Below are 57,671 nucleotides of genomic sequence, written 5' to 3'. Positions count from 1 at the left end.
AGACGAACAAATTTTGGTAAAACTCAACCAACAAGCAAAGCTGATAAATAAACAAAAAACGGACGTAGAACAGCAAAAAAACGAAATTGCCTTGATTCGTGAGCAATTGTTAGCACAAAAATCCGATTATCAAAACCAGGCGGAGTCACAATCGGAATTGATTCAACGTCTTAATAGCGATCGCCTAGCCTTGGAAGCAGCGCAAAACCAGCTAGAGAGGGAATCTCAAAATCTGGAAGTCTTGATTCAACAAAAGGTAGCAGAAGCTAGAGCAACAGAGGAAGCGCAAACAAAAACCAACAGCCGCACCAGTGTGATCATTCGGGGAACTGGAATAATGGCATATCCTAGCGATGCTGCTACTAGCAGTCCCTTCGGCTGGCGGATACACCCAATCCTTGGCTATCGTCGCTTTCATGCCGGGTTGGATTTTGCCGCTAGCTATGGTAGTAAAATTCGGGCAGCCGATTCGGGCAGAGTAATTTTTGCTGGGTGGTATGGTGGTTATGGCAGAGCAGTAATTATCGACCACGGTAATGGCCTTACTACACTGTACGGACATACCAGCGAGTTGTATGTTTCCGAAGGACAAGCAGTTGAACGCGGACAAGTGATCGCTGCTGTCGGTTCCACAGGTTTCTCAACTGGGCCCCACCTCCACTTTGAAGTCCGCCGCAATGGTACACCGGTAGACCCAGCTAATTATCTTTGAACTTATAAAGCAAGTTTCTCTAGGCTGCAAATTTTATCACAGACGTGCTATAATGTGTAAGACTAAGGGCGCGTAGCTCAGTGGATAGAGCAACAGATTCCGGTTCTGTGGGTCGGGGGTTCAAATCCCTCCGCGCTCGTTACTTTTAGAAGACTAACCATAAAATCGAGAGGTCATTTTCTCTCATGGGATAAGCCCAATTTATCCTATTAAACATAATGGCAACGGGTAGCTGGAATAAAAAAATATTTAGACCTAACTAATATAATTTGGGATTATAAGTTATTGATAAATCCTGTCTATGATAATCCCTAATAACTTACTAGAAAATAGATTTTTAATATAATTTCTACTAAACTCCAAATTGACATTGGTAATACATCCAGGCAACCTAAATTTACGGTTGACAATAACGTGATGCGCTTTGATTATGTGGTTGCTAATTTGACATTTTAGATTTTCGATTGATTTTTTCAGGAGGATAAAATAATGACTCAAGCAATTGATAAGGAACAAATGATAATTGATGAATTTAAAAAGTTATCTCCTGAGAAGCAGCAGGAGGTATTAAATTTTATTGAATTTTTGCATTTTAAGGACATGCAAAAGCAAGAGACACTTGAGGATAAAGAGAAGGGAAAACAAGTTTCATTTTTAGAAGCTGCTAAGGAGTATATTGGATGTGTTGATGGAGGGACTGGAGATTTAGCAACTAATAAAAAGTATCTAGAAGGATACGGTAAGTAGTGAAGCAAAATATCATTATTGATACTGGCCCTCTAGTTGCTTTAATTAATAATCGTGAACAATATCATAGTTGGGCTACTAAAGAAGTTGCTAATCTAGCTTACCCCTTCTTTACTTGTGAAGCAGTAATTAGTGAAGCGTGTTTTATATTGCGAGATTTTTATGGCGGAGAGGATGCAGTTATGTCTTTACTAGATACTGGCTTAATTCAAATCTCTTTTCGTCTCAGTGATGAAATAGGAACGGTTAGAGAGTTGTTAAAGCGGTATCAGAATGTGCCAATGTCGTTAGCTGATGCGTGTTTGGTAAGAATGAGTGAGTTAATTGTGGGGAGTTGTGTCTTGAGGCTAGATAGTGATTTTCGGGTTTATCGGAAGAATAAGAATGAGATGATGGATTTGATTATTGCTGATGGAATATAAAATGAGATACAAGTACCTAAAATCACAGCCAATCAATTTTAAAACATCTTTTAAACTTGACATTTTGCCTGCCTATGCTATGTAACTTAAAAGTTCAAAAGGCGAAAGGCAAATATGGTTTTCCAGTACACTAACGCATTTGTCACCATAGCATCGCTTAATTGCGAGAATTTAGTGAGTTTCTATACTAAATTGCTGGAGCAAAAGCCAGTTATTTTGATTCCGAATGCCTATGCTGAGTTTAATTTGGTTAGTATGCGTTTAGGTATTTTTAAACCAAAGAACACAAACGAATCGGAATTTGAAGCTATTGCCAAAAGTAAGATAAGTTTGTGTTTAGAGGTGAGTAACTTAGAAGATGCGATCGCTCACCTAACAGCTTTGGGCTATCCCCCACCAGGAGACATTTCCATTGCTGACCACGGCAGAGAAATTTATGTCTATGATCCTGATGGCAATCGGATAATTTTACATCAAGCCCCAGTGAATGATAATTAATAAGTGATAATAATTTATTTGGTAATTGATTATGGCTATAACTCAAAACTATAGATTAAACCTGATTCAATGGTATCCAGGTCACATTGCGAAAGCTGAAAGGAAGCTCAAAGAACAGCTGAAGCGCGTAGATGTGGTGTTTGAGGTACGAGACGCGCGGATTCCCTTAGCAACTCATCATCCCCAAATAGGTGAGTGGGTGGAGGGTAAGACACGGGTGTTGATACTTAACCGAGTAGATATGATTACGCCGCAAATGCGATCGCTGTGGATAGATTGGTTTAAACGTCAAGGCGAAGTCCCTTATTTTACCAACGCTCAACATGGTAAAGGTATAGCAGAAGTGGCACGGGCAGCACAAGCTGCTGGGGTAGAACTTAATAAAAGAAGAAGCGATCGCGGGATGTTACCCCGTCCAGTGCGGGCTGTGGTGATTGGTTTTCCCAATGTCGGTAAATCAGCTTTGATTAACCGCCTGTTAGGACGGCGAGTAGTAGAAAGTGCAGCCCGTCCTGGGGTAACTCGCCAACTGCGTTGGGTGCGAATTTCCGAACATTTGGAATTGCTAGATGCTCCTGGTGTCATCCCTTTAAGATTGGAAGACCAAGATGCAGCATTGAAATTAGCCATTTGTGATGATATCGGTGAAGCATCTTACGATAACCAGCTAGTAGCAGCAGCACTAGTGGATTTACTCAACTATTTGGAAGCTGTAGCCGCAGATTTGCTACCAAAGAAACCATTAGAGTCCCGTTACCGACTCGATTCGACATCAGACACCGGAGATACCTATTTGCACGCCTTGGCAGAGCATCGTTACAAAGGTGATATAGAGCGAGCTGCAAGGCAACTTTTAACAGATTTTCGCAAGGGTTCGTTAGGTGAAATTAGTTTAGAATTACCTCCTAATTAAATAAGGTAAGGATGAGAGAAAAAGAAAATTTGTTAATTTCTCATTTTTAATTGAGCAGCCCGCACCCTTAAAATTAACATAGTTCCTCCTGTAAATAACATACCTAGTAATAGGCTTTTTAGACTAAAATTTTTTCCGCTCTCACTTACTAAAATACCTTCCAATATTAGAGAAGGTATTAATATTCCTCCATAAATCAATAAATTAGAAAGGAGCAATCTTCTTTTGGCTAGAAGAGTTAATATCGTTAAGTAAAACCCTAGAGGAATAAAAGTTAGCGCATAGTAAAAAATCCTCTGATTTTTAGGTATTAATTCCAATAAATTCAAAGAGGAAAAATTATGTAAATTGTCTACATATACTTTGATGGTTGCTCTGGAATAAGTGATGATTATATGGTGAGATTTAGTGTCTGTAAAAATATTAGGTATATTCAGTGTAAAATCTGCTCCATTTTCTCCAGTTATCGGCGTTCGTAATCGAAAATCTAAGTTATTTCTCTGCTGTCCTACTGTCAAATTGCGACGTAGGGAATTGCCAGAAATTGAAATAATGCGGGCAGGGCCAAACTGCTCTGAATTGATAGTAGCAAGGGTAGTACTGAGTGTAAATTCAGATGTTTTCCTGATTCTTTTACTGAGGGTTGTGACAGGAGTAGCTGTTTGTAGCCAATGACTAGAACTCAAAAAAATACCTTTACCTTCTTGAGCATCTGAAGGCTGTCCTTGCCACAATAGTTCTGGCAATTGTCCAGTCTGTTCTTTATAGCAACATTTTCCTTTAAATTGATAATTAGCTATTAGAGAATTACCAAGATTATTAAAGTAACTGGAATCAGCTAATCCTTGTGCTACCTCATTTATTGAAATTGCTCGATCAACAATATAAATTTCAGAGATGTATCCTTGCCAAGGTCTATCCCTCGTCAGTTCGTTACCAATCAGTAGGGGATAATTTGCGTCCCAATTACTCAAATTTATCGTATTCTGCCACAACAGCGAAATCAGGATTGTCAAAAATATATATCCAATACAAAATACTACTATCTGTTTAATTGAACGGCTAGCTCTACTGTTTTCTATCTGTGCAACAGTTTTTTTAAAGCTTTGACTATTCCATAGATAAAAGCAAATAAAACCAATAAATCCACCAATACTATTGTTCATAATATCTGATGGAGTAGGCACTCTTGAAGGTAGAAATATTTGCAAGACTTCAACTGTCAACGATAAGCTAGCACTCATCAAGGTAACTATTAAAATTTGTACTCCTATTTTTATCCTTCTTTTATGCAAGAGTCTAGTGAAGGCGAAACCTAAAGGCATAAACAGCAAAAAATTATTTACCTGATCTTTAAAATTACTAGCATTGTTAAAACTGGCAAAAATTTCTGGCAGAGAAAAACTATCAGGGATGGAAAAATTAAATGGATAAAGTGTAGCTAATAGTACTAATAAAATGCTGATAACGACAATCACTAAATTAAATTTTTGAGAAGAAATCGGGCGTTGATTCATAAAAAAATGTGTTATTATGAAAATTTATAGATATTAATAAAAACAGTTAATTTCATTACATTAATGATTGATTCTTGAGAGTAGTTAACTAATTTATTTATGACTTATTGCTACTAATGATGAATTATTAATTACCAGTAATAGATACTTAAAACTACTTTTGAATTGTACGCAATATCAACACTGCTTTTATATTATTTACTAGTAGATAATTATGAGCAGTAAATTATGAAGACATCATCAATTTATTATGAAAAATACATATAGTTGGGTTTGAGTTTAAGTTGATACTAATGGCGGATATACGCTCTTACTGAGGGTTTTATCAAAAAAGGCAGGAGGTGAGGCGGTGCGGTTTGGATAAGAACGATCCCCCCGCCTGCGGCAGCGCCCTTAAAAATGGGGTAAAGGAGGAGGAAATAAGCCTCGTAATTTATCGGGGGTTGGGGGGATCTTTGCTCGATAAACAGCCGTAGTCTGAACTTACCGTACTAGCCCAAAAAATTGAAAATTTGCTGGTTTCCCTTCACAACGAGATTCAAACCCACTTTGAACTGAATCTCCAGCAAAGTTACCTCTTTCAATGTAATGTCTGTCACATGCAGTTGTCGGAAATCAGTTAACAGTGTCATAAAGAAAAAGTGAAGGTTAACCTGTAGTGTATAACTTACCCTAGAGTTGCTTGCACCTCTAGCTTCGATGGATCACACTCATGACTGAACTGACGCTACGCCTACAAGAGGGAGATACCGAGACAACGATCGCAGTTGATCAAGATATATTCACAATTGGCCGTTTGCCGGAATGTAACCTGTACTTACCTTTTGCTGGAGTATCTCGCAACCATGCCCGCTTGGTTAAAACAGCTGACGGTGTGTGGACTATTGAGGATATGGGCAGCAAAAACGGGACGCAAGTAAATAAATATCTTGTTAACTTTCCCCAAGAGTTACATCACGGCGATATCGTTTGGCTGGGCAATGTTAGCTTGGTAGTGCTGCTCACAAGCACCGTTTCCTACCCAACACCTGGGTATCCTGGAACTTCGGACATTAATGAACAAAGAACAATCCTTCACAATGTCGAACAATTACAACAGCAATGGATTGCAGCCGATAGCAAAGATGGCAACATCAATAATAAAGACAAAACCATTGCCCGTCTCAAAGACTTAGTGGACATAGCTAAAAATCTTTGTGCGGCGGCATCTATAGAAGAGATTTTTTCTCAGGTGCAGCAAGTGGTTTTTCGTTACCTTGATAGTATTGAGCGCTTGGCATTATTAATTGATGTTAATGGTTGCGGTCAATTAGAATTAGTCAATGCTGCTACTAGAAATATTTCCCAACAAAAACATCTTCCCTCTGATGGAAGTTGGATTAGTCGTAGTATCTGTCAAAAGGTATTTGACGAAAAAGTTGTCATTCAAACAGCAGATACCCAGCAGGATGAACGGTTTGCTAGTGAACAGAGTATTTTGGTTAAAGGCATTCGCAGCGCGATGGCAGTGCCTTTATGGGATGAGAATAAAGTTGTGGGCGTATTGTATGCCGATGCCAATCTTTCTTCTTACCATTGGGCAAATGAAGGCGAAGAAGAACTCAGCTTTTTTTCAGCTTTAGCAAACATTGTGGCTTCTAGCGTCCAGCGTTGGCTACTGGTAGAGAAACTCAAAACTGAAGAAATGATTCGTCACCGACTAGAACGCTATCATTCTCCAGCAGTTGTGCAGCAGTTGATCTCTGTAGGTGGATTACCGGGTGGTCGTTTAGCTCCTACCGAGAGCGAAATTAGTATTTTGTTTGCAGATTTGGTTGGCTTTACGGCAATTTCTGAACAGTTAACACCAACTGCGATCGCTCAATTATTAAATAATTTATTTGAAGAAATGTTAAAAGAAGTGTTTACTTGGGGCGGCACTTTAGATAAATATATTGGCGATTGTATTATGGCATTTTTCGGCGCTCCAGAACCGCAATCAGATCACGCCGATCGCGCTGTTAATGCTGCCAAGGGAATGCTCACTCGTTTAGAACATCTTAACGCCAATGGTTTTTGGCACGAACCGCTTCAATTACGTATTGCTATTAATAGCGGTAAGGCTGTTGTGGGAGATGTCGGTAGTTCTCAAAGGGTAGATTATACGGCATTAGGCGCGACGATTAATCTTGCTGCTCGTATGGAAGCAGTTTGTCCCCCTAGTGAATGCGTGATTAGTGAAGCCACTCATAAAATGCTTTCACTGCCTTCAGACTTTGAGAAAATGGGAGATTATCGTTTCAAAGGTATTGAGCGATTAGTTAAGATTTATCAGACAAAATTGCAGCCAATGCCAACAATTATTACTCCATTTATTAATCTTTAGACATTGGGCAGGGGGCAGGGGGAGCAAGGGGAGAATAACTAATGAATAATGACTAATTTAGCAGGATAAATACATAGCTAAGTTGTATATTTTATTTCAACCATAATTGCAAACTTGTAATATTAAACAACTAATTCTTGGTTAAAATACTAGAATTTGGGTAGTAGCTTCCAAAATTGATCTGTGTAACACTAGGAAGCCTACCGAAGCTATTTTTTAACGGGAGGTCAGGTAATGGCGATCGCCACCATTAATCCCGCCACTGGGGAAACGCTCAAAACCTTTGAGCCACTCAATGATGCAGAAATTACCGCTAAACTCGATTTAGCTAATCAGACTTTTGAAAAGTATCGTCAGACTAGTTTTTCTGAGCGATCGCACTGGCTGCAAAAGGCTGCTGATATTTTAGAGCAAGACAAAGCAGAATTTGCGAAGTTGATGACTCTAGAAATGGGTAAGCCATTTAAAGCTGCGATCGCGGAAGTCGAAAAATGCGCCGTCGTCTGTCGCTACTATGCCGAACACGCCCCTAGTTTTTTGGCTGATGTCAGTGTAAAAACGGATGCCAGCCAGAGTTTTATACGTTATCAACCAATGGGTGCGATTCTCGCGGTGATGCCGTGGAATTTCCCTTTTTGGCAAGTTTTTCGTTTTGCTGCACCAGCGCTAATGGCGGGAAATGTCGGCTTACTCAAACATGCTTCCAATGTGCCGCAGTGCGCCTTGGCAATTGAAGATATTATCCGACGGGCAGGTTTTCCTGAAGGTGCGTTTCAAACTCTATTAATAGGCGCTGCTAAAGTTGCCGATTTGATGGCTGATGACCGCGTAAAAGCTGCTACCTTGACCGGAAGCGAACCAGCAGGTGCATCCCTGGCCGTCGCCGCCGGGAAACAAATCAAAAAAACAGTTTTGGAATTAGGAGGAAGTGACCCGTTTATTGTGTTAGAAAGTGCTGACTTAGAGACAGCAGTTGTCACAGCTACTACAGCGCGAATGTTGAATAACGGGCAATCATGTATTGCAGCAAAACGTTTTATTGTCGCAGAAGCGATCGCAGACAAATTTGAAAAATTACTTTTAGAAAAATTTGAGGCGCTGAAAGTAGGCGATCCCATGCAACCAGATACCGATTTAGGCCCACTGGCAACTCCTGGTATTCTCCAGGATTTAGATCAACAAGTGCAAAATGCTACAAAAAGTGGTGGTAAAGTCCTCACCGGTGGACATCCTTTATCAGATCGTTCTGGAAACTTTTATCCACCAACGATTATCATAGGTATCCCGCCTGAAGCATCAATTGCCAAAGAAGAATTCTTTGGCCCGGTAGCCTTGTTATTCCGGGTTCCAGATATCGATGCTGCCATTAAACTTGCTAATGACTCACCCTTTGGCTTAGGTGCAAGTGCTTGGACAACCAACAACCAAGAGAGCGATCGCTTGGTTGAGGAAATAGAAGCCGGTGCCGTGTTTATCAACAGTATGGTCAAATCTGATCCCAGGTTGCCCTTTGGTGGCATCAAGCGTTCTGGATATGGCAGAGAATTGAGTATTCAGGGTATACATGAGTTTGTCAATCTTAAAACCGTGTGGGTTAAATGATTAGTTATTAGTCATTGGTCATTGGTCATTAGCTAAAAAAATGACAAATGACTAATGACGAAGGACAAAGGACAAATGACTAATAAATAGTTAGGAAATTAAATGAATACAGCAGAATTATTGGTGCAGTGCTTAGAAAATGAAGGAGTGCAATATATTTTTGGACTCCCCGGTGAAGAAAACCTGCACGTTTTGGAAGCGTTAAAACATTCTTCGATTAAATTTATTACGACTCGTCATGAACAGGGTGCAGCATTCATGGCGGATGTCTACGGACGCTTAACAGGAAAAGCTGGAGTGTGTCTTTCTACTCTTGGCCCTGGGGCAACCAACTTGATGACTGGGGTAGCAGACGCTAACCTCGATGGTGCGCCCTTAGTGGCGATTACTGGTCAAGTGGGAACAGATAGAATGCATATTGAATCCCATCAATATTTAGATTTGGTGGCAATGTTTGCACCTGTAACCAAGTGGAATAAGCAGATAGTGCGACCGAGTATTACACCAGAAGTAGTGCGGAAAGCATTTAAGCGATCGCAATCCGAAAAACCTGGTGCAGTTCACATCGATTTGCCAGAAAATATTGCTGCCATGCCCGTCGAAGGCAAACCTTTGCGTAAGGATAATAGCGAAAAAACTTATGCATCTTTTGCTAGCATTCGGGCAGCAGCAGCCGCAATTTGCCAAGCAGTGAACCCATTAATTTTAGTAGGAAATGGGGCAATTCGCGCTCATGCAAGTGATGCCGTAACGCAATTTGCCACCTTGTTGAATATACCTGTTGCCAATACCTTCATGGGTAAAGGCGTGATTCCATACACACATCAATTAGCTTTGTGGTCAGTGGGATTACAGCAAAGAGACTTCATTACCTGTGCCTTTGATAACACAGACTTAGTAATTGCGATCGGCTATGATTTGATTGAGTTTTCCCCCAAGAAATGGAATCGTAATGGTGAAATTCCGATTGTGCATATTGGGGTAAGTCCGGCAGAAATTGATAGTAGTTATATTCCTAACGCCGAAGTAGTGGGAGATATTTCAGATTCCCTTTATGAAATTTTAAAATTAGCAGACCGACAAGGTAAACCCGATCCTTTTGCCATTAGCTTAAGATCAGAGATTCGGGCTGATTACGAACAGTACGCCCATGATGACGGATTTCCGATTAAGCCGCAAAAGTTAATTTATGACTTACGGCAAGTGATGGGCCCAGATGATATCGTCATCTCTGATGTTGGCGCACATAAGATGTGGATGGCCCGTCATTATCATTGCCATAGTCCCAATACTTGCATTATTTCTAATGGCTTTGCAGCTATGGGTATTGCCATTCCTGGCGCTTTAGCAGCAAAACTTGTTTATCCCAAGCGCAAAGTCGTTGCTGTAACAGGCGATGGCGGTTTTATGATGAATTCTCAAGAATTAGAAACAGCCTTGCGTGTCGGTACGCCCTTTGTCACCATAATTTTCAATGATGGCGGCTATGGGTTAATTGAGTGGAAGCAAGAAAATCAATTTGGCAAAGGAAACTCATCCTTTGTGCATTTTAGTAATCCTGATTTTGTCAAATTCGCCGAAAGCATGGGTTTAAAAGGCTACCGAGTTGAATCGGCTTTAGATTTGATTCCTACTTTGAAAGAAGCCCTCGCTCAAGATGTACCCGCAGTAATAGATTGTCCCGTAGATTATCGAGAGAATCACCGCTTTAGCCAAAAAGCGGGCGAGTTGACTTGTGCGTTGTAAAAATTACAGACGCGATTAATCGCGTCTGTACAAGAGTTAGGAGTTATTTATTCCTAACTCCTTTAGTATTTTGGTAGGGTGCGTTAGCCAAAGGCTAACGCACCGCTTTACTTCACTCAATTTATAGACATATTTCTTCTCTTTCTTTGCGTTCTTCTCTGACGAGACGCTGCGCGAATGCGTCCTTTGCGGTTCGTAAAAAAAACCATGAAGTTCCAAGGTTCATTCACGAGTATCAAACACTCATTCACGAAGCTCAGAGGTTCATCGACAAAGCTCAGAAGTTCATCGACAAGGCTCAGAGGTTCATCGACGAAGCTCAGAGGTTCATCGACGAAGCTCAGAGGTTCATTCACAATGAGTTAGAATTAATAACTTCTAGCTCATTATTGATTTTTACTTCTAATTAATTATCTTTTGGTCTAAATTTGTGCTTTCTTGTTTTTGGGCAATGTCCTTTACTGCTTTGCATTGCCTTTTGTCAATATCTGACTTAATAATGAGTCCCTTAGTATTAAGCGATATTTCCACTTGGTATTGACCATTCACCATATTAATCGCGGCGTAAGTTACTGTACCAAACATCATCACTCCGCAAAGTGATAAGATAATTTGCAGAATTCCCAGTTCTCGTTTCATTTTCAAAGCCCTAATCTCTTATATTTATCATTAAAATTTGGTGCAGTGTGAGAACTGAGTTGAGAAGTAGCCACTGATTAGACGAGTTTTTGTTGATTACTCAGTTAACTTCAGGATGACTATAAATTTATAGAGTGCAAGGCGTTATCGCTAAACAGCTTTGCTATTTAGCTAGTATAAAAACCTGATATACTCACAGCAGTTTCTCAATGAGGAATGATGGCGCGATCGCTCCGAGTAGCACCAGAGTATATTGAAAAAGTTAAGTCAGCACCTCAGCGTAACGGCTATCCCAGCCAGCAGTCCTTGGCTACTGATATAGGATTTTCTCTCTCGACAGTCAAAAGCTTTCTCACTGGTAAACCTATTGACTATCTAAATTTTGTGGAACTTAGCAAAAAACTGGCGTTAGATTGGCAAGACATTGCATACAAAGAACCAGAAATGATGATAATTGGCGTGAGGAAGGATTACGACAAATAAAACCATTTGCTGATTTATTAGATTCATAACTAGCAGAGTAACTATGAAAGCACACCGAATTGAAACAAAATTAACTAAAAACGGAACCTTGATTCTTGAGGATTTACCGTTTCAGGCTGGGGAAGCTGTTGAAATTATCATTCTAGAAACTCAGACTCGTCCCCAAGAAGCGAATTTGTATCCTTTGCGTGGCAAACAACCGTACCGTTATGACGATCCTTTTGAACCTGCTGTGCCTCTGGAAGATTGGGAAGTCTTGCAATGATTATACTGGATACCCATATATGGGTTTGGTGGGTTCAAGGTGATGCAAGACTGACCAAACAACATCAGAACTGGTTGCAACAATATGAATCCCAAGGATTAGGAATCTGCATAATGTCTTGTTGGGAAGTTGCCAAATTGGTAGAGATTGGCAAGCTAACTCTACCCTATTCAGTTGAAGAGTGGTTAACAGAAGCTTTAGCTTATCCAGGAGTGCAGTTACTCGAACTGACAATTCCAATTATCGTTGAATCAACCCAACTCACAGGTTTTCACCGAGATCCATTTGACCAAGTTATTGTAGCCACTGCTAGAATTAACGGCTGTCCGTTACTAACTGTTGACGCCAAAATTCTGGCATATCCTGGGGTACAAACTCTCAAAAAGTGAAAGAAAAGTTGGCGTTGCTGAATTAACCTATGAATTGTTCTTTGCCTCTTTGCGCTTTTACGTGAAGCTTTCTAAACAACCAATAGTCGTTGTCTAAGATAAGATCAATGGGCTTAAGATGGTTACGCCAAGCTGAAGGGCGGAAGACAAGCCAGAAAAGCAGTTGCAAGCTACCGAGTATTAAGTTGGGGTGCTGTTGGGGTGCATTGGTGTAAGCGTTGGGGGGTAATTGTGGTGAAGTCAACGTTTTTGCACTCCTATTTAATACTCGGCTTTGCTTAATCAGGATATTAAAGTTAGTACAGTGATGCGTTACGGCAAAGGCTAACGCATCCTACTAAAAATAGAAGTTAAAATACACGTACATTAGGCTTAGGTGGATCTTTACCGCTTATGCTGGCGTAATTGCTCTACTATATAGTCTTCCAGTTCTTGCCTTTCTCTCTTGCTGGCATTTCGTTGATAAGTTCTTGCTGTTTCTTGCATAAACTTGCGTTTCTCGCTTGGAGAAGATTTGAGTTTACCTCCAGCGCCTTGCAGCTTTTGCTGTAATTCTTCCCAAGTCTTTTCACCCACACTTTCGCCTAGTTTGGCTAGTACCTTTGGTAGTAATGTTCTTGCCTCTGTTTGAAAATCTTCTTCTGTCTCAAGGGAAGCTAAATCTATATTGCTGAAGTCGATATCGATTTGAAACTTACTCATAGAATTGTCTTTGTTCTTTTAACGATTATTACCACTATAGGGGGAAGATAGGTTTTACTTTCCTGTCAATCCTAGTACAGCATGGCGTAAATCCAGATACCATCTAAATTAACAAGGACAAGTTGCTCTAAGCAAATTACTCTTGTTAATGGTTGCAGCAAGCAACTCTGCTAAAGACCAATACGCTTGGGTTAAGGCTAAAACTCTTTATCAAAGTCAATTTTTTAACGAACCGCCTTTCCTTCTCTTCGAGAGGCTGCGCCAACGGAACGCTACGCGAACGCGCAGCATCTCGCAGAGAAGGACGCAAAGAGAAGGAAGAAATCCTTAACTGAACTGTATTGTGTTAAAGACCATTAACCTGCATTGGAGAAAAATTATGATCTTGAGTGCGATCCTATCACTTTGCATCTTTCTTAAGTAGTTATTTGTTTGGGATAAAAAACAAACCCTAACGATTAAATATCACGTTTAATCAGTAAAATAAGTTTTTACAAGTGATTTCAGACTGCTATATCATAAGGTTTTTAAATATTGTTAATACCTGCACAGCCAGGTTATCAATATTTAAAATGCTATCTTAAAGGCAAAGGTCATTTGCTCAATTTTTCAGGAAAAAAGTATGACTACAACGCTCATAGAGGCTAATTCTATCGAGTCATTGCTAGGTAAAGAGGCTGAAGACCTGCTTACCTACAAAGCAAAAGTTCCTACTGATTTATTACATTTGCCAGGGCCAGACTTTGTAGATCGCATCTGGCTCAATAGCGATCGCAACCCGCAAGTAATACGTAATCTTCAGTTACTTTATTCTACTGGTCGTCTTGCATATACTGGGTATGTGTCTATTCTCCCGGTAGACCAAGGGATTGAACACTCAGCAGGTGCGTCTTTTGCGCCCAATCCGATTTACTTTGACCCAGAAAATATTATCAGGCTAGCGATCGCCGCAGGTTGCAATGCGGTTGCTACCACTTTGGGGACATTAGGTATTGTTTCGCGCAAGTATGCCCACAAAATCCCCTTTATTGCCAAAATCAATCACAACGAATTGCTGACTTTCCCCAATCAATTTGACCAGATATTGTTTGCTGATGTGGAACAAGCTTGGAATTTAGGGGCAGCTGCCGTTGGTGCGACAATTTACTTTGGTTCAGAGAATTCTACCAGACAAATCCAAGAAATCAGCAAAGCTTTTAAACGCGCCCATGAACTGGGGATGGCGACAATTCTCTGGTGCTATCTGCGGAACAATGCTTTTAAACAAGATAAAGATTACCACCTTGCTGCCGATCTTACCGGGCAGGCGAATCATTTGGGTGTGACAATTGAAGCCGACATTATCAAACAAAAGTTACCAGAAAATAACAATGGTTACGGTGCAATTGCCAAAGCCACTGGTAAGAGTTACGGCAAAACTGATGAGCGGGTTTACACAGAGTTGACAACCGATCACCCAATTGATTTAACTCGTTACCAGGTGCTGAATTGCTACTCTGGGCGTGTGGGGCTGATTAATTCTGGTGGCGCAACTGGTAAAAATGACTTTGCAGAAGCAGTACGCACGGCTGTAATTAATAAACGGGCTGGTGGTTCAGGATTAATTTCTGGGCGAAAGACCTTCCAACGTCCTTTTGAGGAAGGTGTAAAACTGTTTCATGCCATTCAGGATGTTTATTTGTCGCCAGATGTGACGATAGCTTAGGGAGTGGGGAGTAGGGAGTTAGGAGTTATAACAATTTTTTCGCCAATGCCCTATGCCCCATTCTTATCTAATGTTTCGCAGTAAGAAATCTGGCTGACCACAACTTTTTTGCGATCGCTTCAAAATCTCGGCGCTACAAATACCAGGTTCGCCGTTTTTGGAATAACAAAAGAAGACTTCTTGCAAAAATCTTCCTGAACCAGAACAAAAAGGTGCTATTCCATCAGCAGTAATTTGATTATTCGCACTCACAAATGAATTTTTAAAATTTGTAATTGTAGTACGCAAGGGTTTATTAGGGCGATTGTAAGCTGCGGGAATAGCGATCGCATATTTTAACTTTTTACTCAATGCCAAGTATTCCGCAGGAGTTTTCCCCGAACAAGTACCATGTTTTTCCCATTCATGATCGTAAAGTTTATTACTAGGATACAAATTGGGAAATTGCCGCCTTACTTCCGACGGTAATTTTTGCGTGGAACAATTAGCAGGATAACCAGCTTGGTATTGTGGCCACAAACCATGTAATACAAAACCAAGTTTCCTTCCCGAACCGCACTGCTGCTGGTCACGGCTACCATTTGTCGCACAATAATCCGGCGACCAAGAAAGTGTCAGTACATAAAAATCAAATTTACCCGGAGTACCACGATTTTGAGCAATGGCAGCATTAGGTATAAAAAAACTAGTAATTAACAGAGAAGATGCAATTAAAAGTTTCTTAATCTGCATATAAACAGTTAGTTTCCTGTAAAATTAAAGTTATATACAATACATTGTTAACAGTCAAGAATCAAACCGCTTCGCAAAGTCATTGGGCATGGGGAAGGGTGCAGAGGAGAGCAATTTTCCCCCTGCTCCCTCCACTCGCCAATCCCAACGAATTTAGAAAAGCAAATCTTGGTAGAGATTCTGGGATATCCTTAGATAAGTGAAAGATTTGCCAAAAATAGTAAGAATGAAGCTGGCAGCAAGAGTAAGTCAGGTAACACCTTCATTAACCTTAGCGATCGCAGCCAAGGCTAAGGCACTGAAGGCAGAGGGAATAGATGTTTGTAGTTTTAGCGCTGGAGAACCAGATTTTGATACTCCAGCGCATATTAAAGCCGCAGCAGTAAAAGCTTTGGAAGAAGGCAAAACCAAGTATGGTGCAGCAGCCGGAGAACCAAAGTTAAGGGAAGCGATCGCCCATAAGCTTAAAATTGATAACGGTCTTGATTACAAGTCAGAGAATGTCATCGTCACCAATGGCGGTAAGCATTCTCTGTACAACTTAATCGTGGCGCTAATCGATCCAGGTGATGAGGTAATTATCCCTGCACCCTACTGGCTAAGTTATCCCGAAATGGTGACTTTGGTCGGTGGAGTTTCGGTAATTGTCCCTACAGATGCAACGACGGGTTATAAAATTACTCCCGAACAACTTCGTAAAGCAATCACACCGAAGACAAAGTTATTTATCCTCAACTCTCCATCTAATCCTACAGGGATGGTTTACACGCCAGATGAAATCAAAGCACTGGCGCAGGTAGTAGTTGATGCAGATATCTTTGTCGTCTCCGATGAGATTTACGAAAAGATTCTCTACGACGGTGCAGAACATATCAGCATCGGTTCTCTAGGGAAGGAAATTTTTGACCGCACTTTGATTAGTAATGGGTTTGCGAAGGCTTATTCCATGACTGGGTGGAGACTTGGTTATTTAGCGGGGCCTGTGGAAATCATTAAAGCAGCGAGTACCATCCAAGGGCATAGTACATCTAACGTGTGTACCTTTGCCCAATATGGTGCGATCGCAGCGCTACAAAGTTCTCAAGATTGCGTCGAAGAAATGCGCCAAGCCTTTGCCAAACGCCGCCAGGTGATGCTAGACAGACTCAATGCGATTCCCGGATTGAGTACCGCAAAACCAGATGGCGCTTTTTATCTGTTTCCTGATATCAGCAAAACTGGTCTAAAATCTTTAGAATTTTGTGACGCTTTGCTGGAAAAATATCAAGTTGCAGTCATTCCCGGAATTGCTTTTGGCGCTGATGACAATATTCGCCTTTCCTACGCCACAGATATGGCGACGATTGAAAAGGGAATGGATAGATTGGAGAAATTTGTCAAGTCGCGTATTTAGTTGGTTGTCATTTGTCATTTGTGAGGAGAATTTACTAACTCTCCAATTTTTTAACTCCACCTTTTCTTCTAAGTCGGAAAAGGTGGAGTTCTTTTTCAAGCTTGAAGTTCCTAGTTCTGAAATTTCAATTAATTACAGCGTTACGATACATAAATATACTTGAAACCTTTACCAATGACAAATGACAACTGAACGTCACCGTCCCCCGATACTTAAACCAAATGAATTCTATACATTATTCCGCAGTTATTTCCAAATGAAATTCGCTCCCGCCGATATTCTGCGGGAATTAGGAGTAACTTTAACTAAAGCAACAATCAATTTACCTGTCGCTGCTTCAGAATTACTGACTCGACTACCAGATTTACACCAACGCCTAGAAGACGCGATCGCTCGTGTTAGTCTAACTAGTGAAGTTGCTAGACGCGAAGTATTAACCGCACCCATTTTGTTAGAAGTAGCCCACATCACAAAAGCAATAGTTAATATTGAGTACCCCATTGAAGTTAACCAGTATCTCAGAGGTGACTTAGACTACTATCTTCAGTCAAAACACAATATTTTGGTGGTAGAAGCAAAACAGGCAGACTTAACACGGGGATTTACCCAGTTAGCGACAGAATTGATTGCCTTGGATACGTGGGTAGAATCAGATGAGCCAATTTTGTACGGTGCTGTAACTACTGGGGATATTTGGCAGTTTGGTAGTTTTGACCGCCAAGAACAAAAAGTGAGTCAAGATTTAATGTTGTATCGAGTGCCAACTGATTTAGAAATTTTGATGCAGATTTTAGTGGGAATTTTGATGCAAGGTTAAACAGATGCAACGCCTCAAGCATCTACTTCTGAAGTCGGTTAATGATTTCCAGCACTTTTTGGTAATCCTCTATTTTTCCTTGTTGTTTAAAGATATCTGCGGCTTGCTGGAAGTCAGTAATTGCCCCCTTGTTATCTCCCAATTGGACGCGCACAATACCCCGATTACCGTAAGCTTTGGCCTCGTTGGGATTAATCCGCAAAGTTTGGTTGAAATCTTCGATTGCCCCCTTTTTATCTCCCAAATCAGCGCGGGCAATACCCCGACTACCGTAAGCTTCGGCATCGTTGGGATTAATCCGCAAAGTTTGGTTGAAATCTTCGATTGCCCCCTTTTTATCTCCCAAATCAGCACGGGTAATACCCCGGTTGTAGTAGGCTTCAGCTAAGTTAGGATTAATCCGCAAAGCTTGGTTGTAATCTTCGATTGCCCCCTTTTTATCTCCCAAATCAGCGCGGGCAATACCCCGACTACCGTAAGCTTCGGCATCGTTGGGATTAATCTGCAAAGTTTGGTTGAAATCTTCGATTGCCCCCTTTTGATCTCCCAAATCAGCGCGGGTAATACCCCGGTTGTAGTAGACTTCAGCTAAGTTAGGATTAATCCGCAAAGCTTGGTTGAAATCTTCGATTGCTCCCTTTTTATCTCCCAATTCATCGTGGACAATACCCCGGTGGCTATAAGCTTTAGCAAAGTTAGGATTGAGGCGAATTGCTTCAGTATAAGCTGCGATCGCTCCTTGCAAATCTCCTTTCTTTTGCTTATCCAAACCCTGATTAAAGAAATCTTCATCTGTGAGTGTTGCAACTTTGGGAGCATCAGTTAGACGAATTCCCAAGAAATTTATGTCATTAGCATAACTGGGCTGATTGATGGTTGCAGTAGTGGTAAATGTAGTCAAGGTTGCTATGGCGAAGGTTTTTGCAACCCCTATCGACAATTGAGGAGACAAGAATTGTCTTATAAATAACATAAAAAATAAATGTTATTGTTGAGTGTTTATACAAAATATTACAGGCTTACTAAGGAACTTTACGCCGATTTGCCTGTAAGCACCACAATATGTAAAATAGTGCATTACGCTACTGGAGATTTTTTTAATTGCAAGTCTTTTAACCTGATGTTCAGGGTTCTCAGCCTTATGTTTTCTGTTCCGAAGCTCAAGTTCCGAGTTCCGAAGCTCAAAGTTCCGAGTTCCAAACTTAAAGTTCCGCGCATTCATACGAATAATCGTGCCACAGTGCAAACAAAATTTGGTAACAGAGGTGAAGAGAGGTCATCTGTTACGAATAATGTTGCTACTAATTTCAGAACTGCTTTTTCCCGGCGATACACTTCAACCTGTTGTAATTGCCAGTTCAAAATCCAATATTCTTGAACTCCTCTAGAAGCGTATAATTTTAGCTTAACTTCCCGGTCGCGTCGCTCGTTTTGGACTCCAGGAGAAAGTACTTCTACAACCAGTTCTGGCGCTCCCGTTAAATGTCCTTCATTGTCAAGTAAAATGGCAAGGCGTTCTTTACTTACCCAAACCACATCGGGAATAACATTATCTGCATCAGTAAAAATAATTCCTGGTGTTGGGACAGCCTCACCAAGACCTGTTGAGAATGACCAAGTTCTTAATTCTGCATAAATATTACCACTAGCTTTTTGATGTCCCCAATGCGGTGCCCTAGTCACAAATAATTCTCCATCGATAATTTCGTAGCGATTGCCGTTATCTGGCAATAACTCTAAATCTGCACTTGTCCAGCGTATCCGTTCATCAATGGTTTGGCTCATAGGAATCTCTGAAATATTGATACTAATATCCTAATGTCATTTCTCATTTCTCATTCTCTCCCATGCCCAATCCCCCCTCACATCTACATCAACTCCATCTCCTGCAACCCCTGGCGTAGTCTCTTCGCTTCTTCGGGATTATACCTTTCATGAAGGGCGATCGCTTTTCTAAAAGCTGTTAAACTATCTTGATGATTGCCAACTTTCAGCAACACTACCCCTAAATTTTGATACGCTTCGGCATAGTTGGGATTTAAGGCGATTGCATTTTGATAATATGCGATCGCATCTGTAAATAAACCCAAAGCTTTAAATATCATCGCCAAATTATAATGTCCAAAAACAAAATTAGGGTCAATTTTCAAAGTTGTGGCGTAAGCAGTTTTTGCACCATTTAAATCTCCTGCTACTTTGAGTAAGTTACCCAAGTTGATGTATGCTCCTAGTTTGAGCATGGGGTAAATTGGCAATTTGATCGCAGCTTGATAATGAGAAATAGCCTGTGGAGATTTTTGCAACCGACTGTAAGCAATACCTAAATGATAGTGGAGTTCATATAAAATATCGTAGTTTTCTTCAGCAGTGGTGATTCCTCGTCTAAGCAACTCCATACCTTGGGTAATTTTCCCAGTTTCCACATACAATGCCCCTAATTTACTACAAACATAAGGGTCATCAGGATGAGTCGCGAGAAATCCTTCCATTGCTGTAGCTGCTTTGGCATATTTGTTATTTTGAGCGATCGCACTTTTTTGATATCCTACGTGTAAAAGTGCCACTCCTGGTAAATAACCTACTTGCCAATGAGGTTCTTTGGTTATAATTGCAGACACGCTATCATCCACTAAAGCATGATAAGGACGGTCAAAGCGAATATCTGGATGATTGCGAAACAGCCTAGAAACCAAAGAATAGGGAGATTGTTCTGCACCAATTTCGTGGCGGACGAGGTTGATTAGTAGGTATTCGTCTCTTGCGATCGCCTCTCGCAACTGCGGTATTATTGTTGGTGTGAGAGTTTCATCAGCATCTAATACCAGAATCCAATCTCCAGTGACATATTTTAGAGCTGCATTGCGGGCAGCACTAAAGTCATTACACCATTTAAAATGATAGACTTTTGCACCCAGTTGTTGGGCAATATTGGGAGTGCGATCGATTGAGCCTGTATCCAAGACTACCATTTCATCTACCACTTTTTGGACACTGCTCAGGCATTTAGGCAGTGTTGCTGCTTCATTTTTCACAATCATGCACAGACTGAGTTTCATATTGCCAATAAATTATGGTTCAAATTTTTTGCTTGTAGTGACCAACTTTTATTTTGTGCCGATATAGCATCAAACCATCATAAGGCGAGTTTTTGACAAAGGACAGTCATTTGTCAAGAGTTACTCTCCCACTCTCCTTATCCCCTACCCCCAACTAGAACTGCCTTATCCCAACGACTTGCTCATAGCATCGTAAGGGAGGGGGTATGCATCAATGACCAATAATTTAGTTTTTTGACAATATTTCTAAGTAAGGCTAAAAAATCTTAACAGGCTGAGTCTCTAGAAAACTTGCTATATTAAGTTGTAAAGTGTAATTTTGTATTCATGTCACACTAGTCTTTACCGACAATGGCGATCCAAGCCGATTTATTAAAAAAAATTCTAGAAAATCGCCCCCTTCCCTGTACCTAATCCTCTAATACGTGTACACTCAAAATAATAAAATTATCTAATATATCTATGGGTAATGATTAATAATATTTTAAACTAGATATTACCCATTTTTCATGTTTACTATTATATTTACGCATTATATAGAGAATCATATATAATGAAAAATTCTTTTGTCAGAACAGCAAATTTATTTCGCCAAAATCTCAAAGATTATTTGCGATCGCTTAACGTTTGGTTTTTAGATACACCAGAAAGGGCACTCTTAGAAGCTCAACAAGCCGCTCAAAAAATTAAAAACATTGAGATAGAACATTTTGATGGCAAGAAAATATCTTCACAATCAGTAAATTATACTGAAAATGTGATGTCTTATTGGCAAGGCTACCTCGATAAGAATTTAACTACTATCAAAGTAAGACTTATAGAGTTTCGCCTTAGTCGCAAAACTTTAAATCTTTCTAATTCCCTATTGTTAGAAAAGTTGACAATTATTGATGAAGTTGTAGAGAGATACGCACTAAAAGATGAACTAATTAGCAACGATGCATTAATAGCAACTTCTCAATCACTACAAATTGACCAAGGTGAAATCAACAAACAGCCATCATCTAATATTAATAATATTCGACCTCAACCTCCATCTCAACAAGCTAGATTATTATCGACGTCTAGGGGTCAAAGACTTAATAGAATCAAAGCAAATTTCCTACCGCAGACGGAAGAAGAGTTTGTTAGAAATTACCGAATCTCTAAAAATAGGACAAAAACTTCTATAAGATTTATCCTAACGTTAATTATTGTACCCTTTTTAACCCAGCAATTATCTAAAAACTTTTTAGTATATCCCATATTAGAAAGAAATACAGAAAGCAATATAACCCAGATTTTTACCAATTCTGATATAGAAAAAGAAGCTCTCCATGAATTGCATAATTATCAACAAAGTCTGAGGTTTGAATATTTCCTAAATCAAGCACCACAACTTTCTTCAGAATTAATACAAGAAAAGATAAAAGACAAAGCTATTGAGATAGCTGAAGAATTTCACATAAAACATAATAGTGCTATTAGTAATGTATTTGCTGATTTGATATCACTAATTTCTTTTAGTATAATTGTCATTATAAGCAAAAAAGAAATTGTGATTGTGAAATCTTTTATAGATAATATTGTTTTTGGACTAAGTGATAGTGCCAAGGCTTTTTTAATTATTCTCTCTACAGATATATTCGTAGGATTTCACTCACCAGAAGGATGGGAAGTTATTGTGGAAGGATTCGTAGAACATTTAGGACTGCCAGGTAATAAAACCATAGTATTTTTCTTTATTGCTACATTTCCGGTAATTTTAAATACTATCTTTAAATACTGGATATTCCGCTATCTGAGCCGTTTATCTCCGTCGGCATTAGCTACATTAAAAGAGATGGATGAGGGTAATTGATAATTCGTAATGACGCTCGTTCCTTCCTAACGCTACGCTATCGCTAACGCTAATACCAATTCTGTATGAAGATGCACATAATCAGTCCCCCCAAAACATCGGGGGGACGGCGTAGCCGGGGGGTAAATATATGCAGCTTCACAAAGAAACGGTATAACGTAATTCATAATTATTTTGGCGTATTTGTCTCTTGATTCGCTAGGCTATGTATATCCTGGTTCTTTTGAAGTTTACTATGGATTTTGAAAGCAAAGCTAATGCCTCAACTCCTACAGACAATATAGAGTTTGCTCAACCAACTACTAGCCGTAAGCCATTAGAATTACTGCGAGATACTGAGGCTTTGCTACGCCGCCCAACCGTAGCAACACTGTCGTCGATTTTGCCACCAAAACTGAGCAATAGATTCCAAGCAACGCCATATTTAGCAGATGATTCTTTTAAAGAATTGGCAGAAATTGACCTAGATACTATTAGTGATTTTGAACTGCGACATGCACGAATTGGTGTTGGCTTAAGCTTTGTTGGTTTTGGGGCGCTGATGATATTAGTACTGCTGCTGTACTTAAACACGTTGCGTCCAGAACTTAGTACGGGTGAGCAAATTCGGCAATACTGGTATCAATATGTTTTGTTTGTCAGTTTGGGTGTTGCAGGGATGTTTATGTTGGGACGTGAAGCGATGCGTCCTATGCCAAGACGACGAAAATCAAAATAGCAAGTGCTGAGTAAAAGTAATTTATAACAACCTTATGGGTTCGCGTAGCGTGTTACAGACAGACACTGCACCTACTTTGCTTAAGAGTAGGGGTACGCCTACGTCATTAAGTTTTATAACAGGAATTTAGAAAGAATCACAAAACTTACCGATGATGAATAGGGACTTAAACTCCCAGAATTGGTTAAAAGTTATGAATCACGATGCTTTCATTGTTCCACCAGGTTCAAAGATTTCTTTGAAAAAAAACTATGACCCAGCCTATAAGACTGAGTTTCATGAAAAAGCTGATGCTGCAACTAAATTACAGGCAGATATTGAACGACTAGCAAATTACCAAAATATTCTCTACGCTCAAAATACATATTCTTTGTTGATTATTTTTCAGGCAATGGATGCTGCTGGTAAAGATAGCACAATTAAACATGTGACTTCTGGTGTAAACCCGCAAGGATTTCAGGTGTTTAGTTTCAAGGGCCCCAGTGCGGAAGAATTAGACCATGACTACCTGTGGCGAACAACTAAGGCTTTACCAGAAAGAGGTCGAATTGGAATATTCAACCGTTCATACTATGAAGAAGTACTAGTGGTTCGTGTCCATCCAGAAATACTGAAAAAGCAACAACTTCCCCACTTAGCTGAAGGGAATAAGATATGGAAGCAGCGTTTTGAAGAAATCAATAACTTTGAAAAATATTTGGTAAATAATGGTGTGATTATCCTGAAGTTTTTTTTGAATGTCTCAAAAGCAGAGCAGAAAAAGCGCTTCTTACAACGGATTGATTTTCCTGAAAAAAATTGGAAGTTTTCAGATAGCGATGTCCGAGAACGAGCTTTTTGGGATGATTATATGAATGCTTATGAAGAAATTTTTAATAACACTAGTACTAAATGGGCCCCGTGGTATATTATTCCTGCCGATCGCAAATGGTTTACACGCCTGACTGTTGCCAATATAATCTGCACAAAATTAGAAGAACTAAATCTGCAATACCCGAAAGTTAATGAGGAACATAAACAGCAACTTTTACAGGCAAAACGCATTTTAGAACAGGAGGATTAAGGTATTTATTAAAGAAAGAAAGAAAGAAAGAAAGAAAGAAAGCGTAAAAATAAGATAAATATAGTGTATAATATATTTAGATTAAAGATAAAAATTTTTAAATTAATGATATTTCTAACTAAACAGGTTTGTCTGATAGAAACAGGCAAAAAATCATGACTCAGATGGCAGAAAATGCCAAAAATTATCTACCTCACTTTAATAATGCCGCCTTTGATATTATAGCGATCGCAGCCTCAGCAGGAGGTTTAACTGCTTTAATTAAAGTGCTATCGACTCTACCTCCAGAATTTACAGCCGCGATCGCCATTGTGCAACACCTCGCTCCCGAATATCCGTCGCTCATGGCAGAAATTATCAATCGGCGCACGGCTCTTACGGTCAAAAAGGCAGAAGAGGGAGATTGCCTGACCCCAGGAACGGCTTACATTGCTCCACCTAATCGTCACTTGCTGGTTAACGGTGACGGCACTCTTTCCTTATCACAGTCGGAATTAGTACATTTTTTACGTCCTTCGGCTGACCTATTATTTGAATCGGTTGCAGCCACTTACAAAAATAGAGCTATCGCCCTTGTGCTAACTGGAACGGGTAGCGACGGCGCGATAGGGGTAGAAGCAATTAAGAAAATGGGCGGTATCATCATTGTTCAAGACGCAAAAACCGCCGAATTTTCTGGGATGCCCTCCGCCGCGATTAGAACTGGCAATGTAGATTTTATTCTTCCTCTCGATGAAATCTCTAGCGCCCTAGTAAGTTTAGTCATGGGAGAATCTTAGGGAACTCCAAGAAATAAATTATCCAATATTGTGGGGTGGGCATCTTGCCTGCCCAGTCCATAGGGCGGGCGAGACGCCCACCCCACAAGAATTAATTGGATATTTTTTTATTTGGAAGTCCCTTACTAAGCTGAGGGGCTGAAGAAATATATTTTAAAATGCAGCTTGGTGTCAACTTAGTTTAAGTGATATTTTGCACCTGCCCACTTTCCCGCCAGAGAATAAATTCTCTGGCTAGTAGCTTAATTCTACTAAGCGTAGACTCCAATCCTTCCCAATACTGCGTAGGTTTCTAAGATACAAGGTTGGGTTGAAGGTCGTGAAACCCAATAAAGCCTTGAAAATGTTGGGTTTCGTTCCTCAACCCAACCTACCCCGGAGTGCTTTTTTGGGCAAAACCTACGCAGTATTGCAATCCTTCCTTAGGGACTTCCAAATAAAAAAATATACAACTATTTATTGTGGGGTGGGCGTCTCGCCCGCCCATAGTCAAAGGCGGGCAAGATGCCCACCCCACAAGATTGGATAATTTATTTATTGGAAGTCCCTTATTCAGTCTTCAATAGATAGACTTTAGCTATAAGCCTCATAATAAATTCTGAGGCCGTTGTTGAGACTGGTGCAAGTTCTGAGTTAACGTCATTAATGAGGCTTAGAACTCCTTTAATGAGTCTTTGATGCTCATTAATGAGGCTTAGAACTCCTTTAATGAGTCTTTGATACTCGTGGACGAGTCTTTGATACTCGCAGACGCAGTTTTATAACTCTACTCATTTGCCCCCAGCCCTCTGCCCCTACCTTATGACTTCCCCAGAAAAAGACCCCGAGTTTGAAAATTTACTACTTTATCTCAGACAAAGCCGGGGATTCGATTTTACAGGCTATAAGCGCTCCACTTTGATGCGTCGGGTATGCAAGCGAATGCAATCATTGAGCGTAGACAACTTTGGAGATTATCTAGACTACCTAGAAGTTGATCCAGAAGAATTCAATTATCTTTTCAACACTATCCTAATTAACGTCACCGCTTTTTTTCGAGATTCATCAGCTTGGGAATATCTACGAGAAGAAGTGTTGCCTAATCTGATTAAAAATAAAAAAAGTTCTGACCAAATCCGTATCTGGAGCGCTGGTTGTGCTTCTGGGGAAGAAGCTTATACCCTGGCAATGTTGATGGCTGAAATGTTGGGAGCAGAGGAATTTCGCCAACGAGTGAAAATCTATGCCACCGATGTAGATGAAGAGGCTCTCAACCAGGCACGTATTGCTGCGTATTCAGCCAAAGAAATCCAGACAGTGCCAGATCAACTGCGGCAGAAATACTTTGAGGTTATCGGGAACCGCTATGTCTTCCGCCAAGACTTGTGCCGCTCAGTGATTTTTGGTCGCCACGATCTGCTTCAGGATGCGCCCATTTCGCGCTTAGATTTGCTGGTTAGCCGCAATACGATGATGTATTTTAATTCTGAGACTCAAGGGCGAATTCTGGCTCGGTTTCATTTTGCACTAAACGATGCAGGCTATCTGTTTTTGGGAAAAGCGGAGATGCTATTGATGCATTCGAGTCTGTTTACGCCACTAGACTTAAAAAACCGGATATTTACTAAGGTATCGTCGGTGAATATCCGCAATCGCCTTTTAATTATGGCAAATTCAGTAGATGACGAATCTAGCAACCGTTTGTCTCGACACCTCCGGTTGCGAGATATGGGTTTTGACACAACACCAATCGCCCAAATAGTCATTGATAACAATGGAACTCTGGTGCTGGTGAACGAGCAGGCGCGGAATTTGTTTGGCCTTTCCTCCAGAGATTTAGCTCGTCCCTTCCAGGATCTGGAACTTTCCTATCGACCAATTGAGTTGCGATCGCTAATTGAACGGGCTTGTAATGAACGCCGCCCTATCACCCTGACAAATGTAGAGCGTTATTTATCCAATGCAGAAACCCAATATCTGGATGTGCGGATTACGCCTTTGCAAGACACCGACACAAATTTCTTAGGTGTAAGCATCTCTTTTCATGATGTCACGCGTTACATTAAACTCCAAGAGGCGCTGCAACGATCCCGACAGGAATTAGAAACTACCAACGAAGAACTCCAATCCACTAATGAAGAATTAGAAACTACCAACGAAGAACTCCAATCTACCAACGAAGAATTAGAAACTACCAACGAAGAACTCCAATCCACCAACGAAGAATTGGAGACGATGAATGAAGAATTACAATCTACTAATGAAGAATTACAGACAATGAATAACGAGTTGAGCGAGCGCACCACAGAATTGAATCGTACTAATATTTTCCTGATCTCTATTCTCAGAAGTCTCCAAACTGGAATAGTAGTAATTGATAGCAGCTTTAATATATCAATTTGGAATTACATGGTAGAAGATTTATGGGGCTTGCGAACTGATGAAGTTTTAGGACAGTCTATCTTCAGCCTAGACATTGGGCTACCCGTCGAGCAGTTGCGATCGCCCATCCGCGACTCCCTATCTGGGAAAAAACAGTTTCAAGAAATGATCCTCGATGCTACCAATCGTCGGGGTAGGCAAATAAAATGTTACCTAGCGATTACTCCATTGCTTGGCATTGAAATGCAGGGAGCAGTTTTAATGATGGCAGATGTAGAGAGTGTCAGCAGTATGATTTCTATTGAAGGAATCCAAGAACGGCAGCAGCAGTCATAAAAAAGTAGGGAGCAGGGAGCAGGGGGCAGGGGGAGCAGGGGAGCAGGGGAGGCAACCCTGTCTGTGGGGTTTCATCAACAGAAATTTTGAATCATTTTTTTATTGTTTGTAAATCAATATAGATTATTGCAAATATGTTTTTGCAAATAATTGACATAAAAGAAGAGTAGTGAAAGCCGTACTAAGTAAGTAGGGTATTTTGGATTTGTGCGATAAGTAGGCAATGTCTATAAAGGGCTATGACGCTCGAACGCGAACAGGAGCGATCGCACAATAAGACTCGCTTTAGCTTCTCCAAAAGAAGCGATCGCTTCAGTTAAGGATTATTTATCAAAATTTGATGCGTGTAGAGACATGCGATGTCTACGACGGGCTATTTGGCGTCGCTGTTGAAAGTTAATACGCACAAAGCCACAAATTATGCATAACCTGTTTTAAGCAAAGCTTATATTTTTATAGATAGAAGTTATCAATTAATAACTGAGGAACTATTGCTTATTTGTAACGGAATTGTTATATTTCTTTACATAAAGATATAAAAGCAACCTGAATGCGTTAAACCACTGTTTATCAAGGTCTTCTAGATAACTATGCAGTTGAACCTGCAATGTGCTTTGCCGAGTATCCATCAACGGCAAGAAAATCGCTATGCCTTTGGTAAAACGATGTCTACGCCAAGACTGCTGAGTGCCTTTGTTAACAGCTAGACCCATTTACTTTCTGTCTTTGCACATTTGATTTTCACATTCGATACAACTGTAATTTTCTTTTGGGAACATCTGTTATGTCTTTTACCATCCAGTCGGCTCAAAGTATTTTTCCCGGCACTCTAGTTGCTGACATTGTTCCAACTGTTGTTGAATCATTCTCTCAGCTCAATGCTGAAGATCAACTAGCATTACTCTGGTTTGCCTATACCGAGATGGGTAGAAGTATTACGGTTGCCGCTCCAGGAGCAGCTAACATGATCCTTGCACAAGGCTTACTCGAACAAATTAAGCAGATGCCTTTTGAGGCTCAAACGCAAGTCATGTACGATCTAGCTAACCGTGCTGACACTCCCCTGTGCCGTTCCTATGCATCCTTCACCGTGAACATCAAATTGGGCTTCTGGTATCAGTTAGGAGAATGGATGGCTCAGGGAATCGTTGCTCCTATCCCAGAGGGCTACAAGCTTTCTCCTAAAGCTGCTGATGTGTTGCAAGCAATCCGCAATGCTGATTCAGGTCAACAAATCACAATTTTACGCAATACCGTAATTAGCATGGGATTTGACCCGAATGCTCCTGGTAGTTACAAAAAAGTCACAGAGCCAGTGTCTCCTCCCACTGCACAAGCATTTCGGACTAAAGTCACCATTGAGGGTATCAACAACGCTACAGTGTTGGGCTATATCAACAACATGAATGCCAATGACTTTGATGCTGCGGTTGCTCTGTTTCGTTCTGAAGGTGCTTTGCAACCCCCCTTTGAAAGACCAATTGTTGGTCAAGATGCAATCCGCGCTTATATGCGTGAAGAATGCCAGGGATTAAAGATGATACCAGAGCGTGGTATATCTGAGCCAGTAGAAGATGGCTATACACAAGTTAAAGTCACAGGTAAAGTCCAAACCCCTTGGTTCGGTGCCAGTGTTGGGATGAATATTGCATGGCGGTTTTTGATAGATCCCCAAGGCAAAATCTTTTTTGTAGCGATTGACTTGCTCGCTTCTCCGAAAGAACTGCTCAACCTAGTACGTAAATAAACCACTCTTTTAGGGGCACGGTAGTCCGTGCCTCTACGAAAAACTTGAAGAAGCGACACCGCTAGCGTAGCGGTAGCGAGTCCGCGTTCGCTTTTAGCGTCTCGTAGAGAGCGTCATAGCCCATCGTAGATATCGCCACCTCGGTATGCTTAAACACAAGAAACTTAATAAGGGCTTATTTAGTATTTTCGTTGTGCGATCGCTATTAAAAGCAACCGATACCATCGGCAATATTGTAAAAGATTGTTAAATATTTTTAAGGATTGGTGCAGAGTTATTAAAAGTCTCCTAATGAGAGCTATTTCCAGCAATTATCGATTAGATACTGTAATTTTAAGGTGAGAAATGGAGAGTTGGAAGGCGGGCTGTATGGATGCTGATGAACTTCTCAAACGCTATTGTGCAGGAGAGAGAAATTTTCCTCAAGTAAGCTTGCATTTAGTTAACCTCAGCGAGGTGTGTTTAGCTGGAATCAATTTGAATCGAGCTAACTTAGCTAATGCGACTTTATCACAGTCCAGCCTGCGGGGAGCAAACCTGATCGAAGCAAATTTGACTGCGGCGGTTCTCTGGAGAACCGACTTCAGTGGAGCAAACATGATTTTAGCAAACCTCAAGGCTGCTAATCTGATACGGGCAACTCTTAGGAAAGTGGACTTGCATAAGGCTTCTTTAACGAAAGCAGATTTACGTTTAGCAGACTTGCATGATGCTGACCTCAGTAGTGCAAACTTGGCTGGGGCAGATTTGCGCTATGCTAACTTAAGCGGTGCTTTTTTGGCTGGGGCAAATTTCAATGGTGCAAACCTGACTGGCGCAAAGTTGAGCAATACAGACCTGAGTCATGCTAGTCTTGCCAAAGCTAATTTGTACAAAACTGATCTAAGTTACGTTGATTTGACGGAAGTAGACCTGACTGGGGTCGATTTGCACCACTGCTTAGTTAACGGAGTCACCCTACCTGAACGAAGCTTAATTGAAGCGGGTTGAGCGTCGCTGCGGTCTAATTGAAAATTCAGTCTTTAATTTTGAATTACAATTTGGGATTTTGGGAAAGAGCGATCGCTCTTGCCTAAAAATCCTGTTTTTGTCTGATTGTGTTATGCAAATATTTAAGATATCTACTTTAAATTAAACAGAAATGGTTTTACAGATGAAATCATCCGATCTAATTCAGTTTTATTGTGTTTGAGAAGATAGTGCCCCCACAATTCATTCGTGTTATCAGAGCAATCTTTTGCAAGAGCTTCTCCGATCTTCTCAAAGTTCTTATTAATATCTCTCCTTAAACTCTCTGGTTCAGATAAAACTCCAAGAACAAATACTCTATTTTTTAAATTATCTGGAATCTGAGCATTTACATAAATTAATCTATCTTCATATTCATCAAAATCAATCAGCAAAGCAATCATTCTGTCTGGATATTGTCGCATTGTAGAGGCATAATTATTCGTGAATTTATCCACAACGTCTGTCCAACCACGAGCCTCTGGTAGGACTTGAATAGCACGGCGATCAAGGTTTAGATCAAGAATAAATCCGTTTGCAATCTGACGATTAGCATCGTCTTCAGGCAATACAAGAATATGCGGTCTATGCTTATTTATGCTCATAGTTCTATATCGCCACTAATCAAAGCATCTACAAGATCACCGGGAACAGAAATATCACTGAGTAATCTGATTAAAGTTGGCTCTAAGTGGCTTTTTCGATCAAGTACAAAGGTATTTTCATTTGAAAACTTTCGGATTGCTTCCTGATCATGCGAAGTCACCAAAATTTGTCCACTATTCTTAAATGAGCGTCGCAGTGATGATATAAAATGTCCAACCTCTGATATGGCGAGATAGTTATCAGGCTCGTCCCAGAAGCAAAAAAGAGGGCCGTATGATTCGTTAGCAGCTAAGACAACAGAGCAAAGAAAAAAGCATTTTTCTCCATCAGATAAGGCTTCAAAGTCAACACTCAGATTCGCATTATTTTTTTGAAACCGAACAATCATGCTTTTTGAGTCTTTGCCGATTAGTTCATTCAGAAAATCCTTAACATCAGGCATAACTTCACGGAGATATTGGACAACCTGTGTGTACGCAGCAGGATAGCGACTGAGTAACCCAGAAAACCACTCCCCGAAGTTTGAAGCATCCCGTTTTGGCTCCAAAGTGTCTCCGTTGGAGTCTCCTGTCATCAAACTTGGGATCGGGGCTAAAATAATCATGCGAGCAAGCCAAGTCTTGAAAATACGAAGTGGATCAGTTTCTGATTGCTCCTGAATTACTGGAAGAGCGACAAGATGCCAATCCACCAAAAACTGAGCCTCACGATTTTGTGAACTGTTGTGAAGAGTAACTTTGGCTTCCTTTCGAGAGTAAATTGGATCTCCTGAAACTAGCAGTTGTTCTTCAGAAACTCGAAGCTCTTTAAATTTTTCTGGCAACTCCAAGGCAAGCACATATTTATATAATTTATCGTCAAGTAATACTTCTATTTCAAACCGGATCGGAACATCAGACCTTCCACGAGGAAAATCTTTTGACTGGACAAGTAGGCCAACTCTATTTATGCCTCGGCTAATCTTCTGAAGTACCTCTAATGCAGAAGCAATAGTTGATTTACCTGAACCGTTTTTTCCAATTAAGAGAGCCGATGACATCCCTTTTATGGGCAGTTTAAAGTTTTCTAGGCATCTGAAGTTGTTTATATATAGTCTTTGGAGCATAGGAAAACGATTCCGAGGAGTGGAAAGTGAAAGAACTTTTTGATCTGCCTAAGTAGTGAATAAGCATTGCCACGAACATCTTGATAATTCGGGTGCTTTGCTGAACGACAGAGAGATTAGCTACATACATATTAGATTACATTTACTTTCATAACAAATGCCACCATCTCATCATGCGATCGCACCCCACACAGCACTAAACTAGAAAGTAAGATGCTCACAATAGCCTATGAATGCTACGACAACCACTTTCCCTTCTACACTCAAATTGAAAATCGACTTAACTGATGAGCAATTTTTCCAGATGTGTCAGAAAAACCGCGATTATCGATTTGAGCGTACAGCATCAGGGGAAATATTAATTATGTCATTAACAGGTAGTGATACTGGCAGACGTAATGTTAAAATTACCACTCAATTAGATATTTGGAACTCTGAGACTAATTTAGGCGAAGTTTTTGACTCTTCAACCGATTTCACCCTACCTAATGGTGCAGAACGTTCTCCTGATGCTTCTTGGGTAAAAATTGAGCGGTGGAATGCTTTAACCCCAGAACAACAAGAAAAATTTGCCCCAATTTGTCCTGATTTTGTAGTAGAGTTGCGTTCTCGTACTGATTCCTTAAAAGAATTGCAAGAGAAAATGCAGGAGTATATCGAAAATGGCGCTCAATTAGGCTGGTTAATCGACCGAAAAAACAAGCGAGTAGAAATTTATCATCCAGGTAAAGATGTAGAGATATTAGACAATCCTGTTAGTTTATTAGGAGAAAATGTACTACCTGGATTTGTGTTGCATTTAGAGCAGATTATGTAGATTTATCGATTAGTATACACATACCGCATTTCAAAGCGGCTTTCTTGCCAAAGTGGTAGCAAAGCCTGTTTAGCAGCATTTAATTGAGCTTGCGAGAAAGAGATTTTCCCATTTTCTATAATCCAAATAAATGTCCGAGTTATTAAATCTGCCTTTAAACTATTCTCGTATTCACAATTATTTATTCTTGCTACTTGCTGATCTAAGCAATCTATAGCATGTTTAAAACTCAAGTTTTTCCAGTCTGTGAAATTGTTAGAAATTTCTTCTTGCCTATTCGTCCACTCAATTTTACGCAAATTTCCTACAATATAGTCTATTCCTGTTATGGATGAATCAGTATTACGCACCAAATTTGTATAGGCTTGGTAATATGGTTTCAAGAGCGTAGCAGCAATATTTTCTACATATATATGTAGCCAAAATTGTATGTCACGAAGATAAGGTGCTAAATCTTTGAGATTATCAACTTCTGTAATAAGCACACGTTCACTTGTGTGATTTGTGATTTTGGCTAGCAATTTAGCTTCACATAGTTGAGACTTTGCTGAATAATAATTAACAACTTTTGGAATATATTTCTCTACTAACCATTGTTTGGTATATCTAGCTGTCCAGGTTCCCTGTATTCCAATATCTTGCTGCCATAAGGTTAATTTATCTGTCTCAATAGATTTTAAATTAACATCATTTAGCTCATAGATGATGTTAATTTGATTATTAGGCAATAAATCTAATCTTCTATCAAGTTTAGGTAATATAAATGTATGATCGCGAATTCCTCGGCTTACTCGAATTGATATATCTTTTCTATGGAATAGATGCCATTCTGACTTGCCTTTAGTATAATCAAATTCATTAGCAAACTGCTGCATTAACTCCCACAATTCTTGTCTTACAGAAAAAAGGATAAAACCCCAATTATCTGAAAGTTTTACGAATTCAAAATTCCATGTTTCTAAAGCATTTTCAAATTCAATTATTAAATTTTTATATTCTTGGCAAACTCCATCAATACAAAAACACAAGTCTGCTGTTTCTAACTCTGATAAAATTAGAGTTGTTTTACCTAAATATACCTCAAAAGTATTTTTATTTAACTGTTTAAAAAACCGACGACATCCCCAATCTGGCTGAGTGTGCAATCCAGTCATTAATTGACCTAAAATATCTTGATTATTTAAATCAATTTTTAGACCTCTTAAAATGAGACTGCTGAACTCTATTTCACAATTACCCTCTCCAAAAGCTTTGGGTAAATTACATGCGATCGCTACTTTTTTTCTTATAACAACCAAGCGGTAGCCTTCTCTCTTAGTGCAAGGCTCAAAATCATATTTTTCTAAAACATCCTGCAAATCTGGATGGTGTCTAATTAATTTTTCTATTAAGTTATATTTAGTATTTTTTAAAATATTTGCTGTATTATCGATGTTTTTCACACAATCAAAGTTTAGTTTATCATAAAATTTTGAAGCAATATCATTACTTTTAAGTTTATCTATATTTATATCAAATACCAATTCATTTTTATAGCAATAGAGACATTCAAAAACCTTAATATCATATCCATTAGTGATAATAAAAAATAGTGGATTAAATTGATGAATGTAAAATTTATATTTCTCGATAGCATCATTTAATTTAGCTGCTTGAGGTTCTATTACTTTAATAAAAACAAGCGAAGTACCAGTATTTTTTTGCTGGATATCATTTTGAATATAATAAATATGGCTATTTTCTGGACTTTTGCGGTATTTTTCTGATTTAAATGTTTTTAAAGGGTATTCATGATGACATTTTTCTGGATAACAGAGATAGTGAAACATTGGTAAAATAAACTTTTCTTTTACATCATCTTCATTTCGTAAAATCCGATGGTCAAAATCTTGTATCCATGTAATAAATTTTTTAATTGGCTCTGGAATAGTCATTAGATAATTTACCTGCTAGTATAAATTTGCTATGCCTTATTTTGTTTGTGTAATTAGCAATTTATCAAGTCAGGTTGAATAGTATAGTTATTTTGAATACTATAATGAAACCAATCGTCTTGAATTTGATTTTAGAGCATCTCAATTTTGTAAAAATATGCTCAATCCTGGCGAATAGAATTCGGACTCCATCACCTGCGATGTGAAACCTGTCTTCTATTGAGGAAGACGCTAGGTGAACAGTCAAGCGAAACGGGCGCTTAGAAACCGCGTCTATACAAACAAAACCCACCTCCGTGGGTTTCAAACCTTTACTTTTACCTTAGTCCGTCTTTGCGGATGAAAGCCTGTGTAGCCGCGAATTCTATGATCCTGCTGGCGAATTAATACGGGGTCTAACCCCTCACCTCTAATCCATTTTAATTCAGTGCGTTTCAACACACTTCAGCTATGAGCAATCAATTTATTGCAGGGCGGGAAAGCAGGGCAAAAGCGAGGTTTTAGGGATGAGGGGTCTAACCTAACCCTTCACGAATTCGCCAACAGTCTCATTCTATTCGCCCTGTCTCTAAGTTGACTACCGATGTACTACTAAACAAACCACTAATTAAGCAAAGGCAAAAATTGGCGAATTAACCCAATTGTCACTGCTGGCAACTCCAACTGCGGCGTTAACCCCACATTTTCCAACTGTTGAAAAAACCGGATCGCTTCAGGATTAATTTCGGCAAGGCGGCGACCAATTGAGGGGCCTGTAAATTCCGACCTTTGGCCCCAAATAATAGCGGTGGGAGTGGTCAGTTGTTGAATATAAAGGGATAAATCAAAGCATAAATCGCCACGGACAAAAGAGAGTGCTGCATACTCAGCATTAGGCTGTTGGGCAGATTGTAAATAAGCATCTACAATTTCTTGGTACACTCGATTAGACTGAGCAAATTGCCGTTGCTCTAAGAAACTGCGAATACCCCCACTGGTGGCTACTCCAGTGCTGTAAAGTAAACGGTCAACAAGGGGAACGCTGATTAACTGGGCAAAAAAACTACGGGAGTAATCTTCGCAAAAGTCGGAAAGTCCGGCGGGGGTAGTGAGAATTAAAGACTTGAATAAATCAGGATGATCTGATGCTACTCGAATTGTAAAGGCTGCGGTCAAAGAAGAAGCGATCGCTGTTACTGGCCCGATACAAGTCTGCTCAAAAAACTCCCGAATCGTGGTTAAATAATCTTCAATCTTATAACTCCGTGCCGGATGCTCAGACCTACCCCAACCAATTAAATCTGGCGCTATGACCCGATATTCGGCGGCAAAAGCCGGATATACTTTCGACCACTCATAAGCAGAAGAGCCACCACCAAACGCGTGCAGAAACACTAAAGTTTCCCGATCATCTTTTGTTGTAAAATTGTCCTGCCAAGGTGATCCAGTGGCTGTATAATATACCATCCTACCTAGGGAGGTATTTATAGAGCGTTGTTCAAATCCTGGTGGTTGAAACATAAGTACTTTTTGTTGACTATAGTAATTAAGTAGCTTTAGTAACAAAACAAACCTGTACATACCTGTACACGGAGAAAGCGTTTGATAATTTATCCGCGTCACAAAAGTAAGTGAGTAAGCTTATTCCTTCAATGTATCGGATGAATTACTACTCGCTGTCTTGGTCATTAGTCAGTAATCATTAGTGCCCCCTCAGCGAAAATCGTGAAAAAAGTACTAAATGAATAATAACTAATGGCTTATTGACTAAATTTACCCACGGCTTGAAGCTGTAGGATGAGTTAACGCATCTCCTTTAGCCACCTCAGAATACTTACCTATTTAGTTCAAACTCCTCACTCATTGTTATTATCAGCGAACCAATCACTTTAAGACTTCTTCCTAGCATCAGATTAAGTAGATATAAAATTACTGGATTACTTATAAAGATTTAGTGATTTTTTTTCCTAACAAAAAGTGACTGAGCCTTGAAATTACTGTGTTACAAGGGTTTTTTGTGGTAGCAAGGATCACTAAACCGGGAATAAAACATAAGTTTTTATGGTAGCCTATGAAGAAACTCATAAATAATTTTGAGCGTCAAGAAGATTAAAAATGCTTATTTTAACAAGCTATTAATTCTAGTTAAACATCTAGAAACATAGCTTTTGATGTATTAGTAAATCTATTTATTATCTAGTAATGGTAAGGCGGGATGTCATGGTACAGGCTACTCTTCAATTAAATAAACTACCAACGATTGAAGACGCTAAATTTGCGCTTGACTTTAATATACAAAATGAAATTAAAGTTTCAGCTTGGGGGGAGCAGGTCGAGTCAGCTATTGACGCTGGCAGAGTGACTGTACCTACTTGTATTTGTTTAGACTTACAAGACTTAAAGTGTTTTGAACCAGTAGAGCGCCAGTATGAACGCTGGGGAGTAATTTTTCACAATTCTATAGCAATACAGCCATCAAATCCAGCATTTCCAGCTTATTCAGGGCTAACAGTTTTAATGGGAGCGCCCAAAAGCGGATTTTTAGAAGCGACTTTCTTGCATCCGGTTAATTCGGTTAGCGCCTTTGTCACTAGTTCGCAACGGCTAGTGCTTTCCGCCTACGATCGCGATCGGCAACTCATCGCTCAAACTGTACTAGCAAGCGCCAATCTTGCCAATTCAGACTCGGCAATTTCCCCCAATAGCTTATTATCTATAACTGGGAATAACATCTACAGCGTTACCTTCTGTGCTTTTGATGGGCAATTTACCCTTGATAACTTTCGTTTTTGTCTTTAAAAGCCCTTTATGCCCTTGCTCTGAGCCATTATAAAATGGTATCTTGATTTCCGCTGTGCTGGACTAATCTGCTATAGACCTCTTGCATAAATCCAAAATAAGAACTCTACCCCGCCAAAGCTACGCTTTGTCTCCCTTTGATAAGGTTGGGGGTGGGGTGTTAGGGACTTTTGCAAGAGGTATTATACTGTCCTTAAAAACCGACTATCTTGTGGTTTGGGTCTTCACCCTTTCTTCAACCGTAGTAAAACTTATACAATAGTTAATTTCGTAATCAAGTAGGTAAACACTGTGGCACAGGCTTCGTCTTCTTGGCAGCAATTGATCAACCAGATCCCCAACTGGAACTGGTCGCTTCCAAAGCTCAAGACAAAGGGAGCAACAAAGCAGCAAACATTTAAACGCTTCTCTGGGCCTGGAGGCTTTCTTGGGTTCTTGACAATTGTTGTCGCCATGTTGTTGTGGAACTGGATGCTGCTATTGGCTCTCTCAATCGGCGTTGGAATAATGGTATTGGTTTACTCAATGCAGGAGTGGGACTGGCAATTACACTGGTCTAAGATACGTAAGTTTTTAAACAGTTCAAATCGTCGGTTAGCCTTAGCAGTCATAAGTGGTGGTCTGGCTACTGTCACTACTTACATGGCCTCGGCAATTTGGGTTGACTCTCACAGTTCCTGGATTGCTGCTGGTGCTATTGTGCAAGGCGTGGCAACACTGTTAACTTTAATTTTATTGGTCTGGCAAATTGTTAACTTTTATGAAAATCGAGAAGAAGACCACCTCGATCAGTTGTTGGTAAATTTAACAGAAAAAGATCCATTAAAACGGATGATTGCCCTACGTCAACTAACTAAAGTCATCAGCCGTAAGCGAGTTGATTCTTCAGTGCAGCAAGATATTGTGGAATGCTTGCAACTCCTACTCAGTCGAGAGGAAGAAGTTTCAATAAGAGAGGCAGCTTTTAAGAGTTTACAAGCCTGCGATGACCTCCGGTCGGTCGGAGACCATCGCTTACAAGTTCTACCCCCCAAAACAGCAACAACTTTCACACCCGTATCAGCAAAAGTCAAGCACCACATTTTTTAGTTATTTGTCCTTTGTCATTTGTCTTTTGTCCTTTGCAAATGACCAATGACTAATGACAAATAACTATTTTCGAGACAAGTGTCCATTGCGAACTTGCACTACCGGATGATTGCATCGCCGTAACAATTGTTCATCATGGGTAGTAACAATTACTGTAGCCCCAAAGGAATTTAACTTCTGGAGAATCTGAATCACTTGCCAGGAATTATCTAGATCGAGATTTCCAGTAGGCTCATCCGCCAACAACAGGGGCGGTGTACCAACGATCGCACGAGCAATACTCACCCGTTGTTGCTCTCCCCCAGACAGTTGATCTGGAAAGCAGTCAGCTTTACTCAGCAAACCTACCAGCTTCAAGGTTGGTTCTAAGCGTCGTTGAATTTCTTTACGAGTATACCCTTGAGCTTGCAGCACAAAAGTTACATTTTCCGCTACTGTTCGCTGGGTAATCAGTTTATAGTCTTGAAACACAATGCCAATCCGCCGCCGTAATAATGACAAGCGATCGCCCCGTAAACCTGCTACATTACATCCATCAACAATCACTTCTCCCTGCGTCGCTAACTCCTGGCCATACAGCAGTTTCAAAAGCGTTGATTTACCAGAACCACTTGGCCCTGTGATAAACAGAAATTCTCCCTTTTTTACCTCAAGGTTCGCATTTAACAAGGCGTGAGTGCCATTAGTATAAGTCTTGCTTACAGATTGCAATTGCACCTTGACAGTAGTATTGCTAACCTGCTGTTGAGTTTTATTGTCCTCTCTATGAACTGATTTGTTTGTTTTAATTTGAGTTGTTAATACTGGCATTGTTAAATTTTCCTTATCCCCACAACCAAATAGCTTACGGGTTTAGATTAGCTTATTCCTCTCAAAAATAAGGATTCCCAGGTTTTGCCTGGGAATTGAAAATTTAACAAAGAAAATTTAAATTTTTTGAAGACTTTAATACTAACTAAGTAATAGCACCCAGTACAGACGCGATTAATCGCGTCTCCCCACTCTCAACTAATTGCACCCCTTGCCGTCAAACGATAAACAAACGCTTTCACAGCAAACGCTGGCAAAGCCAACATCCGCCGCCAACGCCAAGGTTCTTGATAAAGCCGATACAACCATTCCAAATTATTATTTCCTAACCAGGCGGGAGCGCGAGTTTTAGTTCCTGACCAAATATCAAAGCTACCACCAACACCAATCCAAATTGCTTGGGCGCACAAATGGCGGTTTTCGGCAATCCATAACTCTTGACGTGGCACTCCCAAACCCACAAAAATCACTTGTGGTTGCAATTGAACCAGAGTTTCTTGCAATTGTGCTTCTTCTTCTGGAGAATGGTAGCCTGAGTGAGTGCCAACTATACTCAAATCTGGAATTTGCTGCTGCCAAAAATCTGCCGCAGTTGAGGCCACTCCAGGCGCTCCTCCATAGAAAAACACTTTTGCCCCTGTTTTCTGTTGCCCGATTTCTTGCAAAAGTTTTTCTGCTAATTCAATCCCCGGAAAACGCTGTACTTTTTGCCATAACAGCCATCGCAAATACAGAACAACCCCGGCTCCATCTGGAATCACTAGTTCAGCATTTTTAATGACCTGAGCTAAGAATTGATTTTGCTCTGCCTGCATAGTCATTTCTGCATTGAGCGTTACTACATGAATTCCTCTGCCTGCACGCAGGCATTCTAACAACCAGCCTGGATAGTTGGCCATCACATGAACTGGTATTCCTAACACTGAAAATGCTTCATTGCTTCTAGACATAGCCTATTCTGGATTAACCTCACACCAGATTTACTTGAATGTTAAGTTTATCAAATTTTTTATATTAGAACTTAGGCAGGAGAGATTCCCATTGCCCTGCAACAATAGAAAGCATAACTAATTAGTCTTGGGCGCTTGTACTTGGGCTGAACCAGTCCAAATTTGATTGTTGAAGTGTAATATTCTACTAAGTATAAAACGCTCAACTCGTAACTCTGGTTTCGGGAACAGAAACCCCCACTATGCTACTTGCAATTAGTGTGGGAGTATCTCACGAAACTCGACTTTCTGGTTAAAGTAGTGTAACGGTCTGAAGTTGGCTATGAGTAAAATTCGTATCGCTCTGATTGAAGATCATGACCTAACTCGTGTAGGTATTCGGACAGCACTACTGCAAAAAGAGGACATTGAAGTTGTAGGTGAAGCTTCCAATGCTGCTGAGGGGCTAAGGATGTTAAAAATGGTACAACCAGATATTGCTATTGTAGATATTGGTTTACCAGATAAGGATGGCATTGAACTGACACGGGAGGTAAAATCTACTGCTAATGGGCAGCAGCTATTAACAAAGGTGTTAATTTTGACGCTGCGGGATAACAAAGAAGCTGTGTTGGCAGCTTTTGCGGCTGGTGCAGATTCTTACTGTATGAAAGATATCAAATTCGATAATTTGCTGGAAGCAGTAAGAGTAACTTACAATGGCAACGCTTGGATCGATCCCGCGATCGCTCGGATTGTATTACAACAAGCGCAACAAAATCCGCAAAAGTTAGAATCAGCTTTTGTAGATACTAAGACCATTGCCTCTAACCCTGATTATGTCGAGAATCTGGAAGGAATTCAACCTTACACCCTGACAGAAAGGGAATTGGAAGTGCTACAGTTGATTGTCGAAGGTTGTAGTAATGCAGTAATTGCCGAAAGGCTTTATATCACTGTTGGAACTGTTAAAACTCACGTTCGCAATATTTTGAATAAGCTATGTGCCGATGACCGTACCCAAGCAGCAGTCCGCGCCTTGCGTTCTGGGTTAGTAGGATAAGGTTAAATTAAGTGAAAAGTTATCAAGTTTTAAAAAACTGATAACTGATAGCTGTTGAAAATGATTAGTTATTAATTTGTTGTTGATTCTCAGGTGGGATAAAAACTATATTATCTCGCCATTCAAATATGTGAAAACTAAAGTCAAATATGGCTGAGATCGGAGTGGACAAACTTAAGCTCATGGTGGTAGATGATGAGCCAGATAACTTAGATTTACTCTACCGCACTTTTAGGCGAGATTTTCAAGTATATAAAGCCAATCATGCCTTTGGCGCTCTGGAAATCTTGGACCAATTTGGTGAAATGGCGGTGATTATTTCTGACCAAAGAATGCCAGAAATGAATGGCACCGAATTTTTTAGTCGCACCGTAGAGCGCTTTCCAGACACGATTCGGATTTTGTTAACTGGTTTTACCGATGTCGAAGATTTGGTGGATGCGATTAACTCCGGTCAGGTATTCAAATACATTACTAAACCCTGGAATCCTGAACGCCTCAGAGCCTTAGTTGAGCAAGCTACTGATACATATCGTCTAGTTAAGAAGCGCACGCAAGAGTTGGGTCGGGCCCTACAGCGAGAATCTTTGTTTAATGCTGTAACAACGGCAATTCGGGAGTCTCTAGACTATGACAGTATGCTGCAAAAGATTGTAGCAACTATTGGTCAAACATTTGAAGCTAGCAATTGCTTGCTCAGACCAGTAGAGGGCGATCGCCTCACACAAGACCAGTTCTCATACCGCGATCCCAAATCCGATGTATCAGATTCCTTCTTCGACCCCAGTGTTTTAATTGAAAAAGTGCTGGAAACCGGTCATTATCAACTTGCTCAAGATGTATATGAGGGTAATCCTTCTCACCACCTGGTAGTGCCACTTAGCTATCAGCAGCATTTATTAGCTGTGCTGGTTCTCCATCAATGGGGACGCGATCGCCCTTGGCAAGACGAAGACATCCAACTGATTGCAGGTGTTGCCGAACAAGCAGCCTTAGCCCTCTCTCAAGCAAAACTCTACCAACGCCTCCAAGAAAAGCAACAGCAGATTCACAATGAGTTGGAGGTAGCCCGCCAAATTCAATACAACTTGCTACGCCAAACTTTACCTGACATTAAAGGTGTGAAGGTGCAAGCCTGCTGTTACCCAGCGCGGGAAGTAGGAGGCGATTTTTTTGAAGTTTTTGTCCATCCTAAAGGCGATTTGTGGTTGGCAGTGGGTGATGTCTCTGGCAAGGGTGTCCCAGCTGCTTTATTTATGGCTAGTATTATTTCAGTTTTGCGCCGAGAATTATCTCAAGAAGCACCAGCCGAGCCAAATGTGGTCATGCAGAACCTCAACCACGCTCTCAGTGAAGATTTGATTAGCAACAATTATTTCATCACTCTTGTATTAGCTTGTTATACCCCTAACACTAAGGAACTCGTCTACACTAATGCTGGTCATATTTATCCACTTTTATGGTCACGGCAAGGTGCTTTAAGTGACAATCCTAATTATCTGAAAGTTCGCAGCGTTCCTTTGGGGATCTTGCCTAATTGGCAGGCACAGTCTGGTCGCTTGGTTCTCGCTGCTGGAGACACATTGTTACTGGCCAGCGATGGAATTACAGAAGCTACGGTATCAAATAACTTTAATTTGTCAGGGAAAACCGAGTCTGGCGTTGACCTAGTTAACCGTTCTATGCTAAATCAAGATGGTCTTTGGCAACTCTTGCAACAAGAGGAACAACCGCTTTCTCTTAACCATTTACTAGCTCGCATCCAGGCAGACAACAACGTTCAAGAAGATGATCAAACTATACTTTCACTGGAGATTTTGTAAGTAATGAAAAGTGAGCTTCATGTACCAAGCGACTTAAGTTTTCTTAATATTGTTGAAACCTGGCTGCTGGGATGTTTGAAAATCCAGCTAGGAGACTCTGTAGACTGGTCACGCCAATCAAGCCGTTTGAGGCTAGCTTTAGTAGAAGCCTACTCGAATGCAGTCCGTCATGCCCACAAGGACAAACCAAATTTACCAATTTTACTGCGTTTGGAAGTTAAAAACCGGGATCTTGCCCTCGAAGTTTGGGATTACGGCGAAGGCTTTGATATGTCTGACTACTATGCTCCAAACCCTATGGAAAAACAAGAAGGTGGTTATGGTTGGCTAATTATGAATCGTCTGATGGATAAAGTAGACTACCAGTTACAGATTGATGGTGCCAACTGTCTAAAGTTAGAAGCTACTTTACCCGAATTAGTGAAATAGACAAAATTTACTACTTTTCAATTAATGTGTTATGTAAATTTACTGTATTAGATTTTGTTTGGGGTACGATCAAACATTGCCTAAACTATTATACTTATTTACGAGTTTTCACGACGTAAAGAAAGTAACTCTTGAGGAGAAGCTAAAAGTTTGATTTTGGTGTATGAAATTTGCCGTTGTTGGTTGAGGATAAATAACCACAAGACATTCACACTACACCACGAAGTTTGTGCTTTGCCTGTTACTTGGACTTGAATTGTAGCGTTTTCTGAAGCCTCAGCTATTCCCTTATTGGGATAAGCTTTAATGTTTTGGCATTCTTGTTTTAAGTAGCCTGCGATCGCATGTGTTCCCACAATATCAGATTCAAATGGTGGACGCATCACACCATCTTGGGCAAATAAGGCAGCAGTTGCCTCAAATTCTCCTGCATTTAAGGTTTCAAAATAACGCAGTACACTTGTTTCTGTAATTCCCTCAACTTGGAATTCTTGTTTCAACTGTTCAGCAGAGGTCACGTCGCTTCGCTCCGAATTCAAAATTTAAAATTCAAAATTCACGCATTACAATCTCCATAAATTTATTTATGGAGATGTATCTTTTTTTACGCTTATCGTAAAAATATCTGGATTATGCTACCTAAATATTAATTTCAATACAAAAATAGCTAAAAAGAAACCTGCTGTTGAGATAGATTGCCACATTTGTATAAATCTTCCTGACGATGGTAGAGATGTTGCAATATAGCGGTTCTTAATTGCATAGAATACAGACCACCCGTAGGCGCACAGCATTACTGTGCCTTTACCATGTTTGGAATCCAAAGGAAAATTGCTATAAATAAAATTTCTATATAAAGTAAGCAACAAATGTTAATCAAATATATTTACTACGTAATGTAGAATTAAATCGCCTTTATTTAGGCAAAATCCAAATAAAAAAATGAATCAGTATTCCGTAACAAGCAGCAATGTAGTGAAAGAGAAAGCCGGCGAGTTGGGCTTTCACAAGGTTGGAATTGCTGCTGTAGATAAGGTAGATACTATAGAAGCGCAGAGGTTACAAGCATGGATTGAACTGGGTTATCACGCTGATATGGAATGGATGGCTAATCCAAAACGCCAGGATATTCGCTTAATTATGCCAGAGGCGCGATCGCTAGTGTGTGTGGCGCTAAATTACTATACGCCACATCAACGTCCAGAAGGCGAGGAATACGCCAAAATTTCTCGTTATGGCTGGGGAAGAGATTATCACAAGGTAATGCATAAAAAACTTAAGCAGCTAGCCAGATGGTTAGAATCACTTGGTGAAGGTGTATTAGCTCGTTATTATGCAGACACTGGCCCCGTGCAAGATAAAGTGTTAGCTCAACTTGCCGGAATTGGTTGGATTGCTAAAAATGGTAATGTGATTACACGGGAATATGGCTCTTGGGTATTTTTGGGAGAAGTGTTGACTAATTTGGAATTAGAAAGCGATCGCCCGCATACAGAACACTGCGGTAGCTGTACTCGTTGTCTTCAGGCTTGTCCTACGGGTGCAATTACTCAGCCTTTTGTCGTCGATGCCAATCGTTGTATTGCTTATCACACGATTGAAAATCGGGCAGAGGAATTGCCAGAGACAGTAATACCAAATTTGCAAGGCTGGGTTGCTGGTTGTGATATTTGCCAAGATGTTTGTCCTTGGAATCAACGTTTTGCTAACACAACTGATATTGAAGAGTTTCAGCCTTATCCTGCGAATGTTGCCCCCCAGCTGCTAGAATTAGCCCAAATCTCAGATCAGGAGTGGAATAAACGATTTCCAGCATCTGCCTTGCGGCGGATTAAGCCAGAAATGTTACGACGCAACGCCCTAGCTAATCTTGACGCATCCAGGCGAAATAATGACCCCGAAAGTAATTATTTTTGATTTTGATGGCACTATTGCTGATACAGTAGATGCCCTTGTAAGTATTGCCAATCGTCTAGCTGTAGACTTTGGTTTTAGACACATAAGCCCAGAACAATTATCCCTACTTAAAAACTTAACATCTAGGGAAATTATTAAATACTCAGGAGTTTCTCTATTTAAGATACCGTTTTTAGTTAAAAAAGTTAAAGGAGAATTAAAAAACAAAATCCCAGAATTAAAGCCAATTCCGGGCATTAAAGAAGCATTAATAGAACTCCAAAATGAAGGATATAAATTGGGAATTATCACTTCTAATTCCAAAGACAATGTGACGCAATTCCTTACAATCAATGATTTAAATCACCTATTTGATTTTATCTACTCAGGAATTACGATTTTTGGTAAAACAACCATAATCAATAATGTATTAAAGCAAAATCAACTCCAACCTCAAGAAGTGATTTATGTTGGAGATGAAACCAGAGATATCGAAGCATCAAAGAAGGCAAATATCCAAGTGATTGCAGTAACTTGGGGCTTTAATTCACAGGAAGTACTAGCCAAGCAAAATCCAGATTATTTAATTCAGCGGCCTAGTGAACTATTAGAAGTGATGAATAGTGGTTGATTAATCAATAGTCAAAAAGTCAAAAGTCGATAGTGAAAATATTAACTATTGACGATTCATCAAAACAGTAGGGTGGGCCATGTATATCAATGCCCACCCTAAAAAATAGCAAAATTTCAGAAAAACTTAATTTTTCCGTTCACCCTTTTCCAAAGCTTCTTTTACTAGATCATCACTGACATTAGTTACACCCTCAGTCTTAGAATTCCCAACTTCCTTTGCTAACTCTGCATAATCATCAGGATTACCAGTTGGCTGCGTTTGAGTTTTTGTCTCTACTGGTTTAGAGGTTTTATATTGAGGTGCAGTGGCTGCATCGGCTGCTGCTGCGCCTTCACCTGTGCGATCGACATCACTAACGCTGAATTGTTGTGCAGTTGCATAATCAGCATCAAAATCTACGTTTGGCGCATTTTCTTCACCACTAGCTATGCTTTCGGCAGCTAATTGAGCATCATGGGTGGGAGCTTCATTAACATTGGGCTTTACTTCATCAGGCATAATTAAAATCCTTAAGTTAAATTTTTTATTGCTTACTTGAAAGAGCATAACAAAGTAATTAACTCTTTACTTGCTCCCTTGGGAGAGGCTTTACCTCTATTAAAAGATAGATTAAAGCTGCAATTTACAATAAATATAACTCTTTCTCTTGATAGTAGAATCTGATGCTCAAACTTTGGTAAGCCTTAGTTTAGCGTGTAAAATTTCTTTGGAAATAAAATTATGACTGCAAGTTACGATAAAACTATTTCTCAAGCCCAGAGCAATGAATCTCAAAATTTGGTAGATGCGTTTAACAATTTAGATACCGATGCAAAATTAGCCTGGTTCTATTTAGTTTATAAAAAAATGGGTGATTCTATCACACCAGCTGCTCCTGCTGCGGCGGAACCTGAGTTAGCACCACTTCTGCTAGGAGATTATTTTGAGTTATCAAATGAACAGCAATTAGATATTATGCGGGATATAGTTAACCGCAAAGATACAGAATATTCCCGCGCTTATGGGGCGATAAAAGAAAACAATCAGCTGTTAGTTTGGTATGCTTGGGCAGTAGCTATGGGGAATAAGGTGGTTGACTTACCAGCTACCTATCAACCAACTAAGGCAATTAATGATTTGGTTTCGCAGATTGAAAAATTAGATTTTGACGAGCAAATTTCGGTGTTTCGGACAATAGCTGGTGAAGTGGGTTACACCGATGTTAAGCCAATTGAGACGCAAGCAGAAACTGGAAAAACGTCTAGTTTGTAATCGTAACTGGCGACTAGTACCGCAAGGCAAAAGTCAAAAGCCAAAAGTCACACATGCTTTAATTTTGGGCTTTGTGGCTATTTTGAACAGTTATCAGTTAAGGTGACAACAAGTACTTTTCTGACCTCTCCCCTAACCCCTCTCCGACACGGGGAGGGGAGCAAAAAGCCTAATTTTTGCTTAGGGATTTCCAGAAATGAAATTGTTCATTTTTGGGAGCGAAGATGATCGTTAAATTCTTCCTCCCCTGCATCCCCTGTTTCCCCTGCTCGCTTAAGCGATGAGATATTTTTTTAGTTGGAAGTCCCTTACTCCTCCCTTGCCTTGTTGTAGGAAAGGGAGGAGTAAGGGAGAGGTTCATCGAATTGACATTAATTAAGTTATGACACAGCAACGCTACTCAAGTCAGATGGTGTGAGATTGGAGTGTACTACTTGACCATCACGGAACCAAACGATGCGCTGGGTTTGACGAGCAACTTCTGGTTCATGAGTTACCATGACAACGGTAATTCCACTAGCATTGAGTTCGCTAAAAATATCTAAGACTTCTTGGGTTGTGCGTGAATCAAGTGCGCCTGTAGGTTCATCGGCTAAGAGTAGCACGGGACGATTAACGATCGCCCGCGCGATCGCTACTCGTTGTTGTTGTCCACCAGATAGTTGAGTTGGTTTGTTGTTGAGGCGATTTGCTAAACCTACTCGCGTCAATGCAACTGTTGCGCGATCGCTTCTTTCTTTTGGGTTCACACTAGCATACACCATTGGCAACATCACGTTTTCTAGGGCTGTTAGTTGGGGCAATAGATGGAATTGTTGAAACACAAACCCCAGCTTTTTATTACGGATGTGTGCTAATGAGCGATCGTCCATTTGAGCTACATCCAGGTTATCTAAGTAATAATGTCCGTCTGTGGGACGGTCGAGACAACCGATAATATTCATGGCTGTGGATTTACCAGAACCAGAAGGCCCCATAATTGCACAATATTCGCCCTGTTCCACGATTAGGTTGACATCATTTAGCGCTCGTACTTCTGTTTCACTGCTACCATAAATTTTGAAAATGTTTTCTAGTCGAATGATTGCTGGTTTTGGTACAGGATTAGGAACCAGAGAATCGTTAATTGTAATAGTGTTTGCCATAAAAAGATAGGTAATCTTGGACTGGAAAGAGAGTAGCTTACCAGTTGTAACTATAGTAACTAACTATCCTAAGTATTGTGGCTTCTTTAGTGCAACAGTAGTGATGCGGCGGGCTACGCCTACGCTAAAAATCTACAAATTAGAAGCAAGCCAGGGTGTTAAATAATAATGTGGCTAAAGTCACCCATTCAGGTGAAGCCATACAGGCATGTAATACCTATTATGAAGTAAGATTAAGCAATTGTGAAGCTAACTATGCCTTTAGTTGTTAGTTCATTAATAAAGATTTAATCCAAAAATTTTAACAACTCCGCATTCCTGCACCTGCCCTTTAATATTTATGTCCGCTCAATTAACCATAGTTAAGAGGAACCCCAACCACTCCCCACAAGCGCAAAGGAAAGCAAAAGCGCAGCTGTTTGCTCTGAAGGGGTGGTTTTACTATGGGCAATTCGATGGGCATTGATGGGCATTATATAAATAATTCACAGACTACTCCCATAAAGCAAGATTTATAGGCTTCTAAATATGGCTACGCACATAGAAATTCCTGTTGTTGGCAAAGTTAAATATCCATTACGCTGGCTGATAGGGCTGATAGCAGGAGGTGTCTTGGTTGTTGGTACCACAACTTACACTCTGGTAAATCAAGGGGCAAATAAAGAAGACATTGCTCAATTAACTGTGCCAGTAGCAGCAAAAAACGTCACCTTAAGGATTACAGCTAGTGGGAAAGTCGTGCCAGTTCAGACCGTAAATATTAGTCCGAAGAACCCTGGAGTGCTATCGCAATTATATGTCCAACAAGGCGATCGCATTCAACAAGGACAAATTCTCGCTCGCATGGATAGCGCAGGTATTGAGGCTCAAAGAAGCCAATACCGTGCTAACTTAGCCCAAAGTCAAGCACAACTTGCCGAAGCCCTTGCTGGTAGTCGTCCTCAAGAAATTGCTCAAGCAAGGGCGCGGTTAGCACAAGCTCAAGCCCAGCTAACCCAAGCTCAAGCTGGTAATCGTCCCCAAGAGATTGCTCAATCTCAATCCCAAGTGGATGCGGCTCAAGCTAAGGTGAATTACACCAGTGAACAGGTAAAGCGTTATCAATACCTGTATCAACAGGGAGCAGAGAAAAAACAATTATTCGATCAAGCCCTCAGCGACGACAAAAGTGCTAGAGCCAATTTAGAAGAAGCTAAAAAACGATTTTCGTTAGTCCAAAGTGGCACTCGAACTGAAGAAATTGCCCAACGTCAAGCAGCAGTTAATGAAGCACGAGCAGCATTGATACTGTTGGAAGATGGCACTCGTTCTGAAGAAATTGTCCAGCGTCAAGCAGCTGTTGAAGCGGCTAAGGCTCAATTGAAGGGTGTGCAAGTGCAGTTGGAAGATACAATTATTCGCGCTCCTCTTTCGGGAATAGTTACCCAAAAGTATGCCGATCCTGGCGCGTTTGTCACACCTACAACTTCTGCATCTGCTAGTGCATCGGCAACTTCTAGTTCAATTGTCGCTGTAGCACGCGGGTTAGAAATATTAGCTCAAGTTCCCGAAGCTGATCTTGGCAGAATTAAACCGGGACAGCAGGTGGAAATTGTCGCTGATGCTTATCCCGATCAAGTTTTTAAAGGTCATGTCCGCTTAATTGCCCCCGAAGCAGTGGTGGAACAAGGTGTGACATCCTTCCAGGTGCGGGTTGCTCTGAATACTGGTACAGATAAACTGCGTTCTGGTTTAAATGTGGATCTGACTTTTTTAGGCGATCGCGTCAATAATGCCTTGGTATTACCAACGGTGTCAATCGTCACTGAAAAGGGCCAAACTGGCGTACTTGTACCTGATGCAAAGAATAAACCCCAGTTCCGCGAAGTTACAATTGGGGCGCAAATCCAAAACCAAACTCAGATTTTAGATGGAGTTAAAGAAGGCGATCGCGTTTTTGTTAATCCACCCAAAGACTACAAAATTGAGAAGGCGAAAGAACAGCAAAATAAATAATCCCAAATTGGGATAAGCAAGTTCGTAGTCAGGACTTTAGTCCTTATTTTTTCAGCACGCTTTTTGCTGACTAGAAACCCTGATAACTCGAACAGCCTTTTAATAAAACTTTTAATCCAAAATCCAAAATTGACATGAATTTTTTAGAAAGTATTCAAATGGCGGGGAAAACTCTGCTGTCGAATAAGTTGCGTAGCGCTCTCACGATGTTGGGTATAGTTATTGGCAATGCCTCAGTGATTGCCATGATTGGGATTGGCGAAGGTGGGCAAAAATACGTTAATAAACAACTAGAGTCACTAGGGCCAAATGTGCTATTTATACTGCCAGGTAATCGAGAAACTCAGCGTATATCCTATGAAGTACCAAAAAATTTGGTGTTACAAGATGCTGAAGCGATCGCCTCTCAAGTACCAACAGTAGTAGGAGTTGCGCCGGAGTTAAACACAAGACAGGTAATTGTATACCGCAACAGGAACACCGATGTCAACATCATTGGCACAACTCCCAGTTTCCTATCGGTGCGGGATTTTGAAACTGATAAAGGCAGATTTTTCTCTGAGGTAGACATCAAACGAAGTAACCAAGTCGTTGTGTTAGGTGGAGACTTAGCAGAAAAACTATTCGGTAATAGTAACGCTATCGGTCAACAATTACGCATTGGAAATACTAGCTTTCAAGTTATTGGGACGTTAATAACCAAAGGTTCCAGCGTGGGAGCAGATTATGATGATGCTGCTTTAATACCAATCACAACTTCAGCAAACCGACTTGTGGGAAAAAATTCTCCCTATGGTATCGCCTTAGATTATTTTGTTGCTGCGGCTCGTGATTCAGAGAGTGTGGATGCAGCAGAATTTCAAATTACTAATTTACTGCGTCTACGGCACAAAATTAATGGTGAAGATGACTTTACTATCCGCTCTCAAAAGGATGCTTTGCAAACTGTTGGCCAAATCACAGGTGCATTGACAATTATGTTAGCTGCGATCGCTGGCATATCTTTGTTTGTCGGTGGCATTGGTATCATGAATATTATGCTTGTCTCCGTCACCGAACGCACTCAAGAAATCGGATTGAGAAAAGCGATCGGCGCAACTGAGCAAGATATTTTGCTACAGTTCATCATTGAGGCTGTAATAGTTTCCGCAGCTGGCGGTTTAGTTGGGACTGCGGTTGGCGTCAGTGGCATTCTGTTAGTGGGAGCCTTGACTCCCTTAGAAGCGACACTTTCTCCTGTAGCAATTAGTATGGCAGTTGGTGTCTCTGGTGGTATCGGTTTATTCTTTGGTGTTGTTCCTGCACGTCGCGCTGCTAAACTTGACCCGATTGTGGCTTTGAGAAGTGCTTAGTGTATTAGTGTAAAACTAATACATCTGGACAAGAATTTTCCGCCACATCTTCCTGTACTTGATTCCTAATCATGGAAACAAATTTGTCAAGGTCGAATGGTTTAAGTAAATATTCTTCAAACTCGACATCTGGAATTTGGTCATTAGTACCTGTGGTAGATGTTGAAGTCACAATGATTGGGATATGCTTTCCATTGTCTGCTTCCATAGCACTCAATGTATTTAGCAATGTATAAATACTTTCACCTAAAAACCTAATTTCACAGATAAGAATGTTGGGTGTGACCCAACTTAGGATTTCTAAAGCTTCTTTTACTGAACCTGCGGTAATCACATTTGCGCTCAAGTCTTCGAGTAAAAATGTGTACAAATCTCTACTATCGCGATCGTTGTCTACAACAAGTACTTTTACACCTTTGAGTATCCCATCTGCCAAGCAAAAGCCATTGATTAAATTCATAACAAGACCTGCCATTAAAGCTCTAAGTGCAAAGTGGGTTGAAAAATAGTAAGTAGAGTAGTTATAGCAACGGACAAGGAGGTTAGGACATTAACTGATGATAAAACCTATATACAAAAAGACTTTCAACCCAGTCCTCAGTCCCCAGTCCCCAGCTATACAAAGAAAAGTACCGAAAGAAGGATTTTTGCTAGAAATCAAATGAAAAACTTTCTTTAATATGGCAAAGTGTTGTTTGATTTACTAAATTAGTTGATTAACTACGACACAAAACGTAATAAAAACTAATCTGGCAACTACCTATTTGCGTAATTAACCAAAAGAATTATTGCCATTCCCTGTCTTCAAGTTCTTTTTGAGGCAACAATAAGGTAGCTTCAATTTCCTGCCTAATAGCAGCTGTCACTTCACAATTGCTATGCAGGCAATCGAGTAGTAACCGATTAGCATCATAGTAGCGTTGCAACACTTGCTCTTGCTCAGGGCTAAACTGCCACTGGTGGTTAATGTTGCGATAATTAATCACCGTCATCTTTAACTGTTCAGCCCAAGCTGAATAGTTCGTCTGCCACCATAGCGCAAACCGTTCTTGACTTTGACGAGAATTTGGCAATTGGTCAGAGAGTTGTTGCAAGGATTTATACAGTCCAACATCCAGAACAATGCCCAGAATGTTCGATAAAGCATCTCCACAGGCGTGGATGTGGGCAAAGTCTTGATTCTTTTCAATTACACACTCTAGCAGCAGGCCATCTAAAGCGGCATCCAGAAACATTCCCTGGTCGAGGCTGCTGGCTAGGGCAAAGTGAGGAGCTACGTGAGGAGTGCGACTCAAGGCAAGGTAAAATGCTCGAATTGTCGCATCTTTTGGTTGGGTGGGAATAGTGCGAGATTTTTGGCTAGCCCAGGTCAAAAACTCTTGTAAATAAGGGTCTTGGGCAACCAGTGCATCAATCTGTTGCTTCATCAACTGTACCAGAGAGTCTGCACTTCGGAGCATGGTAGCTGTTAACAAGAAGATTTCGTGCCAGTGTGGGTCTGTAATGTGACTAACTAATCCTTCTAAAGCTTGCCCAAATGCCTCTAGGTTATGGCTGGCAACGATTTTTCTCGCTGTGAAGTATTCTTGAAACGCCAGATAGGAGAAGGAAAAAATTCCCCGCGCCCGTTCTGCCAGTAGCCCATGTTGAGCCTCCATTGACTTCAGCGCTGCTTCGCTTTCTATTTGCAGTTCCTCTGCATCCATTGGCACGTTAGTCAGATTCTGAATATAGTCACCAATGTATTGCTCAACGATGCGTTGCTCAAAAAAGTACTGACCTTGCTCAAATGTCGCTGCGGCAATCTGACTCAATAACTTGAGCTTTTGTGGTACTAAAAACCCTCGGTAAACTTCATCCCGTTCAATGCCTCTGGCTTCATCCCATTTACCCAATAGAAGGTCTAAACCTTGCTTATAAAAGTCAGTCCGCTTAGTCGGAAATTTTTCTTGAGCGTGAAACACCCAGCAGGCAAGATGCAGAAATAGGGGTGTAACCACAAGTTGGCGAAATTGCCAGTTTTCATCTAAGTCCAACTTCTGAATAAACTGAACGGATTGCGCCTGACCATCTTGAATGTTGGTCTTGGTAAATGTCACAAACCATTTTTGAGCGAAGGCAATGATTTGTTCTGAGGTAAATGGAGCAATCTCAACATCGGTAAAGCCTCGGAGTCTGAGTTTTTGAGATGCTATTCGACAGGTAGCTACGAATCGATTTTTGTGATATTTCTCTGAAAATCTACGAATTTCGCTTAAGAGAGCATTGCTTTGTTGGTTAATAACTTCATCCATGCCATCAAGTAAGACTAACACTCTGCCTGCACTAAGTAATGTTTCAATTACTGAGGCATCTAAAATTCCAGATGTGAGGAACTCCTGGCTGATGTATTTTAATAGGTTGAACTCGTTGGTAGCTTTAGATTCTTCAGTAAAATTTCTCAGGGTGATGAAGATTGGCACTTGATTCGCCGCAAATTCACTTTGGTTACATTGAATTGCGAGATATTGTAAAAAGGTGGTTTTACCTACTCCTGGTTTGCCTAGCACCCTAAGCTTGGAGTATTTTTTAACCGCTTCTGTACCAGGTATCTGGTTCTGATTGGCCTCACCTAAGCCAAAACGGTCAAATTCTTTGGGGTCAAGGTTTTGCAGATCAGCAATTTCTAAGTACTGAAGACTGGCAATTGACTCCAAAATATTCACATCTATATATATGTCATCGATCGCAACTGGACGGCTAATATCCAATAACTGTAAAATACCACACTGGTCTTGAATTTTGTCGAAGCGTTGCGATCGCACTTTCTGCACTAATACATCAATATCCAAGATAGGGTGCTTGGTGTATTCTTCTAGTTCCATGAATTCTGCTGGCGGACTGCTAGCAATCTCCCGCCAATTCACTTCCAACACCAAACAAATTTCCATAAAGGTATGACGCTCAACCGGACGACCACTAAAAAACCGCCAAATCGGTTGTCTAGTCTTGAGGTTGACTTCTGCTGCTAGATTGTCTTGTGTCCACCCCTTGTGGGCAAATGCTTTTTTTGCCCGTTGAATGCCAGTGAGTGATGCTTGGAGCGATCGCTTGACCATAGGACAATAACCATGCTCCTCAAATCATGAACTTTAACTTTTATTAATATCTGCAATCTTATAGGTTTTTACATGATAACAACATTCTACTCACTTAAAGTTATACAAAATCCCAGAGGACACTTTCATTTTTGTAACTTTTGTATTGAAATCAAACGTTATACATTTATCTTATACATTTCAACCTTTCGACGAAACCTGAATTCAAACACTGATCTGTAATGCTTAAGTATGAGTTAAAGGGTTATTTAGTACTTACTTGCTTGACTTAAGATAATAGTTCCATTGTATACATAGTGTTTATGTATATAGGACTATGATTTGATTTCTGAAAAAATCTAAGTAGTAAGTAGGGTGTGTTATGGCGTAGCCTAACGCACCTAACCTTTGGGCGGTGCGTTAGCCTTTGGCGTAACGCACCCTACGTATATTTCAATAATCAAATATGAGTCCTATATATGTATCTAAAAACTTTTTTTAAGATAAATTGCTAAGTTTTCTCTATTTAGATTTTTGTTTATTAACTCCAACTTAAATAAAAATATGAGTTTATTATCAATTAACAAAATATATAAAATTATTGAAATGGCTGAATTAATTTATGGAAAAAGGGGATCTGAAAGAACAAATAAACCAGAAACATTTATAGATAAATTGTCTTATTATTTAGAGGATTTCAACATCACAGGAAGATATTCAGTAAGCGTCCTACAGGAATATATTGACGAACTATCCGAGGAAGAAAAAGCAGAGGTAATAGCTTTGATGTGGCTTGGTCGAATTCCATCAGGTCAAGTACCAGAAGACTTCACCAATTTGATTAAACAAGTAGTAGAGCTGATACCTCGAAATTATGCAACCAGTTATATTATCGAAAAATCCCTTTTAGCAAAATATCTGCGAGACGGGCTTCAAAAACTAGATATTTGGAGTTCTGCTTCATCCTGAAAAATTGTTAGGACATCAGGCTGACATTGTTTGACTAGTGCAACGATGTCTCTGGCTCCTTCCTGATATAAATCTTCGACATAGCCAGTTCTAGAAAGTTGCGCCTCTTTTCCACTATCAAAAGGGCCAAAGTAATAAGTACAGCGCGGAACAACGGTGTTAATTTCTACCCACCAGGCAAACTCTAACTGATTAGATTGAAATAAATTCATAAGGGATACCAATGATTAATTAAACTTGATTAAAGATAGCCTTCTGGCATTTCCTGATAGCAGTTGCTACAACGCCAGTAAACTCCTCGGTAATTAACGTGACGGAGTAAAGTATTTGAACAGCAAATACAAGCATGTTTGCCCTTCATAAATTGATTTATTTTTGTAGATATATGCTCTTGCCTGCAACCAATAATCAAATTATTTTTACTTGTGAATAAATGTTTCATGTTTAGAGCTAAATTGTTAAATTAATTTAGCTAATGTTGTTTTTATTGAGCGGGTAACTTTGAAGATAAATGATGTAGTCGTCTAAAGTATTTACTAAGTGAAACAACCTCACAAAATATAAAATGAACCTCTCTCCTCTGAGAAAAGAGGTATAAAGTTTAAATTTTTTACTTAACAATATAGTTAGATAGTCGTGAGGTAGTGACTATAAATAGTTCATAGCCCACACACGTTATTCGCTATCTATACGTTTGTTGACTGAGGAATCAACAATGATGTGGATGACACGGTTATCATCAACAGCATCGGGTTTTGAGGCTGTTGCTCATAATTTGCATTGAAACTATGAAAAGGGTCAATTTTTAAACTTGAACCTTCAATCGGCTTTATGGGTATCACCTTACCGGAAACAATATGATACGTCAGGAGTTTCTGGAGCTTATTAATATTCTTAAGCAATGTCTCTACAGTATCTGCTGGAAGCTTTGCAAAAGCTTCATTTGTGGATGCAGAGGCGATAAATGAGTCAACACCTTTGAGGGTATCTATCAAATTGGCAGCCTTGATTGCATCAACTACGGTGCTAAAAGAACCAGAGTTAACGGCAGTAACAGTAGTATCAGCCATTTATTTCACTTTTGGTCATGTAATGATTATTAGCATGACATCCTAGTGTTAGAAATCATGTTTTAGTAAGCGGTTGAGTAGCGTATAAGTTGTATAATCTGAGCTAAAAAAAATAAATAATTAAAAATACAGCAGAATTTAGGAGTTAGAAGTTTGGAGTTAATGGAAAAATATTGTTAGCGACAATCCAAAATTTTTATCCGCCTTGTAGCGGATCGCGGAATCTGTAAGAAAATGAGGTTTTAGTATAGACACTGTTGGCGAAATATTGCTTAACAATTTTGGCAACGTAATATTGCACGAAAATTCTGATTACTTCCGCAGCGATAGGATAATTAAATCCT

General features: G+C 40.1%; 53 protein-coding genes, 1 tRNA gene and 1 pseudogene (1 of these 55 running past the window's edge). 34 read left to right on the top strand and 21 right to left on the bottom strand.

What is annotated here, in order from left to right; genetic code table 11:
- The 6 genes from V7K25_RS06870 to ylqF form a co-directional block, all read left to right on the top strand.
- Nucleotides 1-712: the 3' portion of a murein hydrolase activator EnvC family protein gene (locus V7K25_RS06870; RefSeq protein WP_335156402.1), read on the top strand. 491 nt of this gene lie to the left of the window's left edge; 712 of the gene's 1,203 nt are visible here — the last part of the coding sequence; its start codon lies beyond the left edge, outside the window; it ends in the stop codon at nucleotides 710-712.
- Nucleotides 713-778: 66 nt separating this feature from the next.
- Nucleotides 779-851, top strand: a tRNA-Arg gene (locus V7K25_RS06865).
- A 350-nt stretch (nucleotides 852-1,201) separates the two neighbouring features.
- A complete protein-coding gene (locus V7K25_RS06860; protein ID WP_335156303.1) occupies nucleotides 1,202-1,459 on the top strand; it encodes a DUF2281 domain-containing protein in 258 nt (85 codons plus the stop codon).
- Nucleotides 1,459-1,881 carry a type II toxin-antitoxin system VapC family toxin gene (locus V7K25_RS06855; protein ID WP_335156301.1) on the top strand — a complete coding sequence of 141 codons (423 nt, stop codon included), beginning with the start codon at nucleotides 1,459-1,461 and terminating at the stop codon, nucleotides 1,879-1,881. Before V7K25_RS06860 ends, V7K25_RS06855 begins: the two co-directional genes overlap by 1 nt.
- A 114-nt stretch (nucleotides 1,882-1,995) precedes the next feature.
- The gene (locus V7K25_RS06850) at nucleotides 1,996-2,379 is read left to right on the top strand and encodes a VOC family protein (RefSeq protein WP_335156299.1); all 384 of its coding nucleotides are present in this window, start codon (nucleotides 1,996-1,998) and stop codon (nucleotides 2,377-2,379) included.
- 31 nt (nucleotides 2,380-2,410) lie between these two features.
- Nucleotides 2,411-3,292 (top strand): ribosome biogenesis GTPase YlqF, encoded by an 882-nt coding sequence (gene ylqF, locus V7K25_RS06845; protein ID WP_335156297.1) that lies wholly within the window; start codon nucleotides 2,411-2,413, stop codon nucleotides 3,290-3,292.
- Nucleotides 3,293-3,324: 32 nt separating this feature from the next.
- Here ylqF and V7K25_RS06840 read toward each other — a convergent pair whose 3' ends face one another.
- A complete protein-coding gene (locus tag V7K25_RS06840; protein WP_335156295.1) occupies nucleotides 3,325-4,809 on the bottom strand; it encodes a VanZ family protein in 1,485 nt (494 codons plus the stop codon).
- Between the two features lie 712 nt (nucleotides 4,810-5,521).
- Here V7K25_RS06840 and V7K25_RS06835 point away from each other — a divergent pair.
- From V7K25_RS06835 to V7K25_RS06825, 3 genes are all read left to right on the top strand, one after another.
- Nucleotides 5,522-7,174 (top strand): adenylate/guanylate cyclase domain-containing protein, encoded by a 1,653-nt coding sequence (locus tag V7K25_RS06835; protein WP_335156293.1) that lies wholly within the window; start codon nucleotides 5,522-5,524, stop codon nucleotides 7,172-7,174.
- A 234-nt stretch (nucleotides 7,175-7,408) separates the two neighbouring features.
- Nucleotides 7,409-8,776 (top strand): NAD-dependent succinate-semialdehyde dehydrogenase, encoded by a 1,368-nt coding sequence (locus tag V7K25_RS06830; RefSeq protein ID WP_335156291.1) that lies wholly within the window; start codon nucleotides 7,409-7,411, stop codon nucleotides 8,774-8,776.
- A 102-nt stretch (nucleotides 8,777-8,878) separates the two neighbouring features.
- Entirely contained in the window at nucleotides 8,879-10,522 is a 1,644-nt protein-coding gene (locus V7K25_RS06825) for an acetolactate synthase large subunit (protein ID WP_335156289.1), read from the top strand.
- A gap of 402 nt (nucleotides 10,523-10,924) precedes the next feature.
- Here the strand turns inward: V7K25_RS06825 and V7K25_RS06820 are convergent, their stop codons facing one another.
- On the bottom strand, nucleotides 10,925-11,161 hold the full coding sequence (locus tag V7K25_RS06820; protein WP_335156287.1) for a hypothetical protein: 237 nt from the start codon (nucleotides 11,159-11,161) through the stop codon (nucleotides 10,925-10,927).
- A 216-nt stretch (nucleotides 11,162-11,377) separates the two neighbouring features.
- Between V7K25_RS06820 and V7K25_RS06815 the strand changes: the two genes are divergently transcribed.
- Genes V7K25_RS06815 through V7K25_RS06805 form a run of 3 tightly spaced genes read left to right on the top strand, consistent with a single transcriptional unit; the run spans nucleotide 11,378 to nucleotide 12,298 of the window.
- On the top strand, nucleotides 11,378-11,644 hold the full coding sequence (locus V7K25_RS06815; RefSeq protein WP_335156285.1) for a hypothetical protein: 267 nt from the start codon (nucleotides 11,378-11,380) through the stop codon (nucleotides 11,642-11,644).
- A 43-nt stretch (nucleotides 11,645-11,687) separates the two neighbouring features.
- Nucleotides 11,688-11,909: a hypothetical protein gene (locus tag V7K25_RS06810; RefSeq protein WP_335101417.1), complete on the top strand. Its 222-nt coding sequence runs from the start codon at nucleotides 11,688-11,690 to the stop codon at nucleotides 11,907-11,909.
- Nucleotides 11,906-12,298 (top strand): type II toxin-antitoxin system VapC family toxin, encoded by a 393-nt coding sequence (locus V7K25_RS06805; RefSeq protein WP_335156283.1) that lies wholly within the window; start codon nucleotides 11,906-11,908, stop codon nucleotides 12,296-12,298. The genes V7K25_RS06810 and V7K25_RS06805 overlap by 4 nt, the downstream gene beginning before the upstream one ends.
- A gap of 22 nt (nucleotides 12,299-12,320) precedes the next feature.
- Here the strand turns inward: V7K25_RS06805 and V7K25_RS06800 are convergent, their stop codons facing one another.
- Nucleotides 12,321-12,542 (bottom strand): hypothetical protein, encoded by a 222-nt coding sequence (locus tag V7K25_RS06800; protein ID WP_335156281.1) that lies wholly within the window; start codon nucleotides 12,540-12,542, stop codon nucleotides 12,321-12,323.
- A gap of 140 nt (nucleotides 12,543-12,682) precedes the next feature.
- Nucleotides 12,683-13,000, bottom strand: coding sequence for a hypothetical protein (locus tag V7K25_RS06795; RefSeq protein ID WP_335156279.1), 318 nt, complete (start codon nucleotides 12,998-13,000; stop codon nucleotides 12,683-12,685).
- Nucleotides 13,001-13,622: 622 nt separating this feature from the next.
- Here V7K25_RS06795 and V7K25_RS06790 point away from each other — a divergent pair.
- Nucleotides 13,623-14,705 (top strand): class I fructose-bisphosphate aldolase, encoded by a 1,083-nt coding sequence (locus V7K25_RS06790; protein ID WP_335156277.1) that lies wholly within the window; start codon nucleotides 13,623-13,625, stop codon nucleotides 14,703-14,705.
- Nucleotides 14,706-14,768: 63 nt separating this feature from the next.
- Here V7K25_RS06790 and V7K25_RS06785 read toward each other — a convergent pair whose 3' ends face one another.
- Nucleotides 14,769-15,437 carry a ribonuclease T2 family protein gene (locus V7K25_RS06785; RefSeq protein ID WP_335156275.1) on the bottom strand — a complete coding sequence of 223 codons (669 nt, stop codon included), beginning with the start codon at nucleotides 15,435-15,437 and terminating at the stop codon, nucleotides 14,769-14,771.
- A gap of 226 nt (nucleotides 15,438-15,663) precedes the next feature.
- Between V7K25_RS06785 and V7K25_RS06780 the strand changes: the two genes are divergently transcribed.
- Nucleotides 15,664-16,830, top strand: coding sequence for a pyridoxal phosphate-dependent aminotransferase (locus V7K25_RS06780; RefSeq protein WP_335156273.1), 1,167 nt, complete (start codon nucleotides 15,664-15,666; stop codon nucleotides 16,828-16,830).
- A gap of 181 nt (nucleotides 16,831-17,011) precedes the next feature.
- The gene (locus V7K25_RS06775; RefSeq protein WP_335156271.1) at nucleotides 17,012-17,647 is read left to right on the top strand and encodes a hypothetical protein; all 636 of its coding nucleotides are present in this window, start codon (nucleotides 17,012-17,014) and stop codon (nucleotides 17,645-17,647) included.
- Between the two features lie 22 nt (nucleotides 17,648-17,669).
- Here V7K25_RS06775 and V7K25_RS06770 read toward each other — a convergent pair whose 3' ends face one another.
- From V7K25_RS06770 to V7K25_RS06760, 3 genes are all read right to left on the bottom strand, one after another.
- Nucleotides 17,670-18,548: a tetratricopeptide repeat protein gene (locus V7K25_RS06770; protein WP_335156269.1), complete on the bottom strand. Its 879-nt coding sequence runs from the start codon at nucleotides 18,546-18,548 to the stop codon at nucleotides 17,670-17,672.
- 317 nt (nucleotides 18,549-18,865) lie between these two features.
- A complete protein-coding gene (locus V7K25_RS06765; RefSeq protein ID WP_335156267.1) occupies nucleotides 18,866-19,432 on the bottom strand; it encodes a Uma2 family endonuclease in 567 nt (188 codons plus the stop codon).
- An 83-nt stretch (nucleotides 19,433-19,515) separates the two neighbouring features.
- Nucleotides 19,516-20,703 carry a glycosyltransferase gene (locus V7K25_RS06760; RefSeq protein ID WP_335156265.1) on the bottom strand — a complete coding sequence of 396 codons (1,188 nt, stop codon included), beginning with the start codon at nucleotides 20,701-20,703 and terminating at the stop codon, nucleotides 19,516-19,518.
- A 553-nt stretch (nucleotides 20,704-21,256) separates the two neighbouring features.
- On the opposite strand from V7K25_RS06760, the gene V7K25_RS06755 reads away from it, so the two are divergent.
- From V7K25_RS06755 to V7K25_RS06725, 7 genes are all read left to right on the top strand, one after another.
- Nucleotides 21,257-22,543, top strand: a complete 1,287-nt coding sequence (locus tag V7K25_RS06755) for a proton extrusion protein PcxA (protein ID WP_335156263.1) — start codon at nucleotides 21,257-21,259, stop codon at nucleotides 22,541-22,543.
- Nucleotides 22,544-22,778: 235 nt separating this feature from the next.
- Nucleotides 22,779-23,261, top strand: coding sequence for a hypothetical protein (locus tag V7K25_RS06750; protein WP_335156261.1), 483 nt, complete (start codon nucleotides 22,779-22,781; stop codon nucleotides 23,259-23,261).
- Nucleotides 23,262-23,454: 193 nt separating this feature from the next.
- A complete protein-coding gene (locus tag V7K25_RS06745) occupies nucleotides 23,455-24,324 on the top strand; it encodes a polyphosphate kinase 2 family protein (protein WP_335156259.1) in 870 nt (289 codons plus the stop codon).
- A gap of 155 nt (nucleotides 24,325-24,479) precedes the next feature.
- Entirely contained in the window at nucleotides 24,480-25,103 is a 624-nt protein-coding gene (locus V7K25_RS06740; RefSeq protein ID WP_335156257.1) for a chemotaxis protein CheB, read from the top strand.
- A gap of 801 nt (nucleotides 25,104-25,904) precedes the next feature.
- Entirely contained in the window at nucleotides 25,905-27,800 is a 1,896-nt protein-coding gene (locus V7K25_RS06735; protein WP_335156255.1) for a CheR family methyltransferase, read from the top strand.
- A 784-nt stretch (nucleotides 27,801-28,584) separates the two neighbouring features.
- Nucleotides 28,585-29,547 carry an orange carotenoid protein N-terminal domain-containing protein gene (locus V7K25_RS06730; RefSeq protein ID WP_335156253.1) on the top strand — a complete coding sequence of 321 codons (963 nt, stop codon included), beginning with the start codon at nucleotides 28,585-28,587 and terminating at the stop codon, nucleotides 29,545-29,547.
- Between the two features lie 345 nt (nucleotides 29,548-29,892).
- On the top strand, nucleotides 29,893-30,537 hold the full coding sequence (locus V7K25_RS06725) for a pentapeptide repeat-containing protein (RefSeq protein WP_335156251.1): 645 nt from the start codon (nucleotides 29,893-29,895) through the stop codon (nucleotides 30,535-30,537).
- Nucleotides 30,538-30,668: 131 nt separating this feature from the next.
- Here the strand turns inward: V7K25_RS06725 and V7K25_RS06720 are convergent, their stop codons facing one another.
- Both V7K25_RS06720 and V7K25_RS06715 read right to left on the bottom strand, forming a co-directional pair.
- A complete protein-coding gene (locus V7K25_RS06720; RefSeq protein ID WP_335156249.1) occupies nucleotides 30,669-31,160 on the bottom strand; it encodes a hypothetical protein in 492 nt (163 codons plus the stop codon).
- Nucleotides 31,157-32,266 (bottom strand): AAA family ATPase, encoded by a 1,110-nt coding sequence (locus V7K25_RS06715; protein WP_335156247.1) that lies wholly within the window; start codon nucleotides 32,264-32,266, stop codon nucleotides 31,157-31,159. Before V7K25_RS06715 ends, V7K25_RS06720 begins: the two co-directional genes overlap by 4 nt.
- A 229-nt stretch (nucleotides 32,267-32,495) precedes the next feature.
- On the opposite strand from V7K25_RS06715, the gene V7K25_RS06710 reads away from it, so the two are divergent.
- Nucleotides 32,496-33,083 (top strand): Uma2 family endonuclease, encoded by a 588-nt coding sequence (locus V7K25_RS06710; protein ID WP_335156245.1) that lies wholly within the window; start codon nucleotides 32,496-32,498, stop codon nucleotides 33,081-33,083.
- Between the two features lie 2 nt (nucleotides 33,084-33,085).
- On the opposite strand, the gene V7K25_RS06705 is transcribed toward V7K25_RS06710, so the two are convergent.
- Both V7K25_RS06705 and V7K25_RS06700 read right to left on the bottom strand, forming a co-directional pair.
- Complete coding sequence (locus V7K25_RS06705) at nucleotides 33,086-35,017, bottom strand: hypothetical protein (RefSeq protein ID WP_335156243.1); 1,932 nt, start codon at nucleotides 35,015-35,017, stop codon at nucleotides 33,086-33,088.
- Between the two features lie 603 nt (nucleotides 35,018-35,620).
- The gene (locus V7K25_RS06700; protein ID WP_335156241.1) at nucleotides 35,621-36,517 is read right to left on the bottom strand and encodes an alpha/beta fold hydrolase; all 897 of its coding nucleotides are present in this window, start codon (nucleotides 36,515-36,517) and stop codon (nucleotides 35,621-35,623) included.
- 699 nt (nucleotides 36,518-37,216) lie between these two features.
- On the opposite strand from V7K25_RS06700, the gene V7K25_RS06695 reads away from it, so the two are divergent.
- Nucleotides 37,217-37,795, top strand: a complete 579-nt coding sequence (locus tag V7K25_RS06695) for a hypothetical protein (protein WP_442948068.1) — start codon at nucleotides 37,217-37,219, stop codon at nucleotides 37,793-37,795.
- Between the two features lie 291 nt (nucleotides 37,796-38,086).
- The gene (locus tag V7K25_RS06690; RefSeq protein ID WP_335156237.1) at nucleotides 38,087-38,884 is read left to right on the top strand and encodes an armadillo-type fold-containing protein; all 798 of its coding nucleotides are present in this window, start codon (nucleotides 38,087-38,089) and stop codon (nucleotides 38,882-38,884) included.
- Between the two features lie 63 nt (nucleotides 38,885-38,947).
- On the opposite strand, the gene ftsE is transcribed toward V7K25_RS06690, so the two are convergent.
- Nucleotides 38,948-39,694 (bottom strand): cell division ATP-binding protein FtsE, encoded by a 747-nt coding sequence (gene ftsE / locus V7K25_RS06685; RefSeq protein WP_335156235.1) that lies wholly within the window; start codon nucleotides 39,692-39,694, stop codon nucleotides 38,948-38,950.
- Between the two features lie 194 nt (nucleotides 39,695-39,888).
- The gene (locus tag V7K25_RS06680) at nucleotides 39,889-40,644 is read right to left on the bottom strand and encodes a WecB/TagA/CpsF family glycosyltransferase (RefSeq protein WP_335156233.1); all 756 of its coding nucleotides are present in this window, start codon (nucleotides 40,642-40,644) and stop codon (nucleotides 39,889-39,891) included.
- Nucleotides 40,645-40,966: 322 nt separating this feature from the next.
- Between V7K25_RS06680 and V7K25_RS06675 the strand changes: the two genes are divergently transcribed.
- From V7K25_RS06675 to V7K25_RS06665, 3 genes are all read left to right on the top strand, one after another.
- Nucleotides 40,967-41,686 (top strand): response regulator transcription factor, encoded by a 720-nt coding sequence (locus tag V7K25_RS06675; protein ID WP_335156231.1) that lies wholly within the window; start codon nucleotides 40,967-40,969, stop codon nucleotides 41,684-41,686.
- Between the two features lie 149 nt (nucleotides 41,687-41,835).
- Entirely contained in the window at nucleotides 41,836-43,509 is a 1,674-nt protein-coding gene (locus V7K25_RS06670; protein ID WP_335156229.1) for a SpoIIE family protein phosphatase, read from the top strand.
- A gap of 3 nt (nucleotides 43,510-43,512) precedes the next feature.
- Nucleotides 43,513-43,938: an ATP-binding protein gene (locus V7K25_RS06665; RefSeq protein WP_335156228.1), complete on the top strand. Its 426-nt coding sequence runs from the start codon at nucleotides 43,513-43,515 to the stop codon at nucleotides 43,936-43,938.
- Between the two features lie 98 nt (nucleotides 43,939-44,036).
- Here the strand turns inward: V7K25_RS06665 and V7K25_RS06660 are convergent, their stop codons facing one another.
- Nucleotides 44,037-44,456, bottom strand: a complete 420-nt coding sequence (locus V7K25_RS06660; RefSeq protein WP_335156226.1) for a ketosteroid isomerase family protein — start codon at nucleotides 44,454-44,456, stop codon at nucleotides 44,037-44,039.
- 424 nt (nucleotides 44,457-44,880) lie between these two features.
- Between V7K25_RS06660 and queG the strand changes: the two genes are divergently transcribed.
- Nucleotides 44,881-45,855, top strand: a complete 975-nt coding sequence (gene queG, locus V7K25_RS06655) for a tRNA epoxyqueuosine(34) reductase QueG (protein ID WP_335156224.1) — start codon at nucleotides 44,881-44,883, stop codon at nucleotides 45,853-45,855.
- Nucleotides 45,830-46,465, top strand: a complete 636-nt coding sequence (locus tag V7K25_RS06650) for an HAD-IA family hydrolase (RefSeq protein ID WP_335156222.1) — start codon at nucleotides 45,830-45,832, stop codon at nucleotides 46,463-46,465. Before queG ends, V7K25_RS06650 begins: the two co-directional genes overlap by 26 nt.
- 126 nt (nucleotides 46,466-46,591) lie before the next feature.
- Here V7K25_RS06650 and V7K25_RS06645 read toward each other — a convergent pair whose 3' ends face one another.
- Nucleotides 46,592-46,966 carry a hypothetical protein gene (locus tag V7K25_RS06645; protein ID WP_335156220.1) on the bottom strand — a complete coding sequence of 125 codons (375 nt, stop codon included), beginning with the start codon at nucleotides 46,964-46,966 and terminating at the stop codon, nucleotides 46,592-46,594.
- A 222-nt stretch (nucleotides 46,967-47,188) separates the two neighbouring features.
- On the opposite strand from V7K25_RS06645, the gene V7K25_RS06640 reads away from it, so the two are divergent.
- Complete coding sequence (locus V7K25_RS06640; RefSeq protein ID WP_335156218.1) at nucleotides 47,189-47,719, top strand: orange carotenoid protein N-terminal domain-containing protein; 531 nt, start codon at nucleotides 47,189-47,191, stop codon at nucleotides 47,717-47,719.
- 380 nt (nucleotides 47,720-48,099) lie between these two features.
- Here V7K25_RS06640 and V7K25_RS06635 read toward each other — a convergent pair whose 3' ends face one another.
- Nucleotides 48,100-48,864 carry an ABC transporter ATP-binding protein gene (locus V7K25_RS06635; protein WP_335156216.1) on the bottom strand — a complete coding sequence of 255 codons (765 nt, stop codon included), beginning with the start codon at nucleotides 48,862-48,864 and terminating at the stop codon, nucleotides 48,100-48,102.
- 528 nt (nucleotides 48,865-49,392) lie between these two features.
- Between V7K25_RS06635 and V7K25_RS06630 the strand changes: the two genes are divergently transcribed.
- Both V7K25_RS06630 and V7K25_RS06625 read left to right on the top strand, forming a co-directional pair.
- Nucleotides 49,393-50,859 (top strand): efflux RND transporter periplasmic adaptor subunit, encoded by a 1,467-nt coding sequence (locus V7K25_RS06630; RefSeq protein WP_335156214.1) that lies wholly within the window; start codon nucleotides 49,393-49,395, stop codon nucleotides 50,857-50,859.
- A gap of 134 nt (nucleotides 50,860-50,993) precedes the next feature.
- Nucleotides 50,994-52,211, top strand: coding sequence for an ABC transporter permease (locus tag V7K25_RS06625; protein WP_335156212.1), 1,218 nt, complete (start codon nucleotides 50,994-50,996; stop codon nucleotides 52,209-52,211).
- A gap of 4 nt (nucleotides 52,212-52,215) precedes the next feature.
- Here V7K25_RS06625 and V7K25_RS06620 read toward each other — a convergent pair whose 3' ends face one another.
- Both V7K25_RS06620 and V7K25_RS06615 read right to left on the bottom strand, forming a co-directional pair.
- A complete protein-coding gene (locus V7K25_RS06620) occupies nucleotides 52,216-52,671 on the bottom strand; it encodes a response regulator (RefSeq protein ID WP_335156210.1) in 456 nt (151 codons plus the stop codon).
- 325 nt (nucleotides 52,672-52,996) lie between these two features.
- Entirely contained in the window at nucleotides 52,997-55,309 is a 2,313-nt protein-coding gene (locus V7K25_RS06615) for an NACHT domain-containing protein (protein WP_335156208.1), read from the bottom strand.
- Between the two features lie 543 nt (nucleotides 55,310-55,852).
- Here V7K25_RS06615 and V7K25_RS06610 point away from each other — a divergent pair.
- A complete protein-coding gene (locus V7K25_RS06610) occupies nucleotides 55,853-56,257 on the top strand; it encodes a DUF3775 domain-containing protein (protein WP_335156206.1) in 405 nt (134 codons plus the stop codon).
- Here V7K25_RS06610 and V7K25_RS06605 read toward each other — a convergent pair.
- Nucleotides 56,221-56,469, bottom strand: a complete 249-nt coding sequence (locus tag V7K25_RS06605; RefSeq protein ID WP_335156204.1) for a DUF1816 domain-containing protein — start codon at nucleotides 56,467-56,469, stop codon at nucleotides 56,221-56,223. The genes V7K25_RS06610 and V7K25_RS06605 overlap by 37 nt on opposite strands.
- 463 nt (nucleotides 56,470-56,932) lie before the next feature.
- Nucleotides 56,933-57,327: pseudogene (locus V7K25_RS06600) on the bottom strand (fasciclin domain-containing protein).
- Nucleotides 57,328-57,671: the final 344 nt, after the last annotated feature.

The sequence above is a fragment of the Nostoc sp. genome (genome assembly GCF_036919495.1).
Classification (GTDB): Bacteria; Cyanobacteriota; Cyanobacteriia; order Cyanobacteriales; family Nostocaceae; genus Nostoc.
The sequence above is the reverse complement of the archived record's forward strand: the minus strand, read 5'-3'. Positions and strand labels throughout refer to the sequence as shown.

What these genes read in the sequence shown, in the direction of transcription:
- V7K25_RS06860 (WP_335156303.1), top strand. Translation starts at nt 1,202, where the DNA reads ATGACTCAAGCAATTGATAAGGAACAAATGATAATTGATGAATTTAAA.
- V7K25_RS06850 (WP_335156299.1), top strand. Translation starts at nt 1,996, where the DNA reads ATGGTTTTCCAGTACACTAACGCATTTGTCACCATAGCATCGCTTAAT.
- ylqF (WP_335156297.1), top strand. Translation starts at nt 2,411, where the DNA reads ATGGCTATAACTCAAAACTATAGATTAAACCTGATTCAATGGTATCCA.
- V7K25_RS06840 (WP_335156295.1), bottom strand. Translation starts at nt 4,809, where the DNA reads ATGAATCAACGCCCGATTTCTTCTCAAAAATTTAATTTAGTGATTGTC.
- V7K25_RS06835 (WP_335156293.1), top strand. Translation starts at nt 5,522, where the DNA reads ATGACTGAACTGACGCTACGCCTACAAGAGGGAGATACCGAGACAACG.
- V7K25_RS06830 (WP_335156291.1), top strand. Translation starts at nt 7,409, where the DNA reads ATGGCGATCGCCACCATTAATCCCGCCACTGGGGAAACGCTCAAAACC.
- V7K25_RS06825 (WP_335156289.1), top strand. Translation starts at nt 8,879, where the DNA reads ATGAATACAGCAGAATTATTGGTGCAGTGCTTAGAAAATGAAGGAGTG.
- V7K25_RS06820 (WP_335156287.1), bottom strand. Translation starts at nt 11,161, where the DNA reads ATGAAACGAGAACTGGGAATTCTGCAAATTATCTTATCACTTTGCGGA.
- V7K25_RS06815 (WP_335156285.1), top strand. Translation starts at nt 11,378, where the DNA reads ATGATGGCGCGATCGCTCCGAGTAGCACCAGAGTATATTGAAAAAGTT.
- V7K25_RS06810 (WP_335101417.1), top strand. Translation starts at nt 11,688, where the DNA reads ATGAAAGCACACCGAATTGAAACAAAATTAACTAAAAACGGAACCTTG.
- V7K25_RS06805 (WP_335156283.1), top strand. Translation starts at nt 11,906, where the DNA reads ATGATTATACTGGATACCCATATATGGGTTTGGTGGGTTCAAGGTGAT.
- V7K25_RS06795 (WP_335156279.1), bottom strand. Translation starts at nt 13,000, where the DNA reads ATGAGTAAGTTTCAAATCGATATCGACTTCAGCAATATAGATTTAGCT.
- V7K25_RS06790 (WP_335156277.1), top strand. Translation starts at nt 13,623, where the DNA reads ATGACTACAACGCTCATAGAGGCTAATTCTATCGAGTCATTGCTAGGT.
- V7K25_RS06785 (WP_335156275.1), bottom strand. Translation starts at nt 15,437, where the DNA reads ATGCAGATTAAGAAACTTTTAATTGCATCTTCTCTGTTAATTACTAGT.
- V7K25_RS06780 (WP_335156273.1), top strand. Translation starts at nt 15,664, where the DNA reads ATGAAGCTGGCAGCAAGAGTAAGTCAGGTAACACCTTCATTAACCTTA.
- V7K25_RS06775 (WP_335156271.1), top strand. Translation starts at nt 17,012, where the DNA reads ATGACAACTGAACGTCACCGTCCCCCGATACTTAAACCAAATGAATTC.
- V7K25_RS06765 (WP_335156267.1), bottom strand. Translation starts at nt 19,432, where the DNA reads ATGAGCCAAACCATTGATGAACGGATACGCTGGACAAGTGCAGATTTA.
- V7K25_RS06760 (WP_335156265.1), bottom strand. Translation starts at nt 20,703, where the DNA reads ATGAAACTCAGTCTGTGCATGATTGTGAAAAATGAAGCAGCAACACTG.
- V7K25_RS06755 (WP_335156263.1), top strand. Translation starts at nt 21,257, where the DNA reads ATGAAAAATTCTTTTGTCAGAACAGCAAATTTATTTCGCCAAAATCTC.
- V7K25_RS06750 (WP_335156261.1), top strand. Translation starts at nt 22,779, where the DNA reads ATGGATTTTGAAAGCAAAGCTAATGCCTCAACTCCTACAGACAATATA.
- V7K25_RS06745 (WP_335156259.1), top strand. Translation starts at nt 23,455, where the DNA reads ATGAATCACGATGCTTTCATTGTTCCACCAGGTTCAAAGATTTCTTTG.
- V7K25_RS06740 (WP_335156257.1), top strand. Translation starts at nt 24,480, where the DNA reads ATGACTCAGATGGCAGAAAATGCCAAAAATTATCTACCTCACTTTAAT.
- V7K25_RS06735 (WP_335156255.1), top strand. Translation starts at nt 25,905, where the DNA reads ATGACTTCCCCAGAAAAAGACCCCGAGTTTGAAAATTTACTACTTTAT.
- V7K25_RS06730 (WP_335156253.1), top strand. Translation starts at nt 28,585, where the DNA reads ATGTCTTTTACCATCCAGTCGGCTCAAAGTATTTTTCCCGGCACTCTA.
- V7K25_RS06725 (WP_335156251.1), top strand. Translation starts at nt 29,893, where the DNA reads ATGGAGAGTTGGAAGGCGGGCTGTATGGATGCTGATGAACTTCTCAAA.
- V7K25_RS06720 (WP_335156249.1), bottom strand. Translation starts at nt 31,160, where the DNA reads ATGAGCATAAATAAGCATAGACCGCATATTCTTGTATTGCCTGAAGAC.
- V7K25_RS06715 (WP_335156247.1), bottom strand. Translation starts at nt 32,266, where the DNA reads ATGCTCCAAAGACTATATATAAACAACTTCAGATGCCTAGAAAACTTT.
- V7K25_RS06710 (WP_335156245.1), top strand. Translation starts at nt 32,496, where the DNA reads ATGAATGCTACGACAACCACTTTCCCTTCTACACTCAAATTGAAAATC.
- V7K25_RS06705 (WP_335156243.1), bottom strand. Translation starts at nt 35,017, where the DNA reads ATGACTATTCCAGAGCCAATTAAAAAATTTATTACATGGATACAAGAT.
- V7K25_RS06700 (WP_335156241.1), bottom strand. Translation starts at nt 36,517, where the DNA reads ATGTTTCAACCACCAGGATTTGAACAACGCTCTATAAATACCTCCCTA.
- V7K25_RS06695 (WP_442948068.1), top strand. Translation starts at nt 37,217, where the DNA reads ATGGTACAGGCTACTCTTCAATTAAATAAACTACCAACGATTGAAGAC.
- ftsE (WP_335156235.1), bottom strand. Translation starts at nt 39,694, where the DNA reads ATGCCAGTATTAACAACTCAAATTAAAACAAACAAATCAGTTCATAGA.
- V7K25_RS06680 (WP_335156233.1), bottom strand. Translation starts at nt 40,644, where the DNA reads ATGTCTAGAAGCAATGAAGCATTTTCAGTGTTAGGAATACCAGTTCAT.
- V7K25_RS06675 (WP_335156231.1), top strand. Translation starts at nt 40,967, where the DNA reads ATGAGTAAAATTCGTATCGCTCTGATTGAAGATCATGACCTAACTCGT.
- V7K25_RS06670 (WP_335156229.1), top strand. Translation starts at nt 41,836, where the DNA reads ATGGCTGAGATCGGAGTGGACAAACTTAAGCTCATGGTGGTAGATGAT.
- V7K25_RS06665 (WP_335156228.1), top strand. Translation starts at nt 43,513, where the DNA reads ATGAAAAGTGAGCTTCATGTACCAAGCGACTTAAGTTTTCTTAATATT.
- queG (WP_335156224.1), top strand. Translation starts at nt 44,881, where the DNA reads ATGAATCAGTATTCCGTAACAAGCAGCAATGTAGTGAAAGAGAAAGCC.
- V7K25_RS06650 (WP_335156222.1), top strand. Translation starts at nt 45,830, where the DNA reads ATGACCCCGAAAGTAATTATTTTTGATTTTGATGGCACTATTGCTGAT.
- V7K25_RS06645 (WP_335156220.1), bottom strand. Translation starts at nt 46,966, where the DNA reads ATGCCTGATGAAGTAAAGCCCAATGTTAATGAAGCTCCCACCCATGAT.
- V7K25_RS06640 (WP_335156218.1), top strand. Translation starts at nt 47,189, where the DNA reads ATGACTGCAAGTTACGATAAAACTATTTCTCAAGCCCAGAGCAATGAA.
- V7K25_RS06635 (WP_335156216.1), bottom strand. Translation starts at nt 48,864, where the DNA reads ATGGCAAACACTATTACAATTAACGATTCTCTGGTTCCTAATCCTGTA.
- V7K25_RS06630 (WP_335156214.1), top strand. Translation starts at nt 49,393, where the DNA reads ATGGCTACGCACATAGAAATTCCTGTTGTTGGCAAAGTTAAATATCCA.
- V7K25_RS06625 (WP_335156212.1), top strand. Translation starts at nt 50,994, where the DNA reads ATGAATTTTTTAGAAAGTATTCAAATGGCGGGGAAAACTCTGCTGTCG.
- V7K25_RS06620 (WP_335156210.1), bottom strand. Translation starts at nt 52,671, where the DNA reads ATGAATTTAATCAATGGCTTTTGCTTGGCAGATGGGATACTCAAAGGT.
- V7K25_RS06615 (WP_335156208.1), bottom strand. Translation starts at nt 55,309, where the DNA reads ATGGTCAAGCGATCGCTCCAAGCATCACTCACTGGCATTCAACGGGCA.
- V7K25_RS06610 (WP_335156206.1), top strand. Translation starts at nt 55,853, where the DNA reads ATGAGTTTATTATCAATTAACAAAATATATAAAATTATTGAAATGGCT.
- V7K25_RS06605 (WP_335156204.1), bottom strand. Translation starts at nt 56,469, where the DNA reads ATGAATTTATTTCAATCTAATCAGTTAGAGTTTGCCTGGTGGGTAGAA.